This is a genomic window from Colwellia asteriadis, from assembly GCF_039523295.1.
Classification (GTDB): Bacteria; Pseudomonadota; Gammaproteobacteria; order Enterobacterales; family Alteromonadaceae; genus Colwellia; species Colwellia asteriadis.
Map to the genome: position 1 here is coordinate 126,236 of NZ_BAAAFA010000011.1, position 57,671 is coordinate 183,906.

General features: G+C 38.6%; 57 protein-coding genes and 12 tRNA genes (1 of these 69 cut by a window edge). 42 read left to right on the forward strand and 27 right to left on the reverse strand.

Annotated features, from left to right (window positions below; all coding sequences use genetic code 11):
• From ABD005_RS15500 to ABD005_RS15525, 6 genes are all read left to right on the forward strand, one after another.
• Positions 1-347, forward strand: partial view of a M20/M25/M40 family metallo-hydrolase gene (locus tag ABD005_RS15500; protein ID WP_343818642.1) — the 3' end only. 1,039 nt of this gene lie to the left of the window's left edge; only the last 347 of its 1,386 coding nucleotides appear in the window; the start codon falls outside the window, past its left edge; it ends in the stop codon at positions 345-347.
• Positions 348-523: 176 nt separating this feature from the next.
• Entirely contained in the window at positions 524-937 is a 414-nt protein-coding gene (locus ABD005_RS15505) for a DUF1801 domain-containing protein (protein WP_343818561.1), read from the forward strand.
• 105 nt (positions 938-1,042) lie between these two features.
• The gene (locus tag ABD005_RS15510) at positions 1,043-1,513 is read left to right on the forward strand and encodes a GNAT family N-acetyltransferase (RefSeq protein ID WP_343818562.1); all 471 of its coding nucleotides are present in this window, start codon (positions 1,043-1,045) and stop codon (positions 1,511-1,513) included.
• A gap of 15 nt (positions 1,514-1,528) precedes the next feature.
• Positions 1,529-1,894 carry a SpoIIAA family protein gene (locus tag ABD005_RS15515; RefSeq protein ID WP_343818563.1) on the forward strand — a complete coding sequence of 122 codons (366 nt, stop codon included), beginning with the start codon at positions 1,529-1,531 and terminating at the stop codon, positions 1,892-1,894.
• Between the two features lie 198 nt (positions 1,895-2,092).
• Positions 2,093-2,530, forward strand: coding sequence for a hypothetical protein (locus tag ABD005_RS15520; RefSeq protein WP_343818564.1), 438 nt, complete (start codon positions 2,093-2,095; stop codon positions 2,528-2,530).
• 509 nt (positions 2,531-3,039) lie between these two features.
• Entirely contained in the window at positions 3,040-3,528 is a 489-nt protein-coding gene (locus tag ABD005_RS15525; RefSeq protein ID WP_215981404.1) for a hypothetical protein, read from the forward strand.
• Positions 3,529-3,635: 107 nt separating this feature from the next.
• On the opposite strand, the gene ABD005_RS15530 is transcribed toward ABD005_RS15525, so the two are convergent.
• The 4 genes from ABD005_RS15530 to metG all read right to left on the reverse strand — a co-directional run bounded on the left by ABD005_RS15530 (position 3,636) and on the right by metG (position 7,761).
• Positions 3,636-4,265, reverse strand: a complete 630-nt coding sequence (locus tag ABD005_RS15530) for a carbohydrate-binding family 9-like protein (protein ID WP_215981403.1) — start codon at positions 4,263-4,265, stop codon at positions 3,636-3,638.
• 47 nt (positions 4,266-4,312) lie between these two features.
• Positions 4,313-5,140: a tRNA (N6-threonylcarbamoyladenosine(37)-N6)-methyltransferase TrmO gene (tsaA, locus tag ABD005_RS15535; RefSeq protein ID WP_343818567.1), complete on the reverse strand. Its 828-nt coding sequence runs from the start codon at positions 5,138-5,140 to the stop codon at positions 4,313-4,315.
• Entirely contained in the window at positions 5,106-5,498 is a 393-nt protein-coding gene (gene rcsF / locus ABD005_RS15540; protein ID WP_343818568.1) for an Rcs stress response system protein RcsF, read from the reverse strand. Before rcsF ends, tsaA begins: the two co-directional genes overlap by 35 nt.
• Before the next feature lie 139 nt (positions 5,499-5,637).
• The gene (metG, locus tag ABD005_RS15545; protein ID WP_343818570.1) at positions 5,638-7,761 is read right to left on the reverse strand and encodes a methionine--tRNA ligase; all 2,124 of its coding nucleotides are present in this window, start codon (positions 7,759-7,761) and stop codon (positions 5,638-5,640) included.
• 111 nt (positions 7,762-7,872) lie between these two features.
• Between metG and apbC the strand changes: the two genes are divergently transcribed.
• Positions 7,873-9,030 (forward strand): iron-sulfur cluster carrier protein ApbC, encoded by a 1,158-nt coding sequence (gene apbC / locus ABD005_RS15550; protein WP_343818571.1) that lies wholly within the window; start codon positions 7,873-7,875, stop codon positions 9,028-9,030.
• 45 nt (positions 9,031-9,075) lie between these two features.
• Positions 9,076-9,666, forward strand: a complete 591-nt coding sequence (gene dcd, locus ABD005_RS15555) for a dCTP deaminase (RefSeq protein WP_343818573.1) — start codon at positions 9,076-9,078, stop codon at positions 9,664-9,666.
• Between the two features lie 129 nt (positions 9,667-9,795).
• On the opposite strand, the gene ABD005_RS15560 is transcribed toward dcd, so the two are convergent.
• Positions 9,796-10,686, reverse strand: a complete 891-nt coding sequence (locus tag ABD005_RS15560) for a gluconeogenesis factor YvcK family protein (RefSeq protein ID WP_343818575.1) — start codon at positions 10,684-10,686, stop codon at positions 9,796-9,798.
• 484 nt (positions 10,687-11,170) lie between these two features.
• On the opposite strand from ABD005_RS15560, the gene ABD005_RS15565 reads away from it, so the two are divergent.
• The 7 genes from ABD005_RS15565 (at position 11,171) to ABD005_RS15595 (ending at position 12,360) form a co-directional block, all read left to right on the forward strand.
• Positions 11,171-11,246: transfer RNA gene (locus tag ABD005_RS15565), tRNA-Ala, on the forward strand.
• A gap of 121 nt (positions 11,247-11,367) precedes the next feature.
• Positions 11,368-11,443, forward strand: a tRNA-Glu gene (locus ABD005_RS15570).
• Positions 11,444-11,513: 70 nt separating this feature from the next.
• A tRNA-Glu gene (locus tag ABD005_RS15575) sits at positions 11,514-11,589 on the forward strand.
• 84 nt (positions 11,590-11,673) lie between these two features.
• Positions 11,674-11,749 (forward strand) — tRNA-Glu (locus tag ABD005_RS15580).
• Between the two features lie 84 nt (positions 11,750-11,833).
• Positions 11,834-11,909: transfer RNA gene (locus tag ABD005_RS15585), tRNA-Glu, on the forward strand.
• A gap of 84 nt (positions 11,910-11,993) precedes the next feature.
• Positions 11,994-12,069: transfer RNA gene (locus ABD005_RS15590), tRNA-Glu, on the forward strand.
• A 215-nt stretch (positions 12,070-12,284) separates the two neighbouring features.
• Positions 12,285-12,360: transfer RNA gene (locus tag ABD005_RS15595), tRNA-Glu, on the forward strand.
• Between the two features lie 94 nt (positions 12,361-12,454).
• Here the strand turns inward: ABD005_RS15595 and ABD005_RS15600 are convergent.
• The 4 genes from ABD005_RS15600 to ABD005_RS15615 form a co-directional block, all read right to left on the reverse strand.
• Positions 12,455-13,063 (reverse strand): glutathione S-transferase family protein, encoded by a 609-nt coding sequence (locus ABD005_RS15600; protein ID WP_343818576.1) that lies wholly within the window; start codon positions 13,061-13,063, stop codon positions 12,455-12,457.
• 113 nt (positions 13,064-13,176) lie between these two features.
• A complete protein-coding gene (locus ABD005_RS15605) occupies positions 13,177-14,226 on the reverse strand; it encodes an NADP-dependent oxidoreductase (RefSeq protein ID WP_343818578.1) in 1,050 nt (349 codons plus the stop codon).
• A 56-nt stretch (positions 14,227-14,282) separates the two neighbouring features.
• Positions 14,283-15,440 (reverse strand): iron-containing alcohol dehydrogenase, encoded by a 1,158-nt coding sequence (locus ABD005_RS15610; protein WP_343818580.1) that lies wholly within the window; start codon positions 15,438-15,440, stop codon positions 14,283-14,285.
• Between the two features lie 47 nt (positions 15,441-15,487).
• On the reverse strand, positions 15,488-16,177 hold the full coding sequence (locus ABD005_RS15615) for a type 1 glutamine amidotransferase domain-containing protein (RefSeq protein WP_215981394.1): 690 nt from the start codon (positions 16,175-16,177) through the stop codon (positions 15,488-15,490).
• Between the two features lie 158 nt (positions 16,178-16,335).
• On the opposite strand from ABD005_RS15615, the gene ABD005_RS15620 reads away from it, so the two are divergent.
• The gene (locus ABD005_RS15620) at positions 16,336-17,238 is read left to right on the forward strand and encodes a LysR family transcriptional regulator (RefSeq protein ID WP_343818582.1); all 903 of its coding nucleotides are present in this window, start codon (positions 16,336-16,338) and stop codon (positions 17,236-17,238) included.
• 77 nt (positions 17,239-17,315) lie between these two features.
• Entirely contained in the window at positions 17,316-17,660 is a 345-nt protein-coding gene (locus tag ABD005_RS15625; RefSeq protein WP_215981392.1) for a YajD family HNH nuclease, read from the forward strand.
• A 61-nt stretch (positions 17,661-17,721) separates the two neighbouring features.
• Here the strand turns inward: ABD005_RS15625 and ABD005_RS15630 are convergent, their stop codons facing one another.
• The 5 genes from ABD005_RS15630 to exaC form a co-directional block, all read right to left on the reverse strand.
• Positions 17,722-17,919, reverse strand: a complete 198-nt coding sequence (locus ABD005_RS15630) for a hypothetical protein (protein ID WP_343818584.1) — start codon at positions 17,917-17,919, stop codon at positions 17,722-17,724.
• Between the two features lie 60 nt (positions 17,920-17,979).
• Positions 17,980-18,228 (reverse strand): hypothetical protein, encoded by a 249-nt coding sequence (locus tag ABD005_RS15635; RefSeq protein ID WP_343818585.1) that lies wholly within the window; start codon positions 18,226-18,228, stop codon positions 17,980-17,982.
• The gene (locus tag ABD005_RS15640) at positions 18,225-19,493 is read right to left on the reverse strand and encodes an MFS transporter (protein ID WP_343818586.1); all 1,269 of its coding nucleotides are present in this window, start codon (positions 19,491-19,493) and stop codon (positions 18,225-18,227) included. Before ABD005_RS15640 ends, ABD005_RS15635 begins: the two co-directional genes overlap by 4 nt.
• Before the next feature lie 89 nt (positions 19,494-19,582).
• On the reverse strand, positions 19,583-20,392 hold the full coding sequence (locus ABD005_RS15645) for a ribonuclease H family protein (RefSeq protein WP_343818588.1): 810 nt from the start codon (positions 20,390-20,392) through the stop codon (positions 19,583-19,585).
• A 238-nt stretch (positions 20,393-20,630) separates the two neighbouring features.
• Positions 20,631-22,151, reverse strand: a complete 1,521-nt coding sequence (gene exaC, locus ABD005_RS15650; RefSeq protein WP_215981387.1) for an acetaldehyde dehydrogenase ExaC — start codon at positions 22,149-22,151, stop codon at positions 20,631-20,633.
• A gap of 504 nt (positions 22,152-22,655) precedes the next feature.
• Here exaC and ABD005_RS15660 point away from each other — a divergent pair.
• The 9 genes from ABD005_RS15660 (at position 22,656) to ABD005_RS15700 (ending at position 31,288) form a co-directional block, all read left to right on the forward strand.
• Positions 22,656-23,597: a helix-turn-helix domain-containing protein gene (locus ABD005_RS15660; RefSeq protein WP_215979298.1), complete on the forward strand. Its 942-nt coding sequence runs from the start codon at positions 22,656-22,658 to the stop codon at positions 23,595-23,597.
• Between the two features lie 90 nt (positions 23,598-23,687).
• Positions 23,688-24,620 (forward strand): ribosome biogenesis GTPase YlqF, encoded by a 933-nt coding sequence (gene ylqF / locus ABD005_RS15665; protein WP_215979297.1) that lies wholly within the window; start codon positions 23,688-23,690, stop codon positions 24,618-24,620.
• A gap of 71 nt (positions 24,621-24,691) precedes the next feature.
• Positions 24,692-25,129 carry an HIT domain-containing protein gene (locus ABD005_RS15670; RefSeq protein ID WP_343818591.1) on the forward strand — a complete coding sequence of 146 codons (438 nt, stop codon included), beginning with the start codon at positions 24,692-24,694 and terminating at the stop codon, positions 25,127-25,129.
• 312 nt (positions 25,130-25,441) lie between these two features.
• Entirely contained in the window at positions 25,442-25,858 is a 417-nt protein-coding gene (locus ABD005_RS15675; protein WP_343818593.1) for a type IV pilin protein, read from the forward strand.
• Between the two features lie 127 nt (positions 25,859-25,985).
• The gene (locus tag ABD005_RS15680) at positions 25,986-26,453 is read left to right on the forward strand and encodes a GspH/FimT family pseudopilin (protein ID WP_343818595.1); all 468 of its coding nucleotides are present in this window, start codon (positions 25,986-25,988) and stop codon (positions 26,451-26,453) included.
• 10 nt (positions 26,454-26,463) lie between these two features.
• Entirely contained in the window at positions 26,464-26,928 is a 465-nt protein-coding gene (locus tag ABD005_RS15685; RefSeq protein WP_343818597.1) for a type IV pilus modification PilV family protein, read from the forward strand.
• A 2-nt stretch (positions 26,929-26,930) separates the two neighbouring features.
• Positions 26,931-27,467 (forward strand): prepilin-type N-terminal cleavage/methylation domain-containing protein, encoded by a 537-nt coding sequence (locus ABD005_RS15690; protein ID WP_343818599.1) that lies wholly within the window; start codon positions 26,931-26,933, stop codon positions 27,465-27,467.
• 60 nt (positions 27,468-27,527) lie between these two features.
• The gene (locus ABD005_RS15695; RefSeq protein WP_343818601.1) at positions 27,528-29,273 is read left to right on the forward strand and encodes a pilus assembly PilX family protein; all 1,746 of its coding nucleotides are present in this window, start codon (positions 27,528-27,530) and stop codon (positions 29,271-29,273) included.
• A gap of 137 nt (positions 29,274-29,410) precedes the next feature.
• The gene (locus tag ABD005_RS15700) at positions 29,411-31,288 is read left to right on the forward strand and encodes a protein kinase domain-containing protein (RefSeq protein ID WP_343818603.1); all 1,878 of its coding nucleotides are present in this window, start codon (positions 29,411-29,413) and stop codon (positions 31,286-31,288) included.
• 80 nt (positions 31,289-31,368) lie between these two features.
• Here ABD005_RS15700 and lipA read toward each other — a convergent pair whose 3' ends face one another.
• The 13 genes from lipA to leuS all read right to left on the reverse strand — a co-directional run bounded on the left by lipA (position 31,369) and on the right by leuS (position 44,912).
• Positions 31,369-32,391 carry a lipoyl synthase gene (lipA, locus tag ABD005_RS15705; protein WP_215979290.1) on the reverse strand — a complete coding sequence of 341 codons (1,023 nt, stop codon included), beginning with the start codon at positions 32,389-32,391 and terminating at the stop codon, positions 31,369-31,371.
• On the reverse strand, positions 32,384-33,100 hold the full coding sequence (lipB, locus tag ABD005_RS15710) for a lipoyl(octanoyl) transferase LipB (RefSeq protein WP_425544909.1): 717 nt from the start codon (positions 33,098-33,100) through the stop codon (positions 32,384-32,386). The genes lipA and lipB overlap by 8 nt, the downstream gene beginning before the upstream one ends.
• Before the next feature lie 77 nt (positions 33,101-33,177).
• Positions 33,178-33,441 carry a DUF493 family protein YbeD gene (gene ybeD / locus ABD005_RS15715; RefSeq protein ID WP_215979289.1) on the reverse strand — a complete coding sequence of 88 codons (264 nt, stop codon included), beginning with the start codon at positions 33,439-33,441 and terminating at the stop codon, positions 33,178-33,180.
• 188 nt (positions 33,442-33,629) lie between these two features.
• Positions 33,630-34,835: a serine hydrolase gene (locus ABD005_RS15720; RefSeq protein ID WP_343818605.1), complete on the reverse strand. Its 1,206-nt coding sequence runs from the start codon at positions 34,833-34,835 to the stop codon at positions 33,630-33,632.
• Positions 34,836-35,043: 208 nt separating this feature from the next.
• Complete coding sequence (locus tag ABD005_RS15725) at positions 35,044-35,847, reverse strand: septal ring lytic transglycosylase RlpA family protein (protein ID WP_343818607.1); 804 nt, start codon at positions 35,845-35,847, stop codon at positions 35,044-35,046.
• A 69-nt stretch (positions 35,848-35,916) separates the two neighbouring features.
• Positions 35,917-37,032: a rod shape-determining protein RodA gene (gene rodA / locus ABD005_RS15730; protein WP_215979286.1), complete on the reverse strand. Its 1,116-nt coding sequence runs from the start codon at positions 37,030-37,032 to the stop codon at positions 35,917-35,919.
• Positions 37,032-39,053 (reverse strand): penicillin-binding protein 2, encoded by a 2,022-nt coding sequence (gene mrdA / locus ABD005_RS15735; protein WP_343818610.1) that lies wholly within the window; start codon positions 39,051-39,053, stop codon positions 37,032-37,034. Before mrdA ends, rodA begins: the two co-directional genes overlap by 1 nt.
• 56 nt (positions 39,054-39,109) lie before the next feature.
• Positions 39,110-39,580 (reverse strand): 23S rRNA (pseudouridine(1915)-N(3))-methyltransferase RlmH, encoded by a 471-nt coding sequence (gene rlmH / locus ABD005_RS15740; RefSeq protein ID WP_215979284.1) that lies wholly within the window; start codon positions 39,578-39,580, stop codon positions 39,110-39,112.
• A 14-nt stretch (positions 39,581-39,594) separates the two neighbouring features.
• Complete coding sequence (rsfS, locus tag ABD005_RS15745; protein WP_215979283.1) at positions 39,595-39,915, reverse strand: ribosome silencing factor; 321 nt, start codon at positions 39,913-39,915, stop codon at positions 39,595-39,597.
• A gap of 91 nt (positions 39,916-40,006) precedes the next feature.
• Positions 40,007-40,672, reverse strand: a complete 666-nt coding sequence (gene nadD / locus ABD005_RS15750) for a nicotinate-nucleotide adenylyltransferase (protein ID WP_343818613.1) — start codon at positions 40,670-40,672, stop codon at positions 40,007-40,009.
• A gap of 24 nt (positions 40,673-40,696) precedes the next feature.
• Positions 40,697-41,761, reverse strand: a complete 1,065-nt coding sequence (gene holA / locus ABD005_RS15755) for a DNA polymerase III subunit delta (RefSeq protein WP_343818615.1) — start codon at positions 41,759-41,761, stop codon at positions 40,697-40,699.
• A gap of 45 nt (positions 41,762-41,806) precedes the next feature.
• The gene (locus ABD005_RS15760; RefSeq protein WP_343818617.1) at positions 41,807-42,298 is read right to left on the reverse strand and encodes an LPS-assembly lipoprotein LptE; all 492 of its coding nucleotides are present in this window, start codon (positions 42,296-42,298) and stop codon (positions 41,807-41,809) included.
• A 22-nt stretch (positions 42,299-42,320) separates the two neighbouring features.
• Positions 42,321-44,912, reverse strand: coding sequence for a leucine--tRNA ligase (gene leuS / locus ABD005_RS15765; protein ID WP_343818619.1), 2,592 nt, complete (start codon positions 44,910-44,912; stop codon positions 42,321-42,323).
• Between the two features lie 200 nt (positions 44,913-45,112).
• Between leuS and ABD005_RS15770 the strand changes: the two genes are divergently transcribed.
• From ABD005_RS15770 to ABD005_RS15845, 16 genes are all read left to right on the forward strand, one after another.
• Complete coding sequence (locus ABD005_RS15770; protein ID WP_215979278.1) at positions 45,113-45,598, forward strand: zinc ribbon-containing protein; 486 nt, start codon at positions 45,113-45,115, stop codon at positions 45,596-45,598.
• Between the two features lie 169 nt (positions 45,599-45,767).
• Positions 45,768-48,170 (forward strand): Lon protease family protein, encoded by a 2,403-nt coding sequence (locus tag ABD005_RS15775; protein ID WP_215979277.1) that lies wholly within the window; start codon positions 45,768-45,770, stop codon positions 48,168-48,170.
• Positions 48,171-48,468: 298 nt separating this feature from the next.
• Positions 48,469-49,083 carry a hypothetical protein gene (locus tag ABD005_RS15780; RefSeq protein ID WP_343818622.1) on the forward strand — a complete coding sequence of 205 codons (615 nt, stop codon included), beginning with the start codon at positions 48,469-48,471 and terminating at the stop codon, positions 49,081-49,083.
• A 466-nt stretch (positions 49,084-49,549) separates the two neighbouring features.
• Positions 49,550-51,352: a DEAD/DEAH box helicase gene (locus ABD005_RS15785; protein WP_343818624.1), complete on the forward strand. Its 1,803-nt coding sequence runs from the start codon at positions 49,550-49,552 to the stop codon at positions 51,350-51,352.
• Positions 51,353-51,569: 217 nt separating this feature from the next.
• Entirely contained in the window at positions 51,570-51,980 is a 411-nt protein-coding gene (gene ybgC / locus ABD005_RS15790; protein ID WP_215979275.1) for a tol-pal system-associated acyl-CoA thioesterase, read from the forward strand.
• On the forward strand, positions 51,970-52,656 hold the full coding sequence (tolQ, locus tag ABD005_RS15795; protein ID WP_215979274.1) for a protein TolQ: 687 nt from the start codon (positions 51,970-51,972) through the stop codon (positions 52,654-52,656). The genes ybgC and tolQ overlap by 11 nt, the downstream gene beginning before the upstream one ends.
• Before the next feature lie 9 nt (positions 52,657-52,665).
• Complete coding sequence (gene tolR / locus ABD005_RS15800) at positions 52,666-53,091, forward strand: protein TolR (RefSeq protein WP_215979273.1); 426 nt, start codon at positions 52,666-52,668, stop codon at positions 53,089-53,091.
• 1 nt (position 53,092) lies between these two features.
• A complete protein-coding gene (gene tolA, locus ABD005_RS15805; RefSeq protein WP_343818626.1) occupies positions 53,093-54,058 on the forward strand; it encodes a cell envelope integrity protein TolA in 966 nt (321 codons plus the stop codon).
• A gap of 43 nt (positions 54,059-54,101) precedes the next feature.
• A complete protein-coding gene (gene tolB, locus ABD005_RS15810; RefSeq protein WP_425544910.1) occupies positions 54,102-55,451 on the forward strand; it encodes a Tol-Pal system beta propeller repeat protein TolB in 1,350 nt (449 codons plus the stop codon).
• A 57-nt stretch (positions 55,452-55,508) separates the two neighbouring features.
• Complete coding sequence (pal, locus tag ABD005_RS15815) at positions 55,509-56,048, forward strand: peptidoglycan-associated lipoprotein Pal (protein ID WP_215979271.1); 540 nt, start codon at positions 55,509-55,511, stop codon at positions 56,046-56,048.
• A gap of 31 nt (positions 56,049-56,079) precedes the next feature.
• A complete protein-coding gene (gene ybgF, locus ABD005_RS15820; protein WP_343818629.1) occupies positions 56,080-56,865 on the forward strand; it encodes a tol-pal system protein YbgF in 786 nt (261 codons plus the stop codon).
• Positions 56,866-57,038: 173 nt separating this feature from the next.
• A tRNA-Lys gene (locus tag ABD005_RS15825) sits at positions 57,039-57,114 on the forward strand.
• A gap of 75 nt (positions 57,115-57,189) precedes the next feature.
• Positions 57,190-57,265, forward strand: a tRNA-Lys gene (locus ABD005_RS15830).
• Between the two features lie 48 nt (positions 57,266-57,313).
• Positions 57,314-57,389: transfer RNA gene (locus ABD005_RS15835), tRNA-Lys, on the forward strand.
• A gap of 35 nt (positions 57,390-57,424) precedes the next feature.
• Positions 57,425-57,500: transfer RNA gene (locus ABD005_RS15840), tRNA-Lys, on the forward strand.
• 37 nt (positions 57,501-57,537) lie between these two features.
• Positions 57,538-57,613 (forward strand) — tRNA-Lys (locus tag ABD005_RS15845).
• The last annotated feature ends 58 nt before the right edge of the window (positions 57,614-57,671 follow it).

Genomic DNA, 57,671 nt, shown 5'->3' on the forward strand with positions numbered 1-57,671 from the left:
CGGCAGAATCTGATTTTGGTGCGGATAAAATATGGGCAATAGAGTCAAATGTCGATGCTAGCGCATTACCGGTGGTACGTGATATTGCTAAAGCGATGGCATCGTTAAATGTTGAGCATATCGGTAAAAATACCGCTCGCGGTGGTCCAGATTTAATCCCATTTCGTCCGTTTAATATTCCAGCGTTTCGCTTAGCTCAAGATGGTACCGATTACTTTAATTACCATCATACGGCAGATGATACTTTAGATAAAATTGATCCTGAAAAGTTACGTCAAAATGTTGCAACCTACGCCGTTTTTGCTTACATGGCAGCTAATGCAAAAACACGTATATTAGGAAAATAATGCAATAGCGTAAACGCCTATAATTACAAAAGCACCCGTTTAGTTTACCCTCTAAACGGGTGCTTTTTTGTTTATAGGAGTTAGTATAAGTGACTAGCATTAGATTAGCAGTGTACGAGGTTAGTACTATATTAAGTTGATAGGTTAAATTAATAGATTAAATAAGAGGTAATCAAATGAACGCATTAGCAGAATTTATCTCAAATATTGATCATGAGACGAGAAAAAATGACACTATAGTACTACAGGCAATGTTAACGAAAGTGTCTGGATATCAACCTTATCTTGATGGCACTATTATTGGCTTTGGACAGTACCATTATCAATATGAAAGTGGTCATCAAGGCAACGCGCCAGTGATTGGCTTTTCACCTCGAAAACAACACTTAGTTGTTTATATCATGCCCGGGTTTAATGAGTTTGAACCGTTACTCGCCAAGCTTGGTAAATGTAAAGTAGGTAAGTCGTGTTTATACATTAACAAGTTATCAAATATAAACCTTGAGGTTCTCGAATCGTTGGCGAAACTGTCCATAAAGTACATGCAAAACCATTATGTATGCCAAAGTAATATCGTAAAAAGTGATTAAGTCGGCTGTCTTTTGTGTAACAACCATAGTAGTGTCACTCTTAAATAACGAAAAGCATAATGTAAATTAAACCAATAGGTTAGAGTAGAGAGCCTTTAATATCGTATGAAAACACAAATTAATATTAGAAAAGCTACGGATATCGATCGCGCATTTATTTTTGAATTATCACCACGCCTTGCTGAAGTCGCTCAATTAGCTTGGCATACCGATGAGGTTATTCAAAAAATGCAGGATGACTATATTACTGCAATGTTAGTAAAAAGTGCAGTTCCCCAAATAACACTTATTGCTGAAATAAACGCTAAACCTTATGGTTTTATTCATGCGCGTTCACACACTGACAGTATCTCAGGTGAGGTGTGTGGCACTATTCCTTTACTTGCGGTATTACCAAAAGCCCAAGGTCAAGGCTTAGGGAAATTATTGATTGAATCGGTGGAAGTCTGGGCAAAAGAGTTAGGTTATCGTTTATTACATCTAGAGGTGTTTGCTAAAAATAATAAAGCTTATAGCTTTTATCAGCAGCAAGGCTTTACCGCTGAAACCGTACATATGATAAAAAACCTCAACTAAAATAAAGGAATGAAAATGATTACAAGATTAGAGCAAAGTGAAGGAGCTAACATTGGTGTCTTTGTTTCGGGTAAGGTTGATGCTGCGGAAGAAAATAAATGGATTGCGATATTTGATAAATTGATAGCGGATCATGGTGAAATCAATATATTAATTGTAATTGATGACAACATCAGTTTTACCTTAGAAGCTGCTTACAATGATTTTAAGTGGGCATTAAAAAATATAAAGCATATGAATAACCTTGCTATTGTTTCTAACAGTAAAACTCTGGCTTGGCTAATTGCAGTAGACAGCCCTTTTGGTAAGTTAGTGGGCGTTAATGAAAAGCACTTTGAAACAAGTGAGTTAGCACAAGCATGGCACTGGGTTACGTCGTAATACTTAACCGTGTTACTTACACTTACGGCCGGATTATTTTAATAAAATATTGTTATCGTTTATCATTTTCCGTTATTATTGACGGACTTGCCCGCTTTTATACCGAGGTATGAAATTTTTTGCTTTAAATGATTAAACAAAGCTTCTGTGCGGGTGTTGTAACACCAATATAATAAAATGGAAATTATGATCATGAATATGAAAAAAATAGCAGTTTTAGCATTAACCTCTCTTACGTTACTTTCGTCTCAAGCCTTCGCACGAGATGATATTAATGCATATTCTGTTGCCGATGCCTTAAACCAAGGTGCAGCCAAATCAAAATTAGGTACTAATATTTCTTTTTACTTTGGTGAGCAAGCGTACGGTGAAGTTGAACAAGATCTTGGTGAATATAAAACCAATAAAAAAACCAATGCATTTAATAAATCTGATGAAGAAGCTTGTCAGTGGGTATTCCTTTCAGCGATGATTGCTTTAAAAGAGAGAGCAGTACAAGCAGGCGGTAATGCAGTGGTGAATATTAAATCAAACTATAAGCATAACTTAACGTCAAGCAATGACACCTTTCAATGTGGTGCAGGAACGTTTGTTGCCGGTGTTGCGTTAACTGGCCAAGTAGTAAAGCTTAAATAAAAGTACACGATAAAAAAGCTAACTTAAGTTAGCTTTTACTAAAACTAAAGCCGAGTATAAGTATTAACTATTGATAGTAATATTTGTACTCGGTTTTTTATTGCTTGATAAATAGATATCTATTTTATCTTGATATTTCATTGGCTTACCCATAGTATGTTGTTCGAAATACAAGCTAGACTGTTATTGTTAAGGTAACGATAGTCGTATTTCGCCTAGGATTTTTGATCTTTCGAGATTGTTTTTGCAGCTTTTTGTTGGGGATTTATACAAGGCAGAGCCTTTGTCGTGTGGTTATTCAGGACAATAAGCTCCTGCATTGTCTAATAAGTTACATCCATGTAGCGTCACATAAAAAGGTGATAACGTAGTAAAAGTGACCAAAAAATACTGTCTGCCGTGATTAAAACGCTTTTATCGCTAGCAAAATTTAACCGCGAAAGATTAACAGCGCCTAGTACTTATCTAACAATAAAAAGTTTTATCTTTCACTAAAAGGAAATGAATGGATGTCTTTAGTAATAAAAAAATGGTTTGCTGACGAAGAAGCAAATGAAAATGGTGATTATGTACACTTAGTGGGCCGTGAGTCTGGTTTACTTTCTTGGCTTTTATCTTTATTAAAAATAGACTCAACTAATGAAGTGGAGATCAAAGAGAATATCATAAAATTCACCTCATCATCATTAGCTGGACAAGAGAAACGTATTATCCCAATGCAGTCTATTACTTCTGCGTATTACGGTTATCAAAAGCCCTGGCAAATGGCGTTAGCACTAACGGTTATTTTAGCTCCGGTTTTCTTCATTGGCTTCATTGTTGGTCCATTATATTACTTTTTAAATAAAAGCCTTACCGTTGCAGTAGTAGAGTCATCAGGTTGGGTTGGATCGTTTTCGTTTAAGCGCTCAATCATTGAAGGACAAAATATTAACGAAGAAGAGGCTTATCGCGTCATCGAAATTATTCGTGAACGTATTGAAGCTAAAACGACTTAAATAGTAAGTAATTTGTTTTTACGTTATACCTCTTAATTAACGTAACTATAAACAACGGGGTTAACTGTTATCCCGTTGTTTATATTAATAGCTTAAGCGAACTCTTATTATCTGAAAACTAGCTCGCCAAAATGCTCTGGGCGGTGATAATCTGGAGTATCTACAGCTATATCATTCCACACTGCATATTGTGGGTCTTTTCTACCACCGCAACGATAAAAATTACCAAACCATTGCTGATGATTAACCTTATCTCCCGTTAATTGCTCAATGGCAGCAAATGGCAGTGCTATTTCAACGCTCCATTGCTGATCACTGCTTTGTTCAAATTTTACCGGGCTTTGAATACTGGTTTTACGTTGTAATAAACCAGCAGATGCTAAGCTGATAAACTGTCGGTTATCACGTCCTGCACCATAGGCTAAGTGTAATGTGCCACAGCAGTTAACTTCTAAATTTACATAACTGCTGCCTAGTTCGCCGCTTGGGCTAAAGAAAAACTCAACACAAGAGTCTTCACAAATTAGCATATGATTGAGTTCAGTTTGTTGAGCAAAACTGTAATTGTCTTGGGCAATAATTTGTATAAATAAGGTGTCGCTATTAGCGGCTAATTTTACTGAGGTACTTTGCTTGTTACCCGACTCGTACCAAGGGTAAGTATCAATGGTTAAACTATCGATAGCTTGCCAGTTAATATGTGATGTTGTGATTTTTTTTATGGCGTATTGTTTCATAATTACTTCCGTATTCTCTTCGTACTACTTCATTCGTGTGAATAAGGTTATTTTTTCAATATAGCGATAACTTCAATTGCCTGTAAAGAGCTCATCTGCCATTGAATATCTAAATCATATAATGTCATGCCATAGCACTTATCATCAAGCTTATTACGTTTGTACGCGGGTCTTGGGTCTTGTGCCAGCACTTGTTCAATTAATAATGTTAGCTGAGGATATTGCACGCTGATTTCTGCTAAGGTTTTTTTCGCCTGAGCATTAAAGGTGACGGTTAAAGGCGCAATAGGTTGATGTTGAGCAAAACCAGCTTCAGCATCTGTCAACGCATCAGAGTAGGGGATGTAAGGCTTGATATCAATAATAGGGGTGCCATCAAGTAAATCTAACCCTGATATGTGTAATTCAACATTACCATCACTTAACTGTATTACCCGCTCTAGTTTAACCACCGACATACCAATAGGATTAGGTCTAAAGGTTGAACGAGTGGCTAATACACCGAGTTTTTTATTACCGCCCAAACGGGGTGGGCGCACCAGCGGCTTCCAACCTTGTGCTTGCGTACCATGAAAAATAAAAATTAACCATAAGTGACTAAATTGCTCAATACCACGTAATAATTCTTCGTTATTCGCTGTGCCAATAAAAACCACTTTACCTTGGGCGCAATTCACTAAGTTTGGTTGCCTTGGAATAGCAAATTTTTCTTTATAGGGAGAAAAAACTGTTGCAATGGGGGTTAAGGTAATTGCAGCTAAGGGGTCAATAACGTTAGACTCAGAGCTGATCTCATTAAGATCGCTCGATTTATTATGATTGGGCATATGGTTGGACATATTATTGGGCATCGGTAACTTGGTAAGCTTTGGCATAGCAAACTATTTGCGCTACACATTGTTTCGACTCAATATTTACGCAGCTAGTAAAAACAATCGCATTGGCTTGTAATTTATAAGCCGCTTGTCTTGCTTGTGTACGGGCATTCAGCTCATCTGGTGGCGCTAAGTGTGATTTAGCTTGGCAGTCTTCACCTTCAACAATACCGAGATAGTTTTTTGCTCCGCTAAAGGCTTTTTCATTTTCGTATATTTTAACGTGGCTGGCGCTAAAGTATTCTTCAACGTTGTCGCCTTTAACATTGCTATTAAATGCATAGTTACCACTACAGCCGATAAGTAACGTGGTTATTGATAGGGCAACGAATAAAGGGATGTTAATGATGCTTTTCATTAGGCATTATCCTATTGAATGACTATTAATAAGGTGTTGCTATAAACGTGATTATAAGACAACGATTTAAACTGAGCTAATAAAAAAGGCATAGCCAACGCTATACCTTTTTTGATTTTATATTAAATGCTATTCGGTATTAACTAACACGCATACCCGCTTTAGCGCCGTCTTCTGGGTTTAAAATCCAAATATCCTTATCACCAGGGCCTGCCGCTAAAACCATACCTTCAGACATGCCAAAACGCATTTTACGCGGTGCTAAATTAGCCACCATTACCGTATGCTTACCAATTAAATCTTCAGGTTGATACGCGTCTTTAATTCCTGAGAATACTTGACGAGTTTCAGTACCTTCTTCATTTAACGCTAAGGTTAATTGTAATAATTTATCTGATTTTTCAACGTGCTGTGCATTAATGATTTTTACAATACGTAAATCGATTTTGGCAAAATCATCAAATTGAATTTCTGCTGAAATAGGATCCGCGCCTAAGGGATCAGCTAGGGCAGCGGAATTATCAACAACCTTAGCCGGTTTTGATTTTTTCTTGGTCTTCTTCTCTTCTTTAGCGTTATCAGCACCACCCATACTATCTTTTGAAGCATCGGTCATGGCGTTAATCTTATCCATGTCAACACGTTGTAGTAGGGCTTTAAATTTATTAATTTTATGTGATGTTAGTAAATTTTTATGACCATCCCAAACCAGTTCATCATTTAAAAATTCAGCAGTGCTTTCAGCTAATACGGGTAATACTGGTTTTAAATAAATTACCAAAGTACGGAACATATTAATACCAAGCGAACAAATATCTTGTACTTCTTGCTGCTTAGTCTCATCTTTAACTAACTGCCATGGCTCTTTAACCGCAATATATTCGTTAACTTTATCAGCTAATGCCATGATTTCACGCATGGCACGGCCAAAGTCACGTGACTCATAATGTGAGGCAATGCTATCACCGGCAGCCATTACTTCATCAGCAAGTGCTTGATCATCAACATTAGCGGATAACATGCCATCAAAGCGTTTAGTGATAAAACTCGCACAGCGTGAAGCAATATTCACTACTTTCCCAACTAAATCTGAATTTACACGTTGAGCGAAATCTTCTAAATTTAAGTCTAAATCGTCAATGCGATTCGTTAATTTTGCTGCGTAGTAATAGCGTAAATACTCTGGATTTAGGTGGTCTAAATAAGTACGACCTTTAATAAATGTCCCTTTTGACTTAGACATTTTAGCGCCATTAACTGTAACAAAACCATGGGCATAAACCGAAGTAGGTTTACGATAACCTGCACCTTCTAACATCGCTGGCCAGAATAAACTGTGGAAATAAATAATGTCTTTACCGATAAAATGGTAAAGCTCAGCGTCTGAGTTTTCATTCCAGAAGCTATCGAAGTCTATTGATGAGTCTTTATCACATAAGTTTTTAAAGCTGCCCATATAGCCGATAGGAGCATCTAACCATACGTAAAAGAATTTACCTGGTGCATTAGGAATTTCAAAACCAAAATAAGGCGCGTCACGGCTAATGTCCCACTGTTTTAACCCCTGTTCAAACCATTCTGATAATTTGTTTGCCATTTCTTCTTGCAAAGCACCGCTGCGGGTCCAATCTTTGAGCATTTGCTCAAACGCAGGCAAGTCAAAAAAGTAATGTTCAGAGTCTTTTAAAACAGGTGTTGCACCCGAAACAACAGAGCGAGGGTTAATAACCTCTGTTGGTGAATATGTTGCACCACAGTTATCACAGCTGTCGCCGTTTTCATCTTCACTTTTACACTTAGGGCAAGTACCTTTAACAAAGCGATCTGGTAAAAACATGCCTTTTTCTGGGTCATATAGCTGCGAAATAGTGCGGGTTTTTATATGGCCGTTAGCATGTAAACGATTATAAATTTCTTCAGCAAAAGCTTTATTTTCATCACTGTGAGTTGAGTGATAGTTATCAAAGCTAATATGAAAATCAGCAAAGTCAGCCATGTGCTCATCACGCACAGCGTTTATCATTTCTTCTGGCGTAATACCTAACTCTTGTGCTTTAAGCATAATTGGTGTGCCGTGGGCATCATCAGCACAAACAAAATAAGTTTCATGACCACGCATTCGCTGAAAACGTACCCAAATATCGGTTTGGATGTGCTCTAACAAGTGCCCTAAATGGATTGAACCATTGGCATAAGGTAAGGCACAAGTGACTAAAATTTTACGCTTTGATGGCGCAGCGGCAGATAAAGTTTGCTCAGACATGAAAAAGATACGTTTTTTGATGGTAATAATGGGGGCAATAGTACAGAATTTAACGATTATTCTCAAGATGCTTATGTCGTTCTAAGCAAGTATTCATAGGTCAGTACCATTATGTTTGGCAACTTTTTTTCGAAAGGGCAATCAAAACCCTCAAATGAGCCGTTATCTTCAGCACAAGTTACACAGTTAATTGATGATACCTTAGCGAACTACGTCTCTGAAAACTTCCCTAACGGTGTTTTAAATGTCTGTATTAAGTATCAGCTTGAACAAGATAAAAACATTACTATTCAGTTGATTATGCCATTTCCATGTCAAGGTGAGTTAGACGAACTCGCCGCAAGCCTGTCAAAAGCACTCGGGCAAGAAGTATCAATTGTTGTTACATTACAAGTTAAGCCCGTACGCCACTTTGCTTTAGGTAGTGATGCAGGTGAAAAGGCTGATGGTGCTGTAAAGCAAGGTAATATTGCCAATATTATTGCAATAGCTTCGGGCAAGGGCGGTGTGGGTAAGTCAACTACCACAGTCAATTTAGCTTATGCCTTAATGGCTGAAGGGGCAAAGGTTGGCATTTTAGACGCTGATATTTACGGGCCGTCAATTCCTACCATGCTTGGTTTAACACATGAAAAACCAGGTTCTACAGACGGTAAATTAATGACGCCTTTACTTGCTCATGGTTTATCAGCGATGTCGATTGGCTTTTTAGTTGACCCTAATGACGCTACTGTTTGGCGAGGTCCTATGGCAAGCAGTGCCTTTAATCAATTACTGAATGAAACAGCATGGCCAACATTAGATTATCTATTAATTGATATGCCACCAGGTACCGGAGATATTCAGCTAACTTTAGCGCAAAAAGTACCAGTAGCTGCTGCTGTTATTGTAACAACACCACAAGATATTGCCTTAGTTGATGCCACTAAAGGTATTGCTATGTTTAATAAAGTACAAGTGCCAGTATTAGGTATTGTTGAAAATATGAGTTACCACATTTGCGAAAACTGTGGTCACCAAAGTCATATTTTTGGTGAGGCAGGTGGTAAAGATATGGCGCAAAGTAACCAAACAACATTACTAGGACAGTTGCCGTTAGATATTGCTATTCGACAAGATGCCGATTTTGGGCAATCTGACATTATTGAAAATAGCACTGGTGAAATAGCTAGTCATTATCGTAAAATAGCGCGTAATATAGCAGGGCAGTTATTTTTGCAATGCGACAATGCCAGTCCGCTAACCCCAATAGTTGAGCAACAGCAGTAAACAAGCGCGCTAAACCCTAATGATAAACAAGAGTAAAAATAAATTATGAGATTATGTGATAAAGATATAGAGCGTTACCTTGATGAAGGCAAAATTGCTATTGAGCCAAAACCTAATAGCTCGATGATCTCTGGGGTTAGTGTTGATATTCGCTTAGGTAATGAATTTCGTGTCTTTCGCGATCATACCGCGCCTTACGTTGATTTAAGCGCCCCGAAAGCAGAAGTACAAAAAGCCATGAACTCAATTATGAGTGATGAAATATTTATTGAAGATGGCGAAGCTTTCTTTTTACATCCTGGCGAATTAGCACTGGCAGTAACTTATGAGTCAGTGACTTTACCTGATGATATTGTTGGTTGGTTAGATGGTCGCTCTTCATTAGCACGGTTAGGCTTAATGGTACATGTAACTGCACATCGGATTGATCCCGGTTGGTCTGGACAAATTGTGTTAGAGTTTTATAACAGCGGTAAGCTCCCTTTAGCGTTGCGCCCTAAAATGAAAATAGCAGCGTTGAACTTTGAAACTATGTCAGCAAGTGCTGCGCGTCCTTATAATACACGTGAAGATGCTAAGTACAGAGATCAAAAAGGTGCGGTTGCCAGCCGAATTAGTCAAGACGATACTAAATAAGTCACTTTATTATAAAAGTGAAAGCGTAACTTTATGTTATGAAAAACGCAGTAGTATTTGATGCTACTGCGTTTTTTATGGTTATTACTTTATGGTTATCATTTCATTTATACGATGCTGTTTTATCACTTATAAACAGTATTTATTGACACAGTTTTCAAGGGCATTAATTAATTTTTCACTGTCATGGTGATGTGGCACTTTATTATGAGTTAAATCTTGGCAAATAATATTCACGCGACTAGAGTTTACATTTTCATCCTGACAAATAACGCTATCAACTGGCATACAGCCAATATTATCTTCTATCCACTGTAACCGTTCGTCTAAAGTTAAATGTGCTGCTGGGCTTTGCTCTGCCACAATATTATCAATAAATACACAATGACCTTTGCGCTCTTTTATCGCGTTACTAATGTCTCGCACCAATAAAGGTGGCACTATGCTGGTTAAAAAGCTTCCGGGACCTAAAATAATTAAATCGGCTTCTCTAATGGCTTTTATGCACGGTGTAATAGATTTTACTAAGGGAGCAAGCATTAAGTTTTTTGGCATTATCGGCATTTCATCAACTGACATTTCACCTAAACGACATCGTCCCTCAGGATAAAAAGCCATTAAGTCAGTAGGGGTTTCTGACATTGGCAATACCTGAGTTTTTACACGTAAAATGCGGCGTACTAGCTTAATTGAATCTAACGGGCTTGATTGTACTTGCCCGAGTCCATAAAGAATTAGGTTACCTAAATTATGACCGCTGAGTTCATCACTGCCATCAAAGCGAAAATTAAATAACTGACTGCCAATAGAGGTATCATCAACAAGTTGTGTTAAACAGTTACGTAAATCTCCCCAAGCAATAGAGCTGCTCCGTTTTCTTAATCGACCAGTAGAGCCGCCATTGTCGGTGGTCGTTACAATGCCTGTTAACTGATTACCCATAAAAGAGAGAGAAGATAAAACACGACCTAAGCCGTGGCCGCCGCCAATAGCGACTATGTTGAGTTTGGTAAGTTGCATAATAATGGGTTTCTTTTATTTAACGAGAATGGCTAATATGCTATTAGCTAATTTTTACCTGAAGTATTCGTTACGATTTGAAGTGCGAAATTGACGCGAAAATTAACAAACACGGTAAAATGCTTGAAACATACACTTTAAAAAGTTAACAGGTAAAACACTATTAAACCATACCGCTAAAAGCACAAAAGATAAAGCAACAACAGGTAACAGAGTATAAAAGTATTATAAACGATGCTGTTAACAAAGTAGGGCAGTGCAATCAATTATGGTAAATAGTCGATTAACAGATAATAAATAATCAAAATGATGGTTATGTAATCACTCAGGCCATTTCTTTGAAAAAATACCGCTTTTTTTTAAATATGTGTTGACAGTTTCATGGTCGCTGCTTAGAATGCGCCTCGTTTTCAGCAAGTGTTAGGTCCACTGGTTGAGAGCAATTTAGTTGATAGCTATTAGGCCAGTTATCAGTTATACCATCGGGGCTATAGCTCAGCTGGGAGAGCGCTTCGCTGGCAGCGAAGAGGTCTGCGGTTCGATCCCGCATAGCTCCACCATAAATTTTTCGTTAGACTTTTTGTTAGATAAGTTAATGGTGAAAAGAATAAAGAACTATATGATGTATGTCATATAGATTTCAAAACATGTTAGACGCTGTTTTGAACGATAGAAATTTGTGTCCCTATCGTCTAGAGGCCTAGGACACCGCCCTTTCACGGCGGTAACAGGGGTTCGAATCCCCTTAGGGATGCCACTTCTTGAAAGAGAGCTAAGTTAACTTAAACTTATAAAACATTAAGTATTATTGCTACGGCAGTTTTAGTGTCCCTATCGTCTAGAGGCCTAGGACACCGCCCTTTCACGGCGGTAACAGGGGTTCGAATCCCCTTAGGGATGCCACTTTCCATCCTCTTCGGAGACAGAAAGTAATAAGTTAACTTAAACTTATAAAACATTAAGTATTATTGCTTCGGCAGTTTTAGTGTCCCTATCGTCTAGAGGCCTAGGACACCGCCCTTTCACGGCGGTAACAGGGGTTCGAATCCCCTTAGGGATGCCACTTTCCATCCTCTTCGGAGACAGAAAGTAATAAGTTTACTTAACCTTATAAAACATTAAGTATTATTGCTTCGGCAGTTTTAGTGTCCCTATCGTCTAGAGGCCTAGGACACCGCCCTTTCACGGCGGTAACAGGGGTTCGAATCCCCTTAGGGATGCCACTTTCCATCCTCTTCGGAGACAGAAAGTAATAAGTTTACTTAACCTTATAAAACATTAAGTATTATTGCTACGGCAGTTTTAGTGTCCCTATCGTCTAGAGGCCTAGGACACCGCCCTTTCACGGCGGTAACAGGGGTTCGAATCCCCTTAGGGATGCCACTTTATTTGTGATTTTTCATGGCTAAGGTGATATTAAAAAGTGAAATGAAGTAAAAAATAGTCTTCTTATACTATTAGGTGTTAAAGCTTAAAAATAAGAGTTTAGAGTTTTAATTATCCTTAGTTTTAATCTATTATTGATTTGTACTAGGTTAGTTAATTCACCAGAGTGATCTGGTAGATAGTTTGAAATGATAATATAACATCATATCTGTGTCCCTATCGTCTAGAGGCCTAGGACACCGCCCTTTCACGGCGGTAACAGGGGTTCGAATCCCCTTAGGGATGCCACTTTCTTTTATAGTGAGTGAACTAGCAAAGAAAAACCTCGTAATAAGTTATTATTACGAGGTTTTTTTTGATCTTTTTTTAGTGATATTGTAATTTAACCTAAACTTGCCGCTGTTTTATAAGCACTACGACTGTGCATTTTACTTAAGTAAGCAAGCGTGTTGGTTCTATCCACTAATAATCCCATTTTTGCTGCGATGTCGAGCATAATTGTCATCATAATATCAGCAGCGGTAAATTCATTACCTGCAAAATATGCTCTGTTTGCTAATGTTGCCTCAATATAAGAGAAGTCTAGCGCGAGCTCCTTCGCTATATAAGCGTCCATGGGCTGTAAGCCATCTCTATTTTCCATGTTCATTAACACTGAGCTAATAACGGGTAGGGCAAGTGAGCCTTCTGCAAAATGTAACCACTCTAAATAATGACAGTATTCGAGACTTTTTGTACTTGGGCGCAGTCTGTTTTGAGGGTCGCTATTTAATATATATTCAACAATTGCACCAGACTCACCAAGGGTGATATCACCATCAACAATAATGGGGGCTTTTGCTAACGGGTGTATTTTATGTAAACTTTTTGGTGCTAGTTGTGTCGTGGTATCACGCTGATGTGCAACAACGTTGTAAGGGATTTTTAACTCTTCTAATAGCCATAGTACTCGGCTAGAGCGAGAGGCATTTAAATGGTGAACGGTTATCATAGTTTTTCTTCTTTTGATTTATTGTTTGGGGGGTAACAGTTATTAACCTAACTTTTAAACGATTCCAACCCTATTAACCTGCGTTGTTTAATAGGGTTGGAAAATAATATACGTTACGTTAAGCTATCTGGACCAACGCGTACAACCAGCTTGCCAAAGTTTTTGCCTTCTAGTAGTCCGATAAATGCTGTTACGGTATTTTCAATACCATCAACTAAATGCTCTTTATAGTGTATTTTTCCCGCCATAAGCCAGGCCACCATAGCTTCGCTAAATTCATTATAGCGATGACCATAATCATCAAACACAATAAAGCCTTGCATTTTTATACGTTTAACTAGTAAAGCGCCCATTAATGAAAACATACGATCTGGACCTTGAGGTAACTCTGTTGCGTTATATTGAGAAATAAGACCACATAAGGGAATGCGTGCGCTGCTGTTTAGTAAAGGTAGCACCGCGTCAAAAATTTTACCGCCAACATTCTCAAAGTAAACATCAATCCCATCAACACAAACTTGGGTAAGTTGCTTAGCAAGATCATCTGAATAATGATCGAGACAAGCATCAAACCCCAGTGTATCAACTGCGTATTGGCATTTTTCACTGCCGCCAGCAATACCAATAACTTTACAGCCTTTTATTTTAGCGATTTGTCCTACTAAGCTACCAACAGCGCCTGTTGCCGCAGCAACAACGACTGTTTCACCTGCTTTGGGCTGGCCAATATCAAGTAACCCCATATAGGCGGTTAAACCAGGCATTCCTAAAATCCCTAAGGCATAAGAAGGATTAGGGATATTACGGTCGAGCTTTAGGAGGTTTTCACCATCAGAAATACTGTAATCTTGCCAGCCGCCAAAGGCGACGACCCAGTCACCTACTTGGTATTTACTGTGGTTTGAGACCTCAACACGACAAACACTGCCGCCAACCATTACTTCGTTAATTTCAACCGGATCAGCGTACGACTTTGCATCACTCATACGACCTCTCATATAAGGGTCGAGCGAAAGGTATACTGTTCGTAATAAAACTTCACCTTCTTTAGGTTGAGGCGTGTCTGTTTCTATGGTGTTGAAGTTATCTGCCGTTGGCGCACCAAATGGGCGAGAAGCTAATACTATTTGTCTGTTTTTATGCGCTTGTTGAATTTGTGTCATGCAAAATCCTATTCAGTCTTTTTATGATAATGAGCTAATATGGAATAATATTTTTGTTAAAGTGCAAGGGTTAGAATTTCACGACTTACCTCTAAGGTAATGTCTTGGTGCTCTCCTAATTCAACCATGCCATGCTGTGCTAACTTCTCTATAATTCCATCAATTTTTTCTTCTGTTATATCGACATCAGACAAACGTGTTGGCACATTCATACGGGTGAAAAAATCTTCAGTTAACGCTATCGCTTTATCAATTTTAGCTTCGTCATTATCATCGGTTAAATGCCAAACACGCTCAGCAAATTGCACTAGTTTTTCGTGTTTTTCATGGCGTTTTACCTTCATTACCGCAGGTAAAATAATAGATAGTGTTCTTGCGTGATCTATACCAAAACCACCGGTAAGTTCATGACCTATCATGTGTGTTGACCAATCTTGTGGTACGCCAGCGCCAATTAAGCCATTTAACGCCATAGTTGCCGACCACATAATATTAGCGCGAATATCTAAATGCTCTTTTGTGTCTGGGTTTAATGCCTTAGGGCCTTCCTCGATGAGCGTTTGCAATAAGCCCTCAGCAAAGCGATCTTGCACTTTACCATTAACATTGTAGGTTAAGTATTGCTCCATTACATGAACGAAAGCATCGACAACTCCATTACTAATTTGACGATCAGAGAGCGACAAGGTGACTTTAGGATCTAATATGGCAAATTGAGGTTTTACCAACGAGCTACTAAACGGTAATTTATTACCATCACGGGTAACAACAGAGTTGCCATTACTCTCAGAGCCTGTTGCAGGTAAGGTTAATATCGCGCCAATAGGCAATGCACTTTTAACCGGGATTTGTTTAGCTAAAATATCCCAAGGATCATCTCCTTCGTACAATGCGGCTGCGGCAATAAACTTAGCGCCATCAACAACTGAGCCACCGCCAACCGCAAGTAAATAATCAATATCATTTTTTTGAATAAGCTCTTGCGCTTTCATTAATGTTTGATAACTAGGGTTGGGCTCAATCCCCGAAAATTCAAACCAAGTATGATCGGTTAAGGCATTCACGACTTGCTCATAAACGCCATTGCTTTTAATTGAGCCGCCACCATACACAACGAGTACTTTGGCATCGGCTGGAATTTCATTGGCAACAAAATGGATTTGGTCTTCACCAAAATGAATTTTTGTTGGATTGTGAAAGCTAAAATTTAACATAGGTAAATATCCCTGATAAAAGTAAAATTACGTGTTTAATTGGTTAATTAAGACGTTAATTGATTTAGTAGTTTGTTAGCGACTAAGCTAGAGCTTGCGGGATTTTGTCCGGTAATAAAGAGTGCATCTTGCACGGCAAAAGCATGCCAATCGTCAATTTTTTGGTAATCGCTACCGCGTTTAACTAATTCATCTTCGAGTAAAAAAGGGACAATGTCTGTTAATTGTACAGCCGCTTCTTCGCTGTTAGTAAACCCTGAAATCGCTTTGTCTTTGATAGCATATTCGCCAGCACTGTCTTTAACATTTAGCAATGCAGCGGTTGCATGACACACAGTTGCAACAGGCTTATTTGCAGCTAAAAACTGTTCAATTAATTGAATAGAGTCATTGTTATCAGTTAAATCCCATAAAGGACCGTGACCGCCAGGATAAAATACCGCATCAAAATCATCAGCACTTATTTGAGATAATACTTGCGTATTAGCGATAAGCTGTTGCGCCTCAGTATCTTTAAAATACTTAACTGTAGCAGGTGTTTGAAAGTCTGCCATTTCACTTTTAGGGTCAATTGGCGGTTGCCCACCTAGAGGCGAAGCAAGTGTTATTTGTATACCCGCTGCTTTAAATGTGTAGTAGGGTGCCGCAAATTCCTCTACCCAAAAGCCTGTTTTTTCACCGGTATTACCTAGTTCAGCATGTGATGTTAATACCATCAATATTTTCTTTGTATTCATAATGACCTCTGTGGCTTTAATAAAGTGAGTGATATTTTTCAGTAAGGACAGTCTACAGTGACAATTAATATTGAACAATGCAGGCTCAATGAGTTTCTTTGTATCAATTAATGATACAATAAGGTTTTAACATGTTGCTGATCTTGAGGAGTGTCATTGTGGATATATCGTTTGAACAGCTTAAAAGTATGGTTGTTTTTGCACAAGTCATTGAACAAGGGACGTTAAGTGGCGCCGCTAAAAGACTTAGCTTGTCACGCGCTGTTGTGAGTTACCATATAAAGAAGCTTGAAGCTCAGCTAGAAATTAAGTTATTGAATCGTTCAACCAGAACGATTTCATTAACCGAAGCAGGCAGTGAGTATTATCAACATTGCCGGGTTATTGCAGAGCAAGCTTTTGCGGCTAATCAGCAAATTGAAAACTTAAAAAGTGAACCTGTAGGTTTATTAAAAATTACATGTCCTGTTAATGTAGGGCTACAAACGATTGTGCCAGCATTGAATGAGTTTAGAGCGCTTTACCCCAAAATAGAACTCGACGTGATGTTAACCGATGAAGTGGTTAACATTATGAAAGAGGGGATAGATTTAGCGATTCGTGGTGCACCTTTAGTGGACTCAGGATTACAAGCGACTAAGCTCTCTACTTTGAGTACTTGTTTGTGCGGAGCGCCAAGCTATTTTGAGAAATTTGGCTTGCCTAAACATCCTACCGACTTACATAAGCATCAGTGGGTAATATACAAGCTCACTTCAGGAGCACTTGAGCTTACCAAAGGTACTCGCTCTTTTAGTATTGAAATGAAAGGGACTATTACGACCAATAATGCTGCAGCAAGAACGGCGTTTGTTGAAGGTGGACATGGTCTCGCAAGGATCCCTCTTTATGATGCCACTCCAAAAATACAACAAGGCTCTTTGATAAGAGTACTGGCTGATTACACCATGAAAGATATTAATATCTATGGTGTTTTCCCACCAGGAAGTGCAGACTCTAAAAAATTGCGCTTACTGATTGATTATTTGAAAAACTACTTTAATAAACCACCATTGTTATAGGGCGTTACTATCTTGCTAAACCTTTGTCTAAGCAATACACTAGCGACTATTCATTTTATTTCAATTCAGCTTAGATTATGTCCTCAGATCGCTTTGGCACCAGCGCCAACTATAAACAAAAAGAACAAGGTTATCGTGACCGTGCATTAAAACTTTACCCTTGGGTATGTGGTCGTTGTGCTCGAGAGTTTGTTTATTCAAACATTAAAGAGTTAACGGTGCATCATATTGATCATGATCATACCAATAACCCTAACGACGGCTCTAACTGGGAGTTACTCTGTATTTATTGTCATGATAATGAACACGCTAAATATACTGACCATGCCAGCTATCAAACGGAAGTTAAAGCTGGAGATAGTAACCAAGAGAGTGCGACTTACAATCCGTTTGCCGATTTAAAGTCTATGTTGAAAAAATAGCGCTTTAGTTATAGTAGCTTAGTACTTTTATCTAGTACTTTTTATTTAGTACTTTTGCTCATTACCCCAAACTGTCTTCTGGTGTAAGGTAGTTCGCATACTCTTTAATGCCAAAAAAACGAATAGATTTTTTCTGTTTCAGCTTTTTGGCAATTAATTTTTCACCGCAGTAAATTTTAACCACTTGCTTATCACCATTAGTATCGCTGTCATAAGTATGCTCTTGGTTAAGTCGTAAGTTATCAAACTCAGTTTTCATAATAAGCTGCATTAATTACCTCCGATGACGGTTAGAGTAGTTTGTCTGGAAAAATAAAAGTTATAAATTATTAATCTCTTTCTGTACTTGATAGCCTTCATCAGTCACAATTTTTTCTAATGTTTCTACGCGCTCAGTTAACTTTTTAATTTGTAAATTAAGTGCAGTATTTTGTTCGTCAGCACGTTCATTCGCTGATGAAGTGTGTGCGAGGGTTTTAGCTTTGTAGTCTAAATACTTTTTATACATTTCATAGAGTATGCCAAAGACAATAGACACTACAACAATAATCATGACCGCGTTACTCATAAACGACTCCCGTGTGTGTTAGTTTTTTGAGTTCTATTTCTATAATAGAAAAAGTTAAGCATAAATAAAATGATAATAAAGGGCAGGCTAGATAATACTACCGTATGCCAGCCTGCGTTAAATAATACCCAACCTGCCATTAATGAAGCGAGCGCTTGAAAGGCAAATAAAATAAAGTCGTTACTTGCTTGTACTTTATGACGCTCAGCGCTGCTATAGCTTTGTGGTAACAAAGAGGTGCCACTAAGAAAGAGAAAATTCCAACCAACCCCTAATAACAATAAAGCCCACCAGTAATGCATTACTTGCTCTCCCGATAAAGCGATAATAGCTACAATGGTATAAATTATTGTGCCAATAAGCATCAATCCTTTCACTGCAATGCGTTTGACTAACCAAGGGGTAATTAAAGAGGGCAAATACATTGCAGCAATATGGCTTTGAATAACCCATTTGGTGTCATGTAAGCTATGCCCTTGCATGTGGTGCATACTTAAAGGCGTTGCGGTCATTAAATAACTCATTAAAGCGAAGCCAATTGTTGCACTGCCAATAGCAATGATAAAAATAGGTTGGCGTATTATTTGTGTTAACGGGCGTACTTGACCGATTACTTTGTCTTCTTTGATGTCGGTATTAGTAAAACCTAGCATGATAATGATGGCGAATAGAATAAGTAAGGCGAGCAATAAAAAAGATCCAGCGTAACCATAAGGGGAGGTTAACCAATCTTTACCAACTAACGCTGCTTCAGGACCTAAAAAGGCGGCGAACACCCCACTTAGCATTAAAATGGCTAATATTTTTGGCGTATCATCGTCACCGGTGCTGCTTTCAATCGCGGCAAAACGGAATTGTTGGGTAAAAGCACTACCAAAGCCAAATAATAAACTCGCTAGAGCAAATAACTCAAACACGGAAATTTTTGCAGAAACTAAAGCTATTAATGCCGCAACCATAGAGCAACTTAACCCTGTTAATGCTGCAAATTTTCGACCTTTAAACTTTGCTAGCATGGCTGCTGGCACTGAGCCTGCGGCAACACCTAAAATCATTAAGGTGATTGGTAGTGTTGCCAGTGAAGGGTCACTGGCCAATTGACTTGATAATATGCCGCCAATAAACACAATCACTGGTCCTGATGAGGCTACCAATGGCTGAGCAATGAATAATAACCAAATATTACGGGGCAGGGTGTATATTCGCGATAAAATGAAAGCAGTTAATAATAATAGCGATAAGGTGATAAAAATATTAATCAGCATTTAGTTATCCATAAGTTGCCCATAAATTACCCATAAGTTACCTCTATACAGAGTAAAGGTGACAGTGCTCTAGTGTTTAAGGTGAGCGCTTAACCAGACTCCATCGCTAAAATGGTTTTAATATCGAGTATACCGTCATAACGTAGCATGGTTTTTTCTTGTTTTACCCTCGCTAATACCGCCATTCTGTCTGACAATTCATTTCCTTCTATATTGGCATGACCTTTTACATGAGCAATAGTAATGTTGTTTTTAATGGTTTGATAGCGAGCAAAGCATTGCTGAATAAGCGCAAGGTTTTTAATTTCTTCACCTTTTCCACGGGTCCAGCCTTTTGCTTGCCAGCCTTTTGCCCACTTAGTTATGCAATCTATCGAATATTTTGAGTCAGACAATATTTTGATGCTTTTTTCAGGGTGCTTTTTGATAAAATGTTCAGCTAATTGAAACGAAGATAATAAGCCATTTAATTCGGCGGTGTTGTTGGTGCCATTGGCTTCGTATAACCCGTAATATAAAGAGGTGAGCTTTTTACTTTCATAAACAGCAAGCCCTGTGCCTGATTTACCGGGGTTAGGTGAGCATGCACCGTCGCAATATATTTCTATATCAGCATCTTGTGTGGCTAATTTAGGTGCTGAGGTGACCTTTTTACGGGTACTTTTTTTAGCTGAGCTATTAAGTGGACTTGTTGATGATGAAGTTGACTTTTTACTTAATGAGCGCGCCATTAAGGCTTTGGTGTAAGTTGATGCAAATGCTTGCTCAGCGGCAGTTTTTGACTCAAAGCCCATAAATTGTGCATCGGGACGACCTGCTGTGTGGCTTTGTACTTCAGGCCATGAGGTAAATATACCTGTTTTTGCGCCTTTCCATATAACGTAGAATTTTTTGCTCATGAAGATAATAGCTCTGTTTGGAAGAAGAGAAGAGCGGTTATTATCATCAATAACGGCTGTTATAGCCAGTTAAAAAAAACCAATAAAGTGTTACTTTATTGGTTTTTATATTATATAAATAAGGCCGTCAGTTTACAGAGGCTAACCTATGGGTGTTAACTTAAGTGCGTTAATTTAAGCTATTTGCCTTTATCATATGAGTTTCATTAGCACTTAAACACTTTAGTAAAAGTAGTGATTAGAAAAAACCTAAAGGGTTGACACTATAACTCACCAATAGGTTTTTAGTTTGTTGGTATTGCTCTAATGCCATTTTATGAGTTTCACGACCAATGCCTGACTTTTTATAACCACCAAAAGCAGCATGAGCAGGGTACATATGATAGCAGTTAGTCCATACTCGGCCAGCTTGTATTTTTCTGCCCATACGGTAAGCGCGATTCATATCTCGAGACCATACGCCCGCACCTAAACCAAATTCTGAACTATTCGCTAGCGCTAATGCTTCAGCTTCATCTTTAAAAGTAGAAAGTGATATGACGGGCCCAAAAATTTCTTCTTGGAAAACGCGCATATCGTTAGTGCCTTTTAATAATGTTGGTTGAATATAAAAGCCATCGCTAAGGTCATCACTTAACGCTTCGACGCCACCCCCCATTAACACTTCTGCACCCTCAGCTTTACCAATATCAATGTAACCTAAAATTTTATCAAATTGTTGTTTTGATGCTTGTGCGCCAACCATAGTGTTGGTATCTAATGGGTTGCCACGGGTAATTGCAGCTGTGCGTTCAATGACTTTTTCAATAAACTTATCGTAAATGTCTTCATGAACAAATAAACGTGAAGGACAAGTACAAACTTCCCCTTGATTAAAGTAGGCTAATACTGCCCCTTCAATACATTTACTTAAGTATTCGTCTTCGTGATCTAAAACATCTTCAAAAAAAATATTGGGAGATTTACCCCCTAACTCTACTGTAGAAGGAATAATATTTTCAGCAGCACATTTAAGTATTTTCTCACCAACAGGAGTTGAGCCGGTAAAGGCTATTTTTGCAATACGTTTGCTACTTGCCAGTGCTTGACCTGCTTCTGCGCCAAAACCATTAACAATATTGAGCACACCAGCGGGCAGTAAGTCTTCAATAAGCTCCATGAATACTAAAATAGAAGCGGGGGTTTGCTCAGCTGGTTTAAGTACTACGCAATTACCACCAGCTAGTGCCGGTGCTAATTTCCAAGCAGCCATTAAAATAGGGAAGTTCCATGGAATGATTTGGCCAACCACGCCTAAGGGCTCATGAAAATGGTATGAAACAGTATGTTCGTCAAGCTCCGCAAGTGAGCCTTCTTGAGCGCGTAAGCAACCAGCAAAATATCTAAAATGGTCAATTGCTAAAGGAATATCAGCGGCTAAGGTCTCTCTGATAGCCTTACCATTGTCCCATGTCTCGGCGACGGCTAATAACTCAAGGTTTTGCTCAAGGCGATCGGCGATTCTTAATAAGGTATTGGAGCGCTCGGTTACTGAAGTATTACCCCATAACTCTTTGGCTTGGTGAGCCGCATCAAGAGCTAAGGTAATGTCTTGTTCATCGGATTGTGGTATTTGACAGAAAACTTGACCATTAACCGGACTAATATTATCAAAGTATTTGCCACTTTGGGGTTCAACCCACTGCCCGCCAATAAAGTTTTGATAGCGAGGTTTAAAGGTAATAAGAGAGTTTTCACTACCAGGTATTGCATAAATCATAAAATATCCTTACTTGTAATAATTATTGAGGTTTCAACGATAAGTGTTGATTTACATGACTGGGGTTAGTTACTCTTTTTCGGTTATTTTCTTTGATAAAAAACGCGAAAGTTTAACCACCCTAATATTCTAGTTGTATTTTTAAGTCAGGTTATTTACCTTAGTGAATTAAGTCATCGTTAACTTTGTTGTAGGTACTGAAAACTTGCCTGTGAGTTCACATTTTATTTTAGGGGCTGTTGATCTTTCGAGATTGTTTTTGCCGCTTTTTGTTGGGTATTTATACAAGACAGAGCCTTTGTCGTGTGGTTATTCCGGATAATAAACACCTGCATTGTCTAATAAGCTACATCCCTGTAGCGTCACACAAAAAGGTGATAACGCAGTGAAAATGCCCCACAAACGCTGTCCGCCGCGATTTAAACGCTTTTATCTCGAACAAAAGTTAACCGCGAAAGAGCAACCGCCCCTAGATAAATAAAAATAAATTAGGACGAATCGTTTATGTTGCTGAGTCACACCATAGATAACATTAGAAAATCGCCACAGGTATTGGTAGAGAATAAGTTAAGCTTTGCTGGCCCTGACTCTGAGTTGGCTATTTATGACACCTATGAAGTGGCTAATAAGGTCAAGTTAAGCTCTGATCAGTTATTGTTTTGTGCCATGGTGACAGGAAAAAAAATTATGCATAGTGATGAAGACTATGCACGAGAGTTTCTTCCGCATCAGTCTTTTATTATGGCGCCGTATTATGACGTTGAAATAGACTTCCCCGAAGCTAGCTTAAATAAACCTACGACATGTTTAGCAATTGAATTATCGCGCGATAGAGTTAACCAGATCGCTAATAGTTTAAATGTAGAGCAACCGCTTAATCGAGAATTTGGTTGCTGGCAATATCATCATAAATTATTACATACTCATCACAATAACTATATCCAACAAGTGTTGAACCGCATTGTGCGAATGTATAGTGAAAACCATCCTGATAGAAATGTTATGATAGAGCTGGCGGTATCTGAGTTAACCATTAGATTATTGCGACAACAAACACGGGATTTTATTTTAACATTTACTGCTCAAGATCCTGAAAACAGCGGTTTAACCGCTGCTTTAAATTTTATACACCACCAGCTGAGCCAGCCTATTAATGTGGATGAATTAGCGCGCATTGCTTGTATGAGCAGAACCAAGTTTTTCAGCCAGTTTAAGCAACATCTAGGCTGTAGCCCTTTGGTGTATCAGCAACAAATCCGACTAAAAAAAGCGGCCGAAAGTCTGGCGCAAGGCCAGCAAATAACACAAACTTGTTTTGCGTTAGGGTTTGTTAATAGCAGTCACTTTAGTCGCTGCTTTAAAGCCTTGTATGGGATAAGCCCGCGAGAGTATAAAAGCCGCCACACTACGATGCAAACTCCTCAGTCAGCAGATAATCATCAATAAATTAACTGTTAATTAAATAGCTAACAACAAACTAAAAAGCTTGCTAAAATTACCACCGTTAATTTTTTCAGTTCACTATTTAGGATATACATGGCTATTAATTGGTTTCCCGGTCACATGCACAAAGCGCAAAAAGAGATCAAAGAAATATTACCGCAGATTGATGTAGTCATTGAAGTGTGTGATGCACGATTACCCTTTAGTAGTGAAAACCCGATGATCACTGAGATCAGAGGGGATAAACCACTGATTAAGATTTTAAATAAAAGTGACTTAGCAGACCCAGAGTTAACAAAGCTATGGCTTAATTATTTAGAGTCTCAACACAATGTTAAAGCGATTGCGTTAACTACCGATAACCCCTCAGTAGCTAAAACCTTACCTAGCCTTATTCGTAAACTTGTACCAAATAAAGATGAAACCGGTAAGCAAATTAATGCCGTTATTATGGGAATTCCTAATGTTGGAAAATCAACTCTGATTAATACCTTAGTTGGTAAGGCTAAAGCTAAAGTAGGGAATGAGCCAGCGGTAACGAAAGGGCAACAGCGCATTCGCCTTGAGGAAGGTTTATACCTATTTGATACCCCAGGGATGCTGTGGCCTAAAATTGCAAATGAAAATAGTGGATATCGTTTAGCCGTTTCAGGGGCAGTAAAAGATACTGCTTTTGATCACGATGATATTGCTTACTTTGCAGCCGAATATTTATTGAGTGCTTACCCTGAACGTGTACTAGAGCGTTATAAGCTTGATGAATTGCCCCAACATGAAGAAGACTTAATTGAAGCAATAGGCAGACGGCGAGGTTGTGTGAAAAGTGGTGGTCGTGTTGATTTACATAAAGCGGCGGTTATTCTTATTAATGAAATTCGAGATAAAACCCTCGGTTCATTAACCTTTGAAAAACCGGATATGATCGAAAGCGAAAATCTGCATTTTGCCGAATTAGAAGAAAAACGCGTTGCAGCCCGCGAAGCTAAAAAACTAGCACGAGGCCGTGGCCGTAAAAACAAACGCTAACAGTTATGCGAATGCAAGTTGTACATCTTAACAACTTGCGTACACCACTTAGTCAGCCCAAGGACGTTATTATGAACGCGAGTAATGAATTTAGCTTACATCCTCAATTAGCCAAAGATAGTATTGAATTAGTGCAATTACCATTATCAACATTATTATTATGTAATGACAGCACTTACCCTTGGTTTATTTTAGTACCAAGAGTTGCTGATATTAATGAAATATACCAGCTTGATTGGCAGCAGCAACAACAGTTATTAAATGAATCGAGCTTGTTAAGTGAGCTGTTAATGCAAACTTTTCAAGGTGATAAAATGAATATTGCCGCCTTAGGTAATGTAGTTGAGCAATTACATCTTCATCATGTGGTGCGCTATAAAAGTGACGCTTGTTGGCCTAAACCTATTTGGGGACAGCAACCGTTAGTTGCCTACGATGAGCAATCGTTGCAGGCACTGAAAGAAAAATTGTTGCCGCAACTTAAGGCTGTTTTGGCAACTTACCGTTAAACCAACCTAACCTTATACGCCATACTCTTATCATCTTTTAATCCATAGTATGGCGTATATATCTAATAACAACCTTTATGCACGCTTTTTAATTATTTATAAATTATAACTGTATGATTTATAGTTGAAAGTTGTAAAATAGCACCCTGAGTAATATTTCATGTATAAAAAACTCATGCTGACTGTTTTTTATGCTGGTCTGAGTTGTTTATTGTAATGATATATGCCTATAATAATGTGAATTTTTTGTTACATTTCATCTGTTTCACCTAATGTTAGAGATAATGGTAATGAGTAAAATTGAGATAATATATGAATAAAATAACAAAAGGTTTTACCTTAATTGAGCTAATGATAGTGGTTGCTATTATTGGCATTTTATCCGCCATAGCATTTCCATCTTATCAAGCATACATGCAAGATGGTCGTCGAGCCGATGTACAACATTTTGCCCTGCAGCAGGTGGCTATTTTAGAAAGAGCATATACACGAACAGGACAATATCCGGCTGCAGGTGGTGCAGCTGGTCAGTTTCAAGTGACAGCAACAGATTTTTATACTTTTACTTATACGCCTACAGCAAGTGCAGGTGCACTGAATGATCAATTTGTTTTATCAATAGCTCCTAAATCGGGTAGCGCTCAAGCAGGCGATAAGTGCGCTACTATGACGATTAATCACCAAGGGCAACAAGGTTCATCATCGTCACTGACTGATTGTTGGGGCTGATTTTAGGCAAAATTTCTTTTTATTTTAAGTAAAATGACAGCGCTATCATTAATGTTAATTATTTGTTATAAATTAACATTGGATATTTGAATTGTTTAAACATTAATAAATGTGAAAAGGTTGATGAATGCAGTACCAAAATAAGTACCAAGACAAAGTTAATCAAAAACAAGGTGGTTTTACGTTAATTGAGTTGTTATTTACTGTAGCTGTTATAGGTATTTTAGCATCAGTGGCTTTACCTTCATGGTCTGCACAAATGAAGCGTGAACGTTTGGTGTCTAATGCTAACCAATTGCACAGCGTTTTTAAGTTTGCACGTAGTGAAGCCGCTAAAAGAGATACAGCTATTGTTTTGAATGAAAATTCAGGCGATTGGCAAGTGATATTATCAGGTAATACTTTACAAGCTTTTTCACCAAGCCATAGTACTATTTCTGTTTCCGGTCTTGTTGACTTAAATATAACGGCATCAGGTGAAACAGGTGGTGGTACTTTTTTAATTCAAGATGGCGATACGGATACCGTTGATTATTGTTTAACGGTATTGCCAAGCGGGCAAAGCTTTCTAGTGAATAATAATGTTTGCCTATAAAGGTCATTTTATGAAGAACCAGATAAGTAATAAGCGATTAAACTCTTTAGCTTTCAGCAAAACAGCAAGAAGCATTCAAGGGTTTTCTATGGTTGAGGTACTCATAGCATTAGTACTTTCTACTATTGCCTTATTAGGGCTTGCTGCCGCTCAACTAAAATCACTGCAGTATGCAACTAACAGTTTTAATTATACCGTATCGCTTATTCAGGCAAATAATGCCATAGAGCGAACTTGGGCTAACTTATGTGCTTTACAAACCGCAGGAGCAATAGATGCGGCGCATGAAGCTAATATTCAACCTCAAACACCTTATTACACGTTAACAATCCCTCCGGCACAATTAGCAGCTTTTGCGAATAATCTTAATATTACCGTGAGTTGGATCGATACTCGTTTAGATGATGAGGCCGAGGCTAACGTTGATCAAAACCAAGCGGTTATTAATGCACAGTTTTATCAAATATGTCCTTAATTATGATGAATAACATTAAAAAAACAATAAGAGCAACAAGAGGCTTTACACTCGTTGAATTGATGATTGCCTTGGCAATTAGTGGCATTTTACTGTTGGGTGTTGTTGGCACTTATTCGTCAATTAGCGCAACGATTCAAGCAAGTCAAGAACTTGAAAATGCTCAAGAAGTTATTCGTTATAGTGGAACGGTTTTTACGCGTAGTTTAAAGCAAGTTGAAAGTACCGCATCGGTAAATGCGACTAATGCAGGGAATACTTTAACGGTAGGTCTACCGGCAAATGCAACGTCATGTTTAGGAACAAACCCCGTTGCCGCTTTTATTGAAACGTATAACTTTGTTGCTCCCAATTTAACTTGTTCAATTAACGGCGCTCCTGAAATAAGGTTATTAACCGGTATGGCAGATATGAATTTTAGTACTAATGGTGATTTAGTTAGCATTCAAGTAACCCCACTAGTACTTAGAGCTGATTTTGGTGGCAGTGTGAATATTGATGTGGCGTTAACTACCGCCATTTTAAGAGCAAATATATAAAGATTATTAGAATAGGGATGCTGTTAACGATAAGTTAATAACAAATTATTCAGGGATGGTATGAAAAACCAGCAAAATGCAATGAATATTCAGGTTGATAATATGCAGAATTCTATGTTGACAAATTACAAAGCAAAACAAGGTGGCTTTACTTTAGTCACGGTACTTATTTTAAGTAGTTTAGCCAGTATTTTGGTACTGAGCTCATTAAGAGATAATGTAAATCAAGAGCGCTTAAGTGGTAATTACCAGAAAAAACTTAATGCGCGTTTAGTCAGTGAACAAGGTGTATTTGATTATATAGCAGCGGCACAAGCATATATAGCTAATAACCCGAGTAGCACCCTTGCAGAGTTAACCGCCGCTTTGGCAGCACAGGAGTCGGGAACTGGTGCATTAGCAGGGACCCAATACTCAGTTACACCGACTGTTGACGGTGGTGAGTTGATTTTAGCGAGTGACGGTAACCGCTTTGAAGGTTTAAATCGCTTAAGAGCGCGAATAGCCATTACCCCAGGTGGTGCTACCTCTCCTTTTGCTGATGCCGTTGTTGGTTGTGATGGTGTCGGTTTAGGTGGTGGTGGTAAAATTGATAGTTTTGACTCCAGCGACCCAACCTTTAGTGGTGGTGCTGACGTGTCAACAATTAACCCAGGTGCTGACGTTGATGTATCTTCTGGATCAAGTGGTAATGCCATTCTGGTTGACGGTGATATAAATTCAACGGGTGATATTAACTTAGGTACCTCTGTGGTTAGCGGTAATCTACATGCTAATGGTAGTATCACGATTGCTACAGGATCTTTGGTTGAGCGAGTTGGCGGTAATGTTTTAGCAGGTAAAAACTTTACTATTACAGATGGCATTATTGGTGGTTATGTTCGGGTTAATGAAGATGCTAAATTAGTACGATCTGATATTACTAATACAGCACAAGTTTTACCTGACATTTTATATGGTGGTACCTATACACCAGGTGGCATGACCAAAGATTACACAACTAGTGAGTTTAATGTTCACCCACACGTCAGTAAGGTCAAAGAATATGATCCAGACGCCGCTTTGCTTCCTGATTATGATAAAACCGATCCCGCGATTAACTGTGACCATTTGTCAATTGAAAGTAAGGTTGATGTTATTGATAATGTTCCTGGTACACTATATGAATTAGGTACTGAGAGCTCTAGTGTTTTTACTTTTACTGAATCTAATTATAGCACTAAAGCTAAATATACAACCGCTGGTGATAATAGAGTATTTTCTTCGGTGCAAGCTTCAGTGTTAGGTGAGGTTTTACCCGTTATTAAAATGAGTAAACTTTATTTAGGTGCTGATGCACATGCTGTTATTTCAGGTGATGTAACGCTATATTTAACGGGCGACTTCACCCTAACAGGTGGCTCAAAGATGACAATACTAGAGGGCAGTAGTTTAACCCTTATTACTAAAGGTAAGGTAAGTGTTAATGCTGGCAGTGCAATTGTTGCTGAAAAATTCGGATTTACCGATGGCTCCAATGGTAAAGCTCCGCGCCCTGTGATGAGTATTTATTCATCTTATAGTGATACAGGCACTAATCGCGGTATTATCCTTGATGGGGCAGGTGAATTTTATGCTGCTATTTATGCACCATTAACAAATATTGAGCTAGGGGCAGGGACCACATTGCTAGGCGCTATGCGCGGAAAAACGGTTAAGGTCGATGGCGGCGCGAAAATACGTCATGATAACGTACTCACAAAGAGCAACGGTGGTGGTGGTTCAAGTAGTACCCCAGTAATTAGCTTTGTTGGCTTTCAATATTAGCTAGCAGTATTGAAGTGCTCTTTGACAGTATTTACTATAAACCAAGGTAAGTACTGTACAGCCAACTCATTCACATCCTAAGTGATATGTTGTAGTCTGTAGGTATTGTTATAATTGCATATACCTTAAGTTAAACATTGACCTCAAAAAAGCTCCAACATTTCTATATTGCTCAAGAGCAATCCATTTATTTACTCAGTCACAAAGATGCGACTAAGTTAAAAAAGTGGGTTGCATTGTGTCAGCAACAATTAAATCAACTGGGTTTTACTAATGTCGCCTTGCTTGGCAAAGGTGCTTATGGGTTTGTGTTCTCAGCAGAGAAAACAAGCTCGCGTTTGATCGACTCAGAGCATAGTCTTAGCTATGTTCCTGAAAATGTGCAACAAGTGGTGTTTAAGTTTTCTCGGGTTAATTTACCGCAGCATGTACAAGATAGGCTTGGTGAGGAGGCGCAAATTCAAGCGCAGCTTAACCATGCTCAAATTCCTAAAGTGGTTGATTACCAAAAAATAAAGCGCCAATCTATTTTACAAATGAGCCGTGCACCAGGTATAGACTTAGAACAGTTGTCATTGCAACAAGGGCCTTTAGCGCCTGAAATTGTGGTGAGTATTGCGTTGCAATTAGCTGATATTTTGTTGTATTTACGCGATACCCCGCAGCATTCACAGCATAAACCAATAGTCCACGGTGATATTAAACCGTCAAATGTGGTTTATGATAGCGCCACTGGAACAGTTCAGTTAATTGATTGGGGTTCATCAGTGAGTGCGCAACTTGATATTAATAATCAAAGTACCAGTACTAATGTGATGGACTTAATGAGTAGTGATTTACAGCATAGCAATGCACGTTTGGGCGATGTTTATTTTATTGGACCTGAGCAGTTAAATGGCGGGTTATCATCACCGCGTTTTGATGAGCAAGGTTTAGCTGCCACACTTTACGCATTAGCTTCAGGGCAGTCATGCCGTTATGGCGTTAAAGTTATTACCCCTAATGCTTTAGGGCTTCCGCAAGTGTTAGCGCAAGTGTTGACGGGTATGTTAAGTGATAATGAAAAGTTGCGTAATCAAGCTGGGGATTACTTTTTTAATAATTTACATTATTTAAAAAATGTCGTACTTGCCAAAAAACCAACGCAATTTAAATCCTTACCCTTAATTCCTATTTGGGTAAAGCCGCCTAAAATGCCAATTGACACGGTTGTTTATGGCTCACGTAAATCTTTTTTACGAGAGCAAAGTCATAGCGAGCAATTAACTCAAATAGATGATGCACAGCTAGATAAGTATTATAAAAATTATCTAATGGGGATGGGCGACAATGAAAAAGCCTTTATTGCATCATTAGGGCGCTTAGGTAGCTTTCCAGTTGTTGGTGGCTTAGCAATACGTTGGGCGAAAGAAGGGGTTTATATTGACTCTAACCTGACCTTGTTTGATGAATCGTTACGTAGCTCTTTTATTAGCGCGGTGAATAATATTGTGCACCTTGCTCAAGGTATTTTTCGGGTTGGGGTTTTCAAAAGTTGCTTGTTTAACGCGCGTAATACATTACACGTTGAGCGAGAGAGTGCCGAACTCCCTTTTATTGCTGATAAAAATCAGCGCATTGCTTTTGAAGTGAGTGATGTGCCTGACGTTGATAATGCCACACGTTTACACTCTTATTTTGAAGATGGTAAAGATCCTGACGAGTACTTATATTTACCTGACGAACTCATGGCTGTATTAACACAGTTAAACTCAATTCATCACACCGGTTGTATTATTTTTGAAGTGTTACCTCAACATTTAAAAATTCACAGTTATTTAATGTTACTAAACCACGATAAAGAGGTCGAGTTTAGTGAGTGCTTGGCCAAAATATTACAGTTACTACCTACCATTGAAGGGCTGGGTATTTCTGGTTTTATGAAGCTACCTTATAAAGATACCCGTTATTTTGAACATATTAATAGCTTGCCGGATAAATTTTATCCCAAAAACCCGAAAATGCTTGAGCTGTAGCTTTAATTCTTATTATAAACCAGGCATAAAAAAGCACCTGTAATAGGTGCTTGTTTATTTAATAGCTTTATTCAAGGTGATTATTTTACTTCTTCGCCCGCTGCTTGTTTATCAGCATGGTAGCTTGAGCGAACTAACGGTCCGCATGCCGCATGGGCAAAGCCCATTTTTTCAGCTTCTTTTTGTAGCATATCAAACTCATCAGGGTGCACATAACGCTCTACCGGTAAATGATCTTTACTAGGTTGTAAGTATTGACCAATAGTTAGCATAGTTACGCCATGAGCGCGTAGGTCACGCATAACTTCAAGTATTTCTTCGTTAGTTTCACCTAAGCCAACCATTAATCCTGACTTGGTTGGAACAGTAGGGTTTGCTTCACCAAACTTTTTCAATAAATCTAATGACCACTGGTAGTTAGCACCTGGACGTACTTGCGTATATAAACGCGGTGCGGTTTCCATATTGTGGTTAAATACATGAGGAGGGTGCTGGTTTAATATTTCTAATGCACGGTCCATACGACCACGAAAGTCGGGTACTAAAATTTCAACTTTGGTTGCTGGAGCTTGTTCACTAAGCTCTTTTACACAATCAGCAAATTGTTGTGCACCGCCATCGCGTAAATCATCACGGTCAACCGAGGTAATAACAACGTATTTAAGGCCCATATCTTTTAAGCTTAATGCTAATTTTTTAGGCTCCTCAGGATTTGCAGCTAAAGGACGACCGTGACCTACATCACAAAATGGACAGCGACGAGTACAAATATCGCCTAAAATCATAAAGGTTGCTGTGCCGTGGTTAAAACACTCTGAGAGGTTAGGGCAAGATGCTTCTTCACACACTGAATGTAAGTTGTGTTTACGAAGAGATGCTTTGATGCTGTCAATTTTATCGCTTGAGCGCGGTAATTTTATACGTAACCAGCTAGGTTTACGCAACATGCTTTCACGTGTTGAACTAACTACTTTAATTGGGATGTGTGCAAGCTTATCAGCATCACGCAGTTTAGTACCCGCAGCGACTTTACTTGATTTTAGTGGTGCAGAGGTTGCTGGCTGCACGACGATTGGTTTTGCAAAGGTTTCGTTACTACTCATGGTCTTTATTACTCTCGCATGGTAATTTTGTTTGATGGCTAACTGGAGTAGCATCAAGCAATTTAATTAAATGTGTTACTAATGCCTCACAGGCAGTAGCGGTATCAGTTGGGCCTTGTATATCAGCAGTTTGTATCATTTCAAGACCGGCATAACCACAAGGGTTAATGCGTAAAAATGGGCTTAGATCCATATTCACGTTCAGAGCTAAACCATGAAAGGAGCAACCTTTTCGAACGCGTAAACCTAACGATGCTATTTTTTTATTGTCAACGTAAACGCCAGGTGCATCTGGCTTTGCGTAAGCTTTAATTGAAAAGTCACCTAATGCGGCGACAATAGCCTCTTCAAGTAAAGTCACTAGCTGCCTTACACCGAGTTTTCGACGGCGTAAGTTAATCAAAAAATAAATAACTTGTTGGCCTGGGCCATGATAAGTTACTTGCCCACCGCGATCGGCTTTTATTACTGGAATATCGCCAGGAACTAATAAGTGCTCAGCTTTACCTGCTTGTCCTTGAGTGAATACCGCAGGGTGCTCAACTAGCCATAACTCATCGGTAGTATTCTCATTTCGCTCGTCGGTAAAACTTTTCATGGCTTGCCATACTTGGCTATATTCCATGGTATTTAACTGACGGATCACTAACGCATTAGCTAATTTAGTCTTTTTAATAGTCTCTTTAGTTGGCGTTTCACTTATCTGCACAGAGGTAACCTTTAGATAATAAACTCTTACGTATTGTCATCATTAACACACCGGTTAACTTCTCAGACAATTAATGATTATAAAACGTAACGCACTTCTTCAATTGCTGTCAGTGTTTTATAAATTGTTTCAATATGCTCTTTACTGGTTACGGTTACAGCAATAGATACAGAGTGATATGTTCCTTTAGAGCTTGGCTTAATCTTTGGTGAATAATCACCTGGCGTATGTTTTTGCAATTCAGCAATAATTAAGTCAGGTAATTCGTCGCAGGCAATTCCCATTACTTTAAAGTTTAATACGGTTGGGAAGTCTAATAGTTCATCGAATTTAGTTTGCATATATTTTACTCACTACATTTTACTTTGACGGGCGCTATTGGCTCGCACAGATATTCGCGCATTTTATCATTAATTACTTTTGGCTAACATGGTTATTTTAGTTTCGTGTGAAGACAAATAAAAAAAGCCTCGTAATGAGGCTTTTTTGATGATAAAAATTGGCTATTTAATCTCTACAGTGGGAGTGATTAATCGGCAAATTGTAATTTTACATAATCAACTAAACGACTAAACATACCGCCTTCGTTTACTTCTTCAAGCGTAACTAGAGGGTATTGAGCAATATCTTCGCCATCTAGTTGTAAGAATAGCTTACCTACTACAGTACCTTTAGCAATAGGTGCGGTAAGCTGTTGGTTTAGTTCGAAATGAGTTTTAATGTTTTTCTTTTGACCGCGAGCAATGGTAATTGGTGTATCAACGGTAATACCTAAATCTACTGTTTCTTTATCGCCCATCCAAATGCGATTTGAAACAAATTTTTCGCCGGCTTTATAAGGAGTTGTTGTTTCAAAGAAGCGAAAGCCATAGTTAAGTAATTTTTTGCTTTCAACTTTTCTTGCACGTTCGCTGTCAGCGCCCATCACAACCGTAACTAAACGCATACCACCTTTAGTGGCCGAAGTAACTAAGCTATAACCAGCTTTTGAAGTGTGGCCCGTTTTCATACCATCAACATTTAAGCTTTTATCCCATAATAAACCATTACGGTTATATTGCTTGATGTCATTATAGGTAAATGATTTTTGCTTATAAATAGCATACTCTTCAGGAACATCGCGTATTAGTGCAATCGCTAATGTTGCCATATCACGTGGCGTTGTCATATGTTCACTGCTATCTAAACCATGGCTATTTTCAAAATAACTACTGCTCATGCCTAGTTGCTCTGCATGGGCATTCATTAAGTCGGTAAAGGCACCTTCACTACCAGCAATATGTTCAGCCATAGCGACACAAGCGTCGTTCCCCGACGTCACAATAATGCCTTGGTTGAGCAAGTCGACACTAACTTCGGTACCTACTTCAATAAACATTTTTGAAGAGTCAGGAAAGTTTTTAGCCCAAGCATTTTCACTAATCTTTACTTGGTCAGTATTTTTAATGTTACCGCTGAGTAACTCTTTACCAATAATGTAACTGGTCATCATTTTAGTTAAGCTGGCAGGCGCTAATAAAATATCGGCGTTACCTTCGGCAATAACTTTACCTGTGTTGTAATCTAATAAAATATAACCTTTGGCATTAATTGAAGGAGCGTCAGGTGTAATAGTAATGGCATGCGATATAGGAGAAAGCGTGAGAGCTGCGGTAAATACCACACCGCCGATGAATGTTGCTAATTTATGAGTTGATTTACTGAACTGGTTGGGAATATTTTTTATCATGGGCATAAGTAATCTTTTGTTATGAGAAATATTTATAAAATTAAAGGCGATAACATCGATAAAGTATACCATCTCTATTATGCTTGGCTATGCTCAGTTAGCTTCTTTTAAATAAAAAAGCAAGAAAAACCCGATAAATAGCGAGTAAACTGTAACAAAATGTCGCTTAATAGCGACAAATTTAGGCTTTAGCTATTTATGCGTGAATATCTTGCTATTGAGGTGATTTACGAGGAAATGCTTTTGGGTAACCATTTTTCTTTAATTCATCAAGTAATTTATTTAAGGTTGATAGGTTATCAATCGGCCCTAGTTGTATTCGATAAATACCTTGATGCTTTGGTGTGTTAACGGTTAATTCAGGATACTTTTGACGCATTTTATTGGCGGTGCTATAGGCTACATCACTTTTACCCGTAGCAAATACTTGCACATAAGGGGTTTCAATCCCCATTGATGGCTGACTAGGTGAGCTAGTCTTGACGTTATTTTTATCATCAGTAAAGTCAGTGATTGCCGTTATCGTAACCTGAGCAGTGCCCGTTTTGAGCATGTCAAGTTTATAGGCTGCGCTGTATGATAAGTCAATAATACGCGACTGATGAAAAGGGCCTCGATCATTAACACGAACAATAACAGATTTATTATTTGCCACGTTTGTTACTTTGACATAACTCGGTAACGGTAAATTTTTATGTGCTGCGGTCATGGCATACATATCATAAATTTCACCGTTTGAAGTTAAGTGACCATGAAATTTATTGCCGTACCATGAAGCGATGCCTGTTTCACTAAAGCCATGTGCGGAGCTTAGTACTTGGTAGTTTTTTCCTCTCACGGTATAGTTTTTATTACCACCACGGCTATAAGCTTCGGCGCGAGGCAATGCGTCTTTTAATTCAGCGGCATTAGGCAGGCGAGTAGGAGTACTGTCGTGCTTGTCTTGATAACGCCCAGAGCTACAGGCTGATAGTATTATAATCGGTAATAATAAAATAAGTCGTGATAAGTGATTCATTAAGCGTTCTTTACCCTTAAAAATTAAAACAGTTACTGTGGTTAACTGTTGAACATAATGTTGATAAATTTATACATGAAAGCGGCGATGGGTACTAATAGCCATCAACATACCAAAACCTGCCATTAAAGTTACCATAGAAGTACCACCATAACTCACTAAAGGCAGAGGAACGCCTACTACAGGTAGTAGCCCAGAAACCATGCCGATATTAACAAATACATAAACAAAAAAGGTGAGGGTAATACTACCGGCAAGTAATTTGGTAAAAGCATGTTGTGCATGCGCTGCAATCCATAAACCGCGCATAATAACGGCTAAGTAAACAGCCAATAAAATAGTGACACCAAATAAACCAAACTCTTCACTAAAGACGGCAAAGATAAAGTCGGTGTGACGCTCAGGTAAAAACTCTAATTGTGACTGTGTACCGTGGAGCCAGCCTTTACCTTCAAGCCCCCCTGAGCCAATGGCTATTTTAGACTGAATAATGTGGTAACCGGATCCTAGAGGGTCTTGCTCAGGGTTAAATAATGTTTCAACACGTTGCTTTTGGTATGGTTTCATTAAGTACATCCACAAAATAGGGATGAAAGCCGACACTAAACCAGTACATACCGCAATTAATTTCCAACTTGCTCCGGCTAAAAATATAACAAAAATACCTGAGCTGGCAATTAGTAATGAAGTCCCCAAATCAGGTTGTTTGGCAATAAGCAGTGTTGGCATTAACACTAAAATAAAGGCGATAATAACATTGGAGAGTTTAACGGGTAAATTGCTTTGACTGATATACCAAGCAATCATTATCGGGACGATAAGTTTCATTATCTCTGAGGGTTGAAATTTAGTGAAACCGACATCAATCCAGCGCTGCGCTCCTTTACCAACATGACCAAAAAGCAATACCGCTACTAGTAAAAGTAAACCTATAATAAATACGGGAACGGCCCATTTTCGATAAGACAGTGGCGGGATTTGTGCAACTATCATCATGACAATCAATGCCACGACGACTCGTTTTCCGTGACTATATACCATGCCTATTTCTTGTCCACCAGCACTATAAACAACAAACACGCCAAGTGTCATCAATGCTAAAATACCGATTAATAAAGGCAAGTCGATATGAAGCTTTTGCCATAGACTTTTGCTTTTTTGTTGCTCTTGTCCTGTATGACGCATTAATTATTCTCTTGTTGACGTTGGGCGCTTTGCTCAATAGTCATTAAGCTTACTGAATGGCTATGACCTGTGTGGTTTATAGAAGCAACCGCGTTCTTATTATTTGCTTTTTGTAGTGTTGTTGATTGAGCATTGATCACTCTATTACCAAAATATTGATCCATTATTTGTCTTGCTACAGGTCCTGCATTACTGCCACCACCACCTTTGGCAACGTTTTCAATGGCTACAGCAACCACTATTTCTGGGTTTTTATAAGGAGCAAAGGCAATAAACATAGCGTTATCGCGTTTATTCTCTGAAGTAGACTCAGCATCATACTCTTCATCTTGTTTAATACTAGCCACTTGTGCCGAGCCACTCTTACCCGCAGCATCATAAGTTGTACCTTTAAAAGCTTTATGGCCTGTCGCCCCAAACTTTTGCACTGTGTTATGCATTGCTTTGAGTACCGTATCCCAATGTTTTTTCTGGCTTAGCTCTATAGGGGCTTTTTCTTCATAAATCACATCAGTATTAATATCATGCGCAATACCTTGCTCATCTTTAGTGATTTCAGTTGTACTTTTTAGTAAATGGGGAATTTTACGCTCGCCATGATTTACTAAGGTGGTTAATGCTTGTGCTAGCTGTAACGGTGTTACTGTCCAATAGCTTTGACCTATACCAACCGAGAGAGTTTCACCGGTATACCAAGGTTTATTATATCGAGCACGCTTCCACGCAATACTTGGCATAATGCCATCACTTTCTTCATGTAAATCGATGCCGGTATAATCGCCAAAGCCAAAGCGTTCCATCATGGTGCTTATTTTAGTAATACCCAGTTCTAGTGCGAGTTTATAAAAATAAACGTTGCAAGAATGTTCTATGGCATCAGTTAGCGTGACCCAACCGTGACCCCAGGGCTTCCAGTCGCGGTATTTGTTTGGTAACCCGGGTAATTGAAAAAATCCAGGATCCCAAACACGAGTTTCAGGGGTAATAATATTTTCTTCTAAACCCGTTAGTGCTAAAAATGGCTTAACCGTTGAGGCTGGCGGATAGCCTTGTAAAGAACGGTTAATCAGCGGCAAGTCTTTAGACTTTAAAAGTTTACTGTAGTTTTTAGTACTAATACCATGAACGAATAAATTGCCGTCGTAACTTGGGTTGGAATACATCGCGAGTACTTCACCACTGCGAGGGTCCATAGCGACAATAGCGCCACGTTTACCTGACAAAGCTCGTTTGGCAATCATTTGTAACTCAATATCTAACGTTAGCGTTAAATCTTTACCTGCTTGCGGCGGAGTATAATCTAGCGTGCGAATAACACGCCCTTGGTTATTAATTTCGACTTCTTGGTGACCAATAGTGCCGTGAAGCACATCTTCGTAATATCGCTCGATCCCCAATTTACCAATAGCGTAGGTTGCGGCGTAATTATCTGCTTTACCTTCAAGCTCTAATTTATTGGCATCTTTGCGGTTAATACGAGCAACATACCCTAAGTTATGTGTGGTTAAGTCACCAAAAGGGTAATAACGTTTTAAGCGAGCGTTTACAAAAACCCCCGTAAATTTGTGTTGGTTGACTGAAAAAAGTGCTACTTGTTGATCACTTAAACGAGAGTGTAAATCGATAGGTTTAAAGCGTCGTTTACGCTTCATTGCTTTGAAGAATTTAGTTTGTCGATCTTCGCTAATGCTCAGTAACTCGCTGACCGCTTTCACGGTCGCTTTAATATCCTCAACATCTTCAGGAATAATTTCTAAGCTATAAATTGGTTTGTTATCAGCGAGTAATACGCCGTTTCTGTCGTAAATCAAGCCTCTATTGGGGGCAACAGGTAACAACTTTATTCGGTTAGAGTTTGAGCGGGTTTGATATTTTTCATAAGAACTCACCTGTAAGTTATAAATGTTAACTAACAACAATAACAGGAGAACAATTACGCCACATAAAGTAATGAAAGTTCGGCGAGCAAAGAGGTTTGCTTCGGCGGTATGATTTCTTATTACAACGCGACGTGGTGCCACTACTATACTCTTTTATTTAATGGAATAAGCGACAAACAAGGAGGAAGCATTAATCGTTATTCTCTGTGATAAGGGTGGTTGGTATTAACACTCCACGCACGATATAAGCTTTCTGCAATTAAAATGCGTACCATAGGGTGAGGTAAGGTAAGTGCTGACAATGACCATTTTTGCTCTGATGCTTGAATACAAGCAGGTGATAACCCTTCTGGACCACCCACTAATAAAGCAACGTCTCTACCATCAAGTTGCCATGACTCAAGTTGCTTTGCTAATTTGGGTGTTGTCCAAGCATGACCTTCAACTTCTAAGGTAACAATACGGTTTCCTTTAGGAATTGCGGCCAATAGTGCTTCACCTTCTTTGGCTAAAATGCGGGTAATATCAGCATTTTTACCACGCTTACCAGCGGGAATTTCAACTAGATTAAAGCTAAGATCGCGGGGGAATCGGCGGCTATACTCATTAAAGCCTTGTGTGACCCAAGCTGGCATTTTACTGCCAACAGCATAGAGAGTTAATTTCATTGGCAATAGTGACTTTATTCAGCCCACAATTGTTCTAAGTTATACTTGTCACGTTGAGTATCAGTCATAACATGCACAATAATGTCAGCTAAATCAACAAGTGCCCATTCACCTACATCGTTACCTTCCATACCTTTTGGCTCAACACCCGCTGCACGACAGTCAATTGCGACAGATTGCGCGATAGATTTTACGTGGCGGTTAGAGTTACCTGAACAGATAATCATGTAATCAGCAAAACTTGCCTTATCACTAATGTTAAGGGCGATAATATCGCGACCTTTCATATCTTCAAGTTTTTCAATAACAAATGCTTTAAGTTCTTCAGTTTGCAAGGTGTTCTTCCTATTTTTTCAGTAAGTTGCGAGTGCATTTAACATAAACGCGGCAATAATAAGGCAATATTAACACTTTTTAAGCCTAGGGTTAACGATAAAGCTGATTTTTGTTGATAAAATCTAGTATTAACGGAGAAAGCGAAGATTTACAACACTGTTGTTGGCATAGATTCGCTCTGATCTGTGTTGAGGAAATATCAAAATGCACAGGGGGAGCAAAAATAATAGCACCATTTTTTTGCTGTTTTAGTATGGTAACGGAGTCTACTTGGTGGTTTTCAAGTAGTGTTTTAGTCGCTTGATTTACTTGGCTGATGTCATAATTTGGGCGAGTATTTACTACTAAATGACACAAGGTCAAAATATCTTGATACTGATGCCATTGCGTAAAAGTTAACAGTGAGTCCATTCCGATAATAAAATAAAGCGTTTGCTCAGGATATTCTGCTTTTAATGCCTTTAAGGTATCTACACTATATGAGTGCCCACTACGTGTTAGTTCGCGTTTGTCACAAATAAATTGCGGAAAAGGCTGGCACGCCAAGCTAACCATAGTAGCTCGTTGAGTAGCAGATGCATGCGGGATTGTATGTGCTTGTGTTTTGTGAGGCGGAATATGAGCCGGAATAAATAACACGTTAGCTAAGCCAAGCCAGTCACTAACCATTTTAGCTGATTGAATGTGCCCATTGTGAATAGGGTCAAAAGTTCCGCCAAAAATACCAATACCGTTTTTTTCTAGAGGTGTTTTCATGTTTCTGTACTAACTTTTGCTGACTTAACCATACTTTAAGCTAAGAGCCTGCGTTTTATCACCGTGGTATAAAGTAATACACAAATCAGCCAGTAGAATAAAAACATTAAACTCACTACTGGTTTTGCTTAATAAATCAATATCGGCAATACGTATCATTGCTTGCTTAACATCAGGAAGCTTTATATGGGTTAATGCGTGTTGGTATAAGGGTTTACGTTTGTCCCAAATACGGTATTGCTTATATAGCTGATTAATACTTTCGCCTTGCTCAAGCTGATTGAGCATATTATATAGCTGGCTAATTTCTTTATGTAATGCCCAAATAATTTTAGCCGGAGCAATACCTTCTTGTTGCAGCTGATCTAACATTGCGATGCATTTACCACAATCTCCTAGTAATAAACTATCAACGACTTGAAAGGGGTTAAATTTAGCTTGTTTGATAACCAGTTGTTCAGCTTGTTCTAACGTGATCAGGCTCTGATTAAATAATAATGAAAGTTTTTGTAACTCTTGCGCTAAAGCGAGCAAATTACCTTCAAATAATTCAATCAGTAGCTGAGTTAACTCGGGTGCTAAGTTCAAATTAAGTGTTTGGCATTGTTGGTTTATCCAATGCGACATTGATTTTAATTCAACATCGTACAAAGGTAAGTAACAGCCTATTTGGCTAAATAACTTAAACCACTTTTTGTTAGCACTGGGGCCATCAAGTTTATCGCCATGGAAAATAAAGATAACATCGTTGGCGTAATGCTTATGTTGAATGTCTTCGCTTAAGCGCTCCGCTAAAGCGACTAGGGCTTTATTACCTGCATCACCGACCTTAGTGGTTGAAAACTCTACTTCAATAATGCGCTGACTAGCGAATAAGCTCATCGATTGATATTCATCCATGAGTTGCTGCCAGTCAAAACCTGATTCGGTATTAAAACGAATTAGTTCGCTAAAACCTTGTTGTTGAGCCGCCGCTTTGATGGTTGATAGGCTGTTATCTTTTTGCCATGGCTCATCACCAAAAACCAACCATACCGGTATAAAGCCTTGTGCTAAGGTTTTCGTTAGCTGGTTATGGTAAATTTTCATTTAAACCTTTATTTTATCAATGCTGGAAATTAAATTGTGACAAACCTAGCGTTGTACACGCGCCATATCACGTAGTATTTTATCGGCAGCCGAGGTTCGCATTTCACTTAGTAGCAATGATAACTCACGACTTTTTGCTAAAGCTAAATTAGGATCATCTTGATAATCTCGATAAAGCTCAAAGCGAAAATCACGGGCGTCTTCACCGCTAAAGCGCAGTTGATAGTGCACTGAGTAAATAAGTTCGTATTCTGCTACTTGACCATTAGGAAATACTGATAAGGTACGTCGGTCTAAATTATCAGAGACAATTCTTAACTCAGGCGCTTCAAGCGTTGATTGGTTTAATACCTTGACTTGATTTCTAGTTAAGTGCAATTTTAATAAACGTGTTAATTCACCGTGCACATCACTAGAGCTTACATATAAGGTTTGTAAATCATCATCAAGTAAGTAATCACCACGTAATTGAAAACCACAAGCTGATAATAAACTTGTGGTTAACAATGCCATGGCAAGAGTGTTAGCTAGTTTCATAGTACTCTTGCTCAACCCTTTTTTAGTTAGCTACGATATTTAGTAGTTTACCTGGAATGTAAATTACTTTACGAATAGTGTTACCGTCGGTGAACTTGGTGACATTTTCGTCACTTAAACCTAAAGCTTCAACAGTTTCTTTAGACGCATCAGCAGCAACGGTAATTTTGGCACGTAATTTACCGTTAACTTGTACAATAATAAGTTTTTCATCTTCAACTAAGGCACTTTCATCTACACTTGGCCACGGGGCATCTTCTACAATGCTGTCACTATTGCCAACATGTTGCCATAAATGATGACACATATGCGGTGTAATCGGTGTTAACATTAAAATAACGGCACGAATTGCTTCTTGCATTACCGCTTTATCTTCAGCTGTTTCAAGAGGTGCTTTACTTAACGCATTCATTAACTCCATGATGGCAGCAATGGCTGTATTAAAAGTATTACGGCGACCAATATCGTCAGTCACTTTAGCAATTGCTTTATGTAGTTCACGGCGAAGCTTCTTCTGTTCACTATGTAAAGTTAATGCAGTTGCTTCGCTAATGGTTTCGTTTTGTGTTGCTTCAACAAAATCATGTACTAACTTATAAACACGTTTAACAAAGCGGTGTGCGCCTTCAACACCGGCATCAGACCATTCTAAGGTTTGCTCTGGTGGTGAAGTAAACATAATAAATAAACGTACCGTATCTGCGCCATATTTATTAATAACTTCTTGTGGGTCAATACCATTGTTTTTTGACTTTGACATTTTACTCATACCTGCAGAAATAACAGGCTGACCATCTATTTTACTTACGGCAGAGGTTACTTGACCTTTTTCATCGCGCTCCATTTCAACATCACTTGGTGCTATCCACTCTTGTGCGCCATTATCTGCTTCACGGTAATAAGTATCTGCTAATACCATGCCTTGACATAATAATTTTTTGAAAGGTTCATCACTGTCAACTAAACCAACATCGCGTAATAATTTATGGAAAAATCGTGAGTAAAGTAAATGTAAAATTGCATGTTCGATACCGCCAATATATTGGTCAACAGGTAACCAGTAGTTTGCTTTGGCAGGATCTAACATTTGCGTGTCATCGTTTGGTGAACAGTAACGTGCGTAATACCATGAAGATTCCATAAAGGTATCAAAAGTATCTGTTTCACGTAATGCGTCTTCACCATTAAAAGTCGTTTTGGCCCATTGTGGATCGTCTTTAATAGGAGAGGTGGTACCGTTCATTACTACATCTTCAGGCAGTATTACGGGTAACTCACTTTCTGGTACCGGAACCGACTCGCCATTAGCTAAGTTAATCATTGGGATTGGTGTTCCCCAATAACGCTGACGTGAAACACCCCAGTCGCGTAAACGGTAATTAGTAGTCACTTTACCTTTATTTTCACTCGCTAGCTTTTCACTAATTGCATTGAATGCTTGCTCAAAGTCTAAACCATCAAATTCACCAGAGTTGATTAATGTTGATTTTTCAGTGATAGCGGCAACAGCGATATCATCACGTTCTTGACCGGCAATGACTTGCTTGATGGTTAAACCGTATTTGATCGCAAATTCATAATCACGTTGGTCATGACCTGGCACAGACATTACCGCACCAGAGCCATAATCCATTAACACAAAGTTAGCTGCCCATACTGGCACTAACTCACCGGTAATCGGGTGGATTGCTTTAAGACCGGTATCAACACCTTTTTTCTCCATTGCCGCCATATCAGCTTCAGTGGTTTTACTATTTTTACATTCTGCAATAAAAGCGGCTAAGTCAGTATTATTTTTAGCGGCTTCAAGCGCTAATGGGTGTTGCGCTGCTAAGGCAACATAAGTAACCCCCATTAAAGTATCTGGACGCGTTGTGTAAATATCAAAGCTTTCAGTTGAATCAGCAACTTCAAAGGTCATTTCAACACCTTGTGAGCGGCCAATCCAATTACGTTGCATGGTCTTAACTTGCTCAGGCCAATCAGTTAACTGGTCTAAGTCGTCTAAAAGCTCTTCGGCATAATCGGTAATTTTAATAAACCATTGTGGGATTTCTTTGCGCTCAACAATAGCGCCAGAGCGCCAGCCGCGTCCATCAATAACTTGTTCGTTAGCTAATACGGTTTGGTCAACAGGATCCCAGTTTACAGTGGCATTTTTTTTGTAAACTAAGCCTTTTTCGTAAAGCTTAGTGAAAAACCATTGTTCCCAACGATAATAATCAGGTTTACAAGTTGCTAGTTCACGATCCCAGTCATAACCAAAACCTAACGATTGTAATTGATTACGCATATAATCAATATTTTGATAAGTCCAGTTACCTGGCGCTGTTTTATTTTTAATGGCCGCGTTTTCAGCAGGTAAACCAAAAGCATCCCAACCCATAGGTTGCATTACGTTTTTACCTTGCATACGTTGATAGCGAGATATTACGTCACCAAGACTATAATTACGCACATGACCCATATGTAAACGACCACTTGGGTATGGGAACATTGCTAAACAATAAAATTTTTCTTTGCTTGAGTCTTCAACGGCTTTAAACGTGTTGTTATCAGTCCAAAATTTTTGTACTGTTTCTTCAATAGCTTGCGGATTATAAATGGCTTCCATTAAGGTATTCTCAAATATTCAGGTGAAAGTGATTAACTTTTTATCATCTGTTAACGATTAACGCGGGAATTAGCTGACAAATTTAAGTTAAATTATCGCAGTAGAATACCTTATCTGACTAGGTAACAACAAGTTTAATTGTTAACTTTGCCTATACTCAAAGTAGGGCAAATAAAGATAACTTTTTCAAGGAGAGTATCATGGCGCAACAAGATGATTATTTTGCCGAGGTTTATCGAGCACTCAATAGCTGGTTAAACAAGGTGAAAGTTGAACAAAAACCTCGTATTAATGAGTTAATGGCGCAGGCTAAGCTTTATGCTGTAGCCCTTGAGCATATGTCGGAAGAAAAATTACAGCAATTTAGTGATAATTTAAAATACGATTTATATGACTTTTATCAACTTAACCGTAAACAAGCGCAAGACTCGCTATATTTAACCTTACTCAATGAAGCGCTATGGGAAAACTTAGCAGGCTTGACTGATAAAGCACAAGTTGAGTGGTTTGAGCTCATTGACGACTTTAGCCATGATGGTGTTTATCGTCAGGGAGATATTATTGGGTTTGGCGAGCTTGCTTGTAATGAATGTGATGAAGTTGTGCATATTACTCATCGCAGTGAGGTACAAGTATGTAGTCATTGTGGGCACGATACTTTTACGCGTGTGCCATTAAAGCCGTAGCCTAACATTAACTTGATTGGCTTTAATCAATATTTAACGTGATTTTAATACAACTATTCAACTTGTTAGCTTACTAGGGAGCAAGTACACTAAGTGTATTGTAAGACGCATTCTATGTCGCACTCATCATTTAATAAAAGTTAGTTTACAAACTAACTAAAGGATATATATGACCAAAGCTATTGCAGCTGTTATTAGTCAAACCCGTGTTGCTACTACTTCACTTACCTCATCACTTTCAGCAGAACTATTTTGTCCTCCTATCTCTAAAGACGATACAAACCAAGCCTTTGTTGGTCATGATCGTGCTAAAGAAGCACTAGAATTTGGTTTGTCTATGTCGGCTATTGGCTTTAATGTGTTTGCGATGGGCGAGCATGGCACTGGTAGGCAAACACTGATCAAACAAATGTTAAATGCGTTAGCGGGTCAGCAAAAGTCGCCAGATGAATGGTGCTACATTAATAACTTTGACGAAAGCCATATACCGTTAACCTTGTCAGTTAACCCTGGTGACGGTAAGCAGCTTTTGGCGAGTATGAATCGTTTTATTGATGGCTTACTTGATTTATTTCCCGAAATTTTTGATAACCCAGGCTACCAACGCCAAAAGTCAGCTATAGATCGTGAATTTAATAAAAAATATGATGAAGCTATTGGTAAAGTTGAAGAAATCGCATTAAAAGATAATGTTGTTTTATATGAAGAAAATGGCGAAGTTGGTTTTTCGCCATTAGTTGATGGCCAACCAGTAAATGATAAAGAGTTTGCCAACTTTAATGAAACTGATCGCGCCAAATTTTATCAACTATTGAGCGAGCTAGAAGTTGTTTTAGCTGAGCAGTTACTGGAATTACCCCAATGGAAGCGATTGTCTTCAGATCAGTTGAGAAAATTAAAATACGACACCGCGGCTAAAAGTATTGAGCCATACTTACGTGAGCTAGAGCAAGAGTTTAGTAGCAATAGTGATGTCTTAGCCTATCTAAGTAAAGTTCGAAATCATGTGGTTGATGCGGTACTTGAGGTACTGGTCAATGATAGCGATGATACACCTAATGAAAAAGAGTTACGTAAGTTAATGGTTGAACGTTTTGTTCCTAATTTATTAGTGCCGCAAAATAAAGATCAAGGTGCGCCGGTTATTTATGAGCAAAACCCTACCTATCAAAACTTATTTGGTCATGTTGATTTTGCCAGCTTTCAAGGGGCAAGTTATACCAGCTATCGTTTAATAAGGCCGGGTGCATTACATAAGGCAAACGGCGGTTACTTATTACTTGATGCCGAAAAAGTGTTGAGCCAACCTATGGTTTGGTCACGTTTAAAGTTAGCGTTAAAGACGCAACAAATTACCATTGAAAATCCGTATTCAGAATACAGTCAACCTAGTGGTTATAGTTTACAGCCTGAAAAAATTCCGTTGCAAGTTAAGGTAGTGTTGTTAGGAGATGCTGAGATTTATTATACCTTACAAGATTACGATCAAGAATTTACTGAGCTTTTTAGAGTGTTAGCCGACTTTGACCGCCATTTAGAAAAAAATGATGATAACTTAATAGCCTTTGGTCAATTAATTCGCCAACGGGCTCAACATCATAACTACCCTGAGGTAACCAACGAAGCGGTACTCGAATTAGTACGTTACGCTTTAAGAAGGGGCGAGCATCAAACCAAAATTTCAGCCAATATCGTACAAGTGAATGACCTACTTGATGAAGCCAATTATTGCTGGCAAAAACTAGGTGCCAAGGGAGCGTTAACTGCAGAACATATTGCAATGGCACAAGCCGCTAAAAAGCGCCGTATTGGTCGGTTAAGTGAAACCTGGCTAAGTGAAATAAAAGAACAACAAGTGTTAATTAGCACAGAAGGAGAGTTTGTTGGTAAGGTTAATGGCTTAACCGTTTTGGAAATAGGCGATAGTATATTTGGTACGCCTGCGCGCATAACTGCTACTGTTTATGCAGGTAGTGAAGGTGTGACGGATATTGAGCGTGAAGTTGATTTAGGTAAATCTATTCACTCGAAAGGGGTGTTGTTGCTTACCGGTTATTTAGGTCATAAATACGGGCAAAGTTTCCCTGTTTCAATTTCGGCAAATATTGCGATAGAGCAATCTTATGGCCATATTGATGGTGATAGTGCGTCGTTAGCTGAATTATGTGCGCTTATTTCTTCAATTACTTTATTACCTATAGATCAAAGCCTTGCTATTACTGGCTCAATTAACCAGCATGGTGAAGTGCAGTCAATTGGTGGTGTTAATGAAAAGATCGAAGGATTTTTTCAATTATGTCTGGATAAAGGGCTAACGGGTAAGCAAGGGGTAATCATTCCAAAAACAAATGTGATTAACTTAATGCTGAGTAATGAGGTAATTGATGCAGTTGATAAAGGACTGTTTGCCATTTATGCCGTTGAAACCATTGATCAAGCATTGGCCTTATTATTAAATACCGAGGCGGGTACCATTAGTAAAACAGGACGTTATCCGCGTAAGTCTATCCATGGCTTAGCACTTGATAAGTTAGAGGCTTTCTCTGACATCCTTAATGGTGATGAAGAGTAATAACAGTACTTAAGTTATTAAAATAAATTAAAAAACCGGTAAATTTATTTATCGGTTTTTTGTTAATATGCTTTTACCATTTAAATATATATATAGTGATTAACCTTTGAGCGACCGAAATTAACGATTTTTAAAGCCTGTTTGTATAAATACCCTCATAATATTGATTAAAATAAATCAATATATGTTTTATAAACAATGGTTTGATTGAAAAAAGAACGATGTTTGCACTTAAATTGCACTAACGTAGTGTTCTTGTTATCATCCGTAACATAAATGCAACATTTAATACGCGGTTATGATAGAACTTTCAACGGACGAACTCGATTTCTTTAAAAATATCTTTTCAGAACCACCTGAAGAGGGTGAGTTGTTGCATCCTGCACAACAGCTTAGTGTTCATACTACAATACCGAGTAACTTGAAAAAATTATTAGGTGAAAGTAAGTTAACCTTACTTGCTGAAATAGGCCATTATCAATTATGGTTCCCCGTTACTATTACCTTGGATAATGGAAATTTCAACCCAGCTTTAGGCACACCAGAAATTATTGATGTACAAGGCAATGAGCGCAGCTGGCGTGTTAATGCACCTGAAAACTTATCATTACTCAATATTGCCTCTCAGCATAAGTTAGAGATTCTTTCACTTTCAGGTACAGGAGTCACATTAAAGTTATTAGATGACGAATTATCGGTTAAAGATGACCCTTTATTAAAGCAACAATCACTTGTATTAATGTTACCTAATCAACAATCAGTCACTTTATCTTTAGATGTTGTAAGAAAGGATAACAATATTATTGCTGCTAAATTTAAAGATTTTGATCAAGGTCGAGAGTCGCTACGTCAGTTTTTATTTAACTCCCATAAAGCAAAATACGCTGACTTATATCAAGACGTTATTTTATAATTTAGCACTCTTTCGTATATTTAAGCCTAATTCACTTACCCCCAAATTAAAATCACTAGGAATAGTACTTGTATCTAGTGCTAATCTCTGTATAATGCGCGCCTCGATAAGGGAATGTTGATTTTACAACCTTAACGGTTATTAACCTATAGAAAATATCAATAGGTTTGTATGATTACTCACGATGAGTAAATCAAATGAGTGGGGTTTTACCGCCCAATAGACTTGCCCAGCTAATTATTTCCGACAATTAGCTAGAAATATAGTGTTAGCATACACTATGCGCCTTAAGTCTTCCTGGTGGTTTCCTCGTATATGTACGCAGGTTTAAGACTTAGCAATTTAAAATTTATTAGCTTTTTACACTTCTAATTTACGTTTTAGTAATCATTAGAGGTGGGATATATTACGCTAATTCTATTCTGTTTTAAGTTACGCACCTGCCTTGAGAAGATGAAAATTATTTATGACAGATCAAAAAACTTTGCCTGTAAGCTTTGACACTTTAGGCTTGCCTGAAAATTTATTATCCGCTGTTCTTTCTATCGGTTTTAGCTCCGCTACCGCTATTCAGGCACAAACTATTCCGCCACTACTTGCTGGCAAAGATGTATTAGGTGAAGCACAAACAGGTACCGGTAAAACCGCTGCGTTTGGCTTACCTGCATTAGCAAAAATTGATACTTCAATTAAAAAACCACAATTAATGGTGTTAGCACCAACGCGTGAATTAGCAATGCAAGTTGCTGAAGCAATTGAATCTTTCGGTAAAGATATGAAAGGTTTACGTGTTGCTACATTATATGGTGGTCAATCTTACGGACCTCAATTTCAACAATTAGAGCGTGGCGCTCAAGTTGTTGTTGGTACCCCTGGTCGCTTAATGGACCATTTACGTCGTAAAAGTCTTAAATTAGACGATTTACGTGTTTGTGTGCTTGATGAAGCAGACGAAATGTTAAACATGGGTTTCTTAGAAGATATTCAGTGGATTTTGGATCACTTGCCAAAAACCACACAAATGTGTTTATTTTCAGCAACAATGCCACCAGCAATTCGTAAAATTGCCAATCGTTTCTTAAAAGATCCTGAGCATATTAAAGTTGAAGCGGTTAAAAAAGCGAAAGCAAATATTACACAATACGCATGGAAAGTAAGCGGCATTACTAAAATGACGGCATTAGAGCGTATTGCAGAAGTGGTTGACTACGATGCGATGATTATCTTCGTTCGTACACGTAACGACACGGTTGATGTTGCTGAAAAATTAGAACGTGCTGGCTACCCAGCATTACCTTTAAATGGTGATATGAACCAAGCACAGCGTGAACGTTGTATCGACCAAATGAAATCAGGTAAATCGTCTATTTTAGTCGCGACTGACGTTGTTGCTCGTGGTTTAGATATTCCACGTATTTCATTAGTCGTTAACTATGACTTACCAGGTGATAATGAAGCATATGTTCACCGTATTGGCCGTACTGGTCGTGCTGGTCGTGAAGGTATGTCAATTTCATTTGTTCGCCCTCGTGAAATGTACTCGTTACGTCATTATGAGCGTTTAACGTCAGGTACAGTACTTAATTACGAGTTACCTAATATTCAAGAAATAGGTAAGATTCGTATAGAACGTACTCGTGTTGAAGTGGCTAGTATTGTCGCTGATAAAGATATTACTGCAATGCGTGAGATCGTTGAGGGTATGGCTGCAGAGTCAGACGTATCAATTGTTGATTTAGCTGCAGCATTACTTTTCCAAAAGCAAATGAAACAGCCATTACAGCCAAAAGAAGATCCTAAACCTCGTCGTGATACACGTGAGCGTAACGATCGTAATGACCGTGGCGATCGCAATAGTCGCGGTAACGACCGTAACAATCGCGGTAATGACCGTAGAGATTCTCGTGGTAACGATAACCGCAATGCTCGCGGCGCTCGTGATGAAAGACCACGTAAAGCAAAAGTTAACCGTAGCGATGTTGATTGGCAGACTTACCGCCTAGAAGTGGGTAAAGACCACGGTGCTCGCCCTGGTGATATCGTTGGCGCTATTGCAAACGAAATATCATTAGACAGCAGCTACATTGGTGCTATTAACTTGCATGAAAAGCATAGCTTTGTGCAATTACCTAAAGGTATTCCAACAACGGCATTTAACCAGTTAAAAGGTGTACGTGTTCGTCGTCAACCGTTATCTATTAGTGTTTCAGATGCAGCTGTTGAAAGCCAAAAGCCACGCCGTCGTAATGAAAGTTCTTCTGCGAGCTAATAGCTTATAAAAAGTTACTTATTAGTTTGGTAACGCAAAACGAAAAGGCGCATTTAGCGCCTTTTTTTATGGAATTTTTTTAATAAAGTCATACATTGCCCCTTTATTAAGCAATAACGTGTTAAATTGTAATTTATTATGTCACTCGCCTTGTTTGCTTAAGGCTTTATCTATTACTATAGAGCTACCTAAAAATCAGTTATTTGTCTAGTTATCAATGTTAAGCACAACTCATAACTTACCCATTCGCATTTATTATGAAGATACAGATGCGGGGGGAATTGTTTATTATGCGAATTATTTAAAATTTACAGAGCGTGCTCGCAGTGAGTGGTTACGTGATTTAGGCATACACCAACAAACACTTTTGCAACAAAATCTTGGTTTTGTGGTCAGAAAGGTTGAAATGGATAACTTTGCTTCAGCTAAACTCGATGATTTACTTAATGTACATTCAAGTATTGTCAAAGTTAAGCGAGCTAGCTTAGTATTTGAACAACATATCTTCAACCAAGAAAATATTTTGCTTTGCACTGCCAAAGTGCTGATTGCTTGTGTTGATTTTAATAACAATAAACCCTGTGCTATTCCCGAATTTATATTAGGAGCGTTTAAACGTGTCAGCTGAAATCTCATTTTTTGATTTATTTTTAGAAGCCAGTATTTTAGTGCAATTTGTGATGTTGACCTTACTGACTTTTTCGATTGTTTGTTGGGCGATGATCTTTCAACGTCGTAAAATTTTACAAAGTGCAACACAAGAGCTGAAAACATTTGAAGATAAGTTTTGGAGTGGGGCCGACTTAAGTAAGTTATACAGTGAAATATCAGCTAAAAATCATGTTCAAGGTATTGAAAGTTTATTTGTTGCAGGTTTTAAAGAGTTTGCACGTTTACGTAAAAGCCATATTGATAACCCACAAATTATTGTAGATGGCACTCACCGAGCAATGCGCGTAGCACTTTCAAGAGAAGTGGATAATTTAGAAAAACACTTACCATTTATGGCGACGGTTGGTTCAATTAGCCCCTATATTGGGTTGTTTGGTACGGTGTGGGGGATTATGAATTCTTTTATTGCTCTTGGTTCAGTAAAGCAAGCAACATTACAAATGGTTGCACCAGGTATTGCTGAAGCACTAATTGCAACTGCCATGGGGCTCTTTGCGGCTATTCCTGCGGTAATGGCGTTTAACCGTTTCAGTCACTTAGTTGAAAAAATTGAAAACGGCTATGGTAATTTCATGGATGAGTTTTCAAGTATTTTACAACGTCAGTCGGCAAATGAGCAAAACGGCAAGTAAGGTTTAATTATGTATCAAAGAGTAAGACGCCGTAAAGTGGCTGAAATTAATGTTGTTCCTTATATCGATGTTATGCTGGTATTACTTATAATCTTTATGGTAACCGCACCACTTATTACTCAAGGGGTAAAAGTTGACTTACCTCAAGGTGATGCCGAGCCTCTTGATAAAGACAGTAAAACACCACTTGTTGCTTCGGTAGATGCCCAAGGACGCTACTATTTAACAGTCGGGGCTAACGATAAAGAGCCGCTTTCTGCTGAAGAAGTGGCAACCCTAGTTAAAGCGCATTTAACCTTAGAGCCTGATACCCCAGTAGTGGTTAATGGTGACGGTGCTGTTTCTTATGACGCTGTTATTCAGCTGATGGTGTTACTACAAACGGTGGCGGGTGTTCCTTCAGTTGGCTTAATGACAGAGCCGGTGGAGAATTAGTGTGAATAAGCAGTCCTCTAATAAGCCATTAATGAAGTCATCTTACGCAAAAGCACTGTGGTTAAGTGTTGGTTTACATGTTGCATTATTGGTGACTTTATTTATTGGTGACTTTAATGCGACATCTAAACCTGTTGCCACTCCTACGCCAAGTAGTGCTCAAATGGAGCCTATTAAAGCCGTTGTGGTTGATAAAGCTAAATATGACCAAGCGATTAATAAAATAAAAAAACAAAAAGCAGATGATGCCGCCGCAGAAAAAAAACGTATCAAAGCGATTGAGCGCCGTGCTGATGAAGCTAAACAACGCCGAGCAAAAGAAGAAGCTCGTATTAAAAAGCTAGAAATACAGCGTAAGAAAAAAGAACAAGAAAAAATTCAAGCAGACAAAGCTGCTAAAAGTGCGAAAGCAAAGGCAGACCAAGCTGAAAAAGTACGTAAGCAAAAAGAACAAGAAAAACAAAAAGCTGAACAAGCTGCTGCTACAGCAAGAGCGAAACGTATAAAAGAAGAAGCTGAAGCTAAAAAAGCGGAAGAGTTACGTAAGAAAAAACTGGCCGAGCAAAAGCGTAAAGAAAAAGAGGCCAAAGAAAAAGCGGCACAGCAAGCAGCAGAGCAAGCATTAATAGCTGAACAAATGGCTGCAGAAATGGCTGCGCGTAATAAAGCACGTAGTCAGCAAGTGATGACTGAAATACAACGCTTTTCTGCCTTGATTACTCAAAGCATCAACCGTAATATGATTAAAGATCGTAGTACCATGGTTGGTAAAACCTGTCGCTTAACTATTAGTTTAGCCTCATCAGGCTTTGTTACTAATGTTAGTGTTGGTAAAGGAGATAAAGTGGTTTGTGACGCAGCAGAAACGGCCATTTATAAAACTGGCACTTTACCTGTATCGCAAGATCCTGAAGTGTTTAAAGAAATGCGTAAAATAGCGGTAACCGTTGTACCTGATTTTTCATAATCAGCCATAATATTTAACTTATAAAAAGAAGACAGAACTGACAATGAAATTATTATTAACTGTTTTTACAACCTTAATTATTACGTTGAGCTCAATGCGAGCCATGGCAACCTTAGAAATAGTAATCACTGGCGGTATTGATAGTGCTAGACCTATTGCGGTTGTTCCTTTTAAATGGGATAACGGCTCAGTATTACCTGAGCGTATTTCTAAAGTGATTAGCGACGACTTATTACGCAGCGGTAAGTTTAGCCCTGTTAATATCAATAACTTCCCACAAACACCTCATACGGCTAATGATGTTGATTACAGTGCTTGGGCAAGTCTTGGGGTTGAAGCTGTTGTTGTAGGGAAAATTAAAGAAGTATCATTAGGGCGCTATCAAGTAAGCTACCAACTTGTTGATGTTATTCGTGGTCAAGTAACTGGCGGCCAAGCAACTATGTTAAGCAGTGGTAGTATGGTTGATGTTGAAGATCATATTTTAGCGCAAAGTAGTGCCAATATTAATGGTGAGCAATTTAGACGTTACGCACATAGTATTAGTAATGTAGTGTATGAAAAATTAACCGGTAGTAAAGGTGCATTTTTAAGCAAAATAGCTTACGTTATTGTGCGAGATGAAGGTGAATACCCATACCAATTAGCTTTTGCTGATTACGACGGCTTTAATGAACATGTATTACTTAGCTCAAAAGAACCATTAATGTCGCCATCATGGCACCCTAGAGGTGAGCAGTTAGCTTATGTATCTTTTGAAAATCGACAAGCACAAATTCATACTATTGACATCTACTCAGGAAAACGTACCTTAATTAGTTCATTTGATGGTATAAACAGTGCACCGCGCTTTTCTCCAGACGGCCGCAGTATGGCAATGGTATTATCAAAAGATGGTAACCCAGATATCTATATTATGGAGTTAGCGAGCAAAAAATTACGTCGAATTACCCGTAACCGAGCTATAGATACTGAGCCAAGTTATACACCAGATGGTAAATCATTAGTATTTAGTTCAGAACGGGGTGGTAAACCGCAGTTATATCGCGTAGATTTAGGCAACGGAAAAGTTAAACGTTTAACTTTTGACGGTGATATGAACTTAGGCGGCTCTATCACTCCCGATGGGAAAAACCTGATTATGGTAAATAGAACCCGTGGTCAATACCGTTTAGCAAAACAAGAGTTTGGTACGGGAGTGTTTCAAGTGTTAACTAAAACACGCCTAGATGAATCACCAAGTGTTGCACCTAATGGTGGCATGATTATTTACAGTACACTGCACAATAATCGTCAAGTATTAGGATTGGTGTCGGTAGATGGGCGATTTAAAGCTCGTTTACCTGCACTTGATGGACAAGTGAAAGCTCCGGCATGGTCGCCGTTTTTATAAAATGATTTAATAAAACTAATAATTTCAACTCATATTTTTAGAAAATAGGAAAATAAAATGCGCTTAAATAAAATTGTAAAAAGTTTAGCAGTAGCTTTACCTCTTCTTGTATTATCTGCTTGTAGCTCTAACTCAGACACTGATGAGCAAAGCCAAGTTGATACTAATGCACAAGTAACTCAAAATGAAGAGCAAAACAGTGTACAAGTAACAGCTGCGCAACGTGCTGCAGAAATTGAAGAAGAAAAACGTCAAGAGTTAGCCCGTTTACGTTCAGAGCACATCGTCTACTTCGGTTTTGACGTATCTACAGTAACCAGCGCTGATTCTGCTATTTTAGACGCACATGCTAAATTTTTAAGCGAAAACAGTGATGTTAAAGTACTTGTTGAAGGTCATGCCGATGAACGTGGTACGCCTGAGTACAACATTGCCTTAGGCGAGCGTCGTGCAAAATCTGTAGCAACTTATTTAGAAAATATGGGCGTTAACCCATCTCAACTAAGTGTTGTGAGCTATGGTGAAGAAAAACCAATGGTTAAAGACAGAAGTGAAAATGCTTTTGCTAAAAACCGTCGTGCTGTTTTAGTTTACTAAGTTTTAATCTTCATCAAACCAAGGTAGATAAATGAAACTCAATAAAGTTTTATTTGGCATGATGTTTACCGCTAGCGCATTTAATGCGTTAGCGGCTCAAGCCCCCGTTGTAGACATGAGTTCGCGTACTTCAGGAACTGGTAGTGTTAATGAACAACTGCGTAGTTTAGAAGAAAAGCTTGATTCACGTAACAGATCACAAGTAAATATTCAGCGCCAGTTAGATATGTTACAAAGTGAAGTTAATGAGCTTCGTGGTGTTACTGAGTTACATAGCCACCAATTAAGCCAAGTGTTAGAACGTCAACGAGAGCTATATCAAGAGCTTGATAGACGCGTTAGCGAAGCACTTAAACCAGCAAATAGTGTACCTACCAGTATCGCAGTAACTAATACCGACAGTATTGGCGCAGCTAGTCAAGCATACAGTAATAACTTAAGTGAAAACGATGCCTATGATCGTGCACTTAATATGGTACTCAAAGAAGCTAAATACGAACAAGCGATACCTGAATTTAGGGCTTTCAATAAAAACTACCCTAATTCAAGTTATGCACCGAATGCACATTATTGGTTAGGGCAGTTACTTTTTAATAAAGATGAGCTGGTTGAAGCTAAACAAGAGTTTACTATTGTAGTTAATCAGTTTAGCGACTCAAATAAGCGTCCTGATGCAATGTTGAAATTGGCTATGGTCTCTCAAAAGCAAAACGATAACCAAAATGCGATTACCTTATATCGACAGTTATTAAAAGAGTACCCAAACTCAACCTCAGCAAAGCTAGCTAAACCGCGTTTAGAGAGTTTATCTAAGTAACCGTTTTATAAAGTGCAGCAGTAATTTTCGTATTGTTGTTGATAAAAGTAGCGTATTGCTTTGTTTTTACGCGAACTATCAATATTATTTAAAAAAAGCTAAATTTATGGTTGCACTTAAAAATATTATCAGTATTATATGCCCCGCGTTGAGGCACTAACTCAACACAACGGCGGCCGTTAGCTCAGCTGGTAGAGCAGTTGGCTTTTAACCAATTTGTCGAAGGTTCAAATCCTTCACGGCCGACCACCTTACTTAATTATCTTGTACTTTAAGTAAAGACTATAAATCAAGTATTTATAGTCACGTTATAATTTATTGAATCGGCCGTTAGCTCAGCTGGTAGAGCAGTTGGCTTTTAACCAATTTGTCGAAGGTTCAAATCCTTCACGGCCGACCACTTCAATAAAGAATAACTACCCCCTAATTTATTAGGAAAAACTAGGAACGGCCGTTAGCTCAGCTGGTAGAGCAGTTGGCTTTTAACCAATTTGTCGAAGGTTCAAATCCTTCACGGCCGACCAATCCTAGTTATTAGTTATACATGTAAATCTTAAATCGGCCGTTAGCTCAGCTGGTAGAGCAGTTGGCTTTTAACCAATTTGTCGAAGGTTCAAATCCTTCACGGCCGACCAATTTAAGAATATAGATATAGCACATAAAAATTTGAAGCGGCCGTTAGCTCAGCTGGTAGAGCAGTTGGCTTTTAACCAATTTGTCGAAGGTTCAAATCCTTCACGGCCGACCACTTCAAAAACCTTCAAAGTAACTTCTCCCGAAAAATCATTCTATAAATCTCTCTCACC

Bases quoted from the DNA above. Each gene is read 5' to 3' on its own strand.
- ABD005_RS15505 (WP_343818561.1), top strand. From the start codon at position 524: ATGAACGCATTAGCAGAATTTATCTCAAATATTGATCATGAGACGAGA.
- ABD005_RS15510 (WP_343818562.1), top strand. From the start codon at position 1,043: ATGAAAACACAAATTAATATTAGAAAAGCTACGGATATCGATCGCGCA.
- ABD005_RS15515 (WP_343818563.1), top strand. From the start codon at position 1,529: ATGATTACAAGATTAGAGCAAAGTGAAGGAGCTAACATTGGTGTCTTT.
- ABD005_RS15520 (WP_343818564.1), top strand. From the start codon at position 2,093: ATGAAAAAAATAGCAGTTTTAGCATTAACCTCTCTTACGTTACTTTCG.
- ABD005_RS15525 (WP_215981404.1), top strand. From the start codon at position 3,040: ATGTCTTTAGTAATAAAAAAATGGTTTGCTGACGAAGAAGCAAATGAA.
- ABD005_RS15530 (WP_215981403.1), bottom strand. From the start codon at position 4,265: ATGAAACAATACGCCATAAAAAAAATCACAACATCACATATTAACTGG.
- tsaA (WP_343818567.1), bottom strand. From the start codon at position 5,140: ATGCCAAAGCTTACCAAGTTACCGATGCCCAATAATATGTCCAACCAT.
- rcsF (WP_343818568.1), bottom strand. From the start codon at position 5,498: ATGAAAAGCATCATTAACATCCCTTTATTCGTTGCCCTATCAATAACC.
- metG (WP_343818570.1), bottom strand. From the start codon at position 7,761: ATGTCTGAGCAAACTTTATCTGCCGCTGCGCCATCAAAGCGTAAAATT.
- apbC (WP_343818571.1), top strand. From the start codon at position 7,873: ATGTTTGGCAACTTTTTTTCGAAAGGGCAATCAAAACCCTCAAATGAG.
- dcd (WP_343818573.1), top strand. From the start codon at position 9,076: ATGAGATTATGTGATAAAGATATAGAGCGTTACCTTGATGAAGGCAAA.
- ABD005_RS15560 (WP_343818575.1), bottom strand. From the start codon at position 10,686: ATGCAACTTACCAAACTCAACATAGTCGCTATTGGCGGCGGCCACGGC.
- ABD005_RS15600 (WP_343818576.1), bottom strand. From the start codon at position 13,063: ATGATAACCGTTCACCATTTAAATGCCTCTCGCTCTAGCCGAGTACTA.
- ABD005_RS15605 (WP_343818578.1), bottom strand. From the start codon at position 14,226: ATGACACAAATTCAACAAGCGCATAAAAACAGACAAATAGTATTAGCT.
- ABD005_RS15610 (WP_343818580.1), bottom strand. From the start codon at position 15,440: ATGTTAAATTTTAGCTTTCACAATCCAACAAAAATTCATTTTGGTGAA.
- ABD005_RS15615 (WP_215981394.1), bottom strand. From the start codon at position 16,177: ATGAATACAAAGAAAATATTGATGGTATTAACATCACATGCTGAACTA.
- ABD005_RS15625 (WP_215981392.1), top strand. From the start codon at position 17,316: ATGTCCTCAGATCGCTTTGGCACCAGCGCCAACTATAAACAAAAAGAA.
- ABD005_RS15630 (WP_343818584.1), bottom strand. From the start codon at position 17,919: ATGAAAACTGAGTTTGATAACTTACGACTTAACCAAGAGCATACTTAT.
- ABD005_RS15635 (WP_343818585.1), bottom strand. From the start codon at position 18,228: ATGAGTAACGCGGTCATGATTATTGTTGTAGTGTCTATTGTCTTTGGC.
- ABD005_RS15640 (WP_343818586.1), bottom strand. From the start codon at position 19,493: ATGCTGATTAATATTTTTATCACCTTATCGCTATTATTATTAACTGCT.
- ABD005_RS15645 (WP_343818588.1), bottom strand. From the start codon at position 20,392: ATGAGCAAAAAATTCTACGTTATATGGAAAGGCGCAAAAACAGGTATA.
- exaC (WP_215981387.1), bottom strand. From the start codon at position 22,151: ATGATTTATGCAATACCTGGTAGTGAAAACTCTCTTATTACCTTTAAA.
- ABD005_RS15660 (WP_215979298.1), top strand. From the start codon at position 22,656: ATGTTGCTGAGTCACACCATAGATAACATTAGAAAATCGCCACAGGTA.
- ylqF (WP_215979297.1), top strand. From the start codon at position 23,688: ATGGCTATTAATTGGTTTCCCGGTCACATGCACAAAGCGCAAAAAGAG.
- ABD005_RS15670 (WP_343818591.1), top strand. From the start codon at position 24,692: ATGAACGCGAGTAATGAATTTAGCTTACATCCTCAATTAGCCAAAGAT.
- ABD005_RS15675 (WP_343818593.1), top strand. From the start codon at position 25,442: ATGAATAAAATAACAAAAGGTTTTACCTTAATTGAGCTAATGATAGTG.
- ABD005_RS15680 (WP_343818595.1), top strand. From the start codon at position 25,986: ATGCAGTACCAAAATAAGTACCAAGACAAAGTTAATCAAAAACAAGGT.
- ABD005_RS15685 (WP_343818597.1), top strand. From the start codon at position 26,464: ATGAAGAACCAGATAAGTAATAAGCGATTAAACTCTTTAGCTTTCAGC.
- ABD005_RS15690 (WP_343818599.1), top strand. From the start codon at position 26,931: ATGATGAATAACATTAAAAAAACAATAAGAGCAACAAGAGGCTTTACA.
- ABD005_RS15695 (WP_343818601.1), top strand. From the start codon at position 27,528: ATGAAAAACCAGCAAAATGCAATGAATATTCAGGTTGATAATATGCAG.
- lipA (WP_215979290.1), bottom strand. From the start codon at position 32,391: ATGAGTAGTAACGAAACCTTTGCAAAACCAATCGTCGTGCAGCCAGCA.
- ybeD (WP_215979289.1), bottom strand. From the start codon at position 33,441: ATGCAAACTAAATTCGATGAACTATTAGACTTCCCAACCGTATTAAAC.
- ABD005_RS15720 (WP_343818605.1), bottom strand. From the start codon at position 34,835: ATGCCCATGATAAAAAATATTCCCAACCAGTTCAGTAAATCAACTCAT.
- ABD005_RS15725 (WP_343818607.1), bottom strand. From the start codon at position 35,847: ATGAATCACTTATCACGACTTATTTTATTATTACCGATTATAATACTA.
- rodA (WP_215979286.1), bottom strand. From the start codon at position 37,032: ATGCGTCATACAGGACAAGAGCAACAAAAAAGCAAAAGTCTATGGCAA.
- rlmH (WP_215979284.1), bottom strand. From the start codon at position 39,580: ATGAAATTAACTCTCTATGCTGTTGGCAGTAAAATGCCAGCTTGGGTC.
- nadD (WP_343818613.1), bottom strand. From the start codon at position 40,672: ATGAAAACACCTCTAGAAAAAAACGGTATTGGTATTTTTGGCGGAACT.
- holA (WP_343818615.1), bottom strand. From the start codon at position 41,761: ATGAAAATTTACCATAACCAGCTAACGAAAACCTTAGCACAAGGCTTT.
- ABD005_RS15760 (WP_343818617.1), bottom strand. From the start codon at position 42,298: ATGAAACTAGCTAACACTCTTGCCATGGCATTGTTAACCACAAGTTTA.
- leuS (WP_343818619.1), bottom strand. From the start codon at position 44,912: ATGGAAGCCATTTATAATCCGCAAGCTATTGAAGAAACAGTACAAAAA.
- ABD005_RS15770 (WP_215979278.1), top strand. From the start codon at position 45,113: ATGGCGCAACAAGATGATTATTTTGCCGAGGTTTATCGAGCACTCAAT.
- ABD005_RS15775 (WP_215979277.1), top strand. From the start codon at position 45,768: ATGACCAAAGCTATTGCAGCTGTTATTAGTCAAACCCGTGTTGCTACT.
- ABD005_RS15780 (WP_343818622.1), top strand. From the start codon at position 48,469: ATGATAGAACTTTCAACGGACGAACTCGATTTCTTTAAAAATATCTTT.
- ABD005_RS15785 (WP_343818624.1), top strand. From the start codon at position 49,550: ATGACAGATCAAAAAACTTTGCCTGTAAGCTTTGACACTTTAGGCTTG.
- ybgC (WP_215979275.1), top strand. From the start codon at position 51,570: ATGTTAAGCACAACTCATAACTTACCCATTCGCATTTATTATGAAGAT.
- tolR (WP_215979273.1), top strand. From the start codon at position 52,666: ATGTATCAAAGAGTAAGACGCCGTAAAGTGGCTGAAATTAATGTTGTT.
- tolB (WP_425544910.1), top strand. From the start codon at position 54,102: ATGAAATTATTATTAACTGTTTTTACAACCTTAATTATTACGTTGAGC.
- pal (WP_215979271.1), top strand. From the start codon at position 55,509: ATGCGCTTAAATAAAATTGTAAAAAGTTTAGCAGTAGCTTTACCTCTT.
- ybgF (WP_343818629.1), top strand. From the start codon at position 56,080: ATGAAACTCAATAAAGTTTTATTTGGCATGATGTTTACCGCTAGCGCA.